Genomic DNA, 57,160 nt, shown 5'->3' on the forward strand with positions numbered 1-57,160 from the left:
TGGCAGCGCTCTCGCCGGGCGATCTTGGCAAGGTGCTGTTCACCACGGGTGGCTCGGACGCCATCGAGGTCGCCCTCAAACTGGCGCGCGCGGCGACGGGCCGGTTCAAGACACTGTCCTTCTGGGATGCGTTCCACGGCGCCGGCTTCGGCGCCTCCAGCGTCGGTGGCGAGGCGACGTTCCGCTCCGGCATTGCCGGCCCGCTCCTGCCGGGCAGCGAGCATGTGGCGCCCTGGGCTCCGCATCACTGCCCCTATGGCACGAATTCGCTGGAGGAGTCGGCCCGCGCCTGCGCCAGTATGATCTCCTATATCCTGGCCCGCGAAGGCGATTTCGCTGCCTTCATCGCCGAACCCATGCGCGCGACCCCGCTCGTACCCGCGCCAGGGTTCTGGAAAAGCGTGCGCGAAGCCTGCGACAGGCACGGCACGCTGCTCATCTTCGATGAAATTCCAACCGGCCTCGGCAAAACAGGCAGGTTCTTCGCCTCCGAGCACGACGGTGTCACGCCCGACATCCTCGTGCTCGGCAAATCGCTGGGCGGCGGCATTCTGCCGATTGCCGCCGTCATTGCCCGCCGCGGCCTCGATGTTGCCGGCGACTATGCCATCGGCCACTACACCCATGAAAAGAACCCGGTCACGACACGGGCCGCGCTGACCACGATCGCCATCATCCGCGAGGAGGGCCTGGCCGAGCGCGCCAGCGAGCTGGGCGATCATGCCATGGGCCGCATGAACGAATTGATGGCCCGTTCCGCCCATGTCGGCGACGTGCGGGGCAGAGGGCTGATCTTCGGTGTCGAGCTCGTTGAGGACAGGCAAGGGCTTCAGCCCAATCATGCGCTGGCCGAGCGGGTTTATTATCGCTGCCTGGAAAGTGGCCTGTCCTTCAAGATCAGCCAGGGCAATGTACTGACGCTGTCGCCGCCGCTGACCATTGCCAAGGACGACCTCGATCGCGCCCTCGCTATCGTCGAGGACGCGGTCCTGGCGGGTTGAAGGCGCCATGGTGAAAGCTGTCAGGACGGACCGGGAGCTCGAATGCCCCGGCATCGATGCAGGGCTCAGGGCGCATGGCGTCGAGCTCGTCACCCTGCCGGAAGGCATTTCGGAAGGCGATCTATGCGCGGCCGTGGCCGACGCCGACCTGCTGCTGATGTGCTACACGCCGATCACCGCCCGGGTGATCGAGGCAGCGCTCCGACTGAAGGGCATCGTCAAATATGGCGTCGGCATCGATGCGATCGACATCTCGGCGGCCATGGCGCGCGGCATACCCGTCGTCAACATACCCGATTATGCCGAGGAAACGGTTGCCGAAGGCGCCTTCGCCCTGATGATCGCACTCGCCAGGCGCCTGCCGGCCATCAGCCATGCGGTTGCCGAACAAGGTTGGATCTGGCCCGAGCCACGCTGGCTCGGGCGTGACATCGCCGGAGCGACGCTGGGCCTTGTCGGGTGCGGCAAGATCGGTCGCAGCCTCGCCCGCATGGCCGGCGCCGGCTTTCGCGCAAGAGTCCTGGGCTATGATCCCTATCTCGACGCCACGGCCATGCGCGAAGCCGGCATCGAGAAGGTCGAGGCGCTTCACGACCTGTTGGCCGCGAGCGATTTCGTCTCGATTCATAGCGTCCTCAACCAGAGCACGCGGGGCATGATCGGATCGGCGGAGCTCGCCTGCATGAAGCCGAACGCCGTCCTGATCAATGTGTCGCGCGGCGCGCTGATCGACGAAGCCGCCCTGGTCGATGCCGTCGTCGGAGGGCGCCTGGGTGGTGTTGGCCTGGACACCTATTCGCTCGAACCTCTGCGCAAGGCCGGCCATCCGATGAGCCCGCTCTACAGTCATGACAACGTCATCCTCCTTCCGCATCTTGCTTTTTTCACGGTCGAAGCCATGCAGCGCCTGGAGGCGGACACCTTGGCCCGCTGCAAGGAAATCCTTCAAGGCCGGCCGGTGACGGTTCGTTCCAACGACCCCCGCCTGCGAGCACAGCGCGCCGGCATTTTTTTTGCCTGAAGCGTTTTGCGATCTGGCGGCAATCGCAAGGACATGTCCAAACAAGGAGTTGGGGCAGAGAACGCTCCTGATTGAGCATGCTTTGCTCCTTGAATTGCACAACGCCGACGCCCTAGTCATCCTATAAGTAGAATCGTTCATTTCATAAGATAAATAGATTTTACTTATCGGACGCTTGAAAACACATTTCAGCAAGGCGTTCGGCTCAGGCCACGGCAAAACACAGGCAAAAACAAGAAAGCCGCCAAACGCTCACATCCGTCCCTAGAGGAGAACGTCATGAAATCCAGGTTCGCCCTGATTGCAGCCCTGATGTTAGCCGGTATGGCCGTACCGGCCCATGCCGATGGCGTGGTCACCATCTATAGCGCCGATGGGTTGCACGACGGCACGCCGAGTTGGTTCGGCGATCAGTTCGAGGCCTTTACCAAGGCGACCGGCATCGAGGTCCAGTATGTCGAAGCCGGTTCGAGCGGCGTGGTCGATCGCCTGGCCAAGGAAAAGTCCAACACCCAGGCCGATGTCCTGGTGACACTGCCTCCCTTCATGCAGAAAGCTTCGGCCGACAGTCTCGTCGAAGCCTACAACCCGGCCGGAGCCGACAAGATCGAGGCCCGCGACAAGGATGCCGAGGGACGTTTCTATGCCCTGGTGAACAACTACCCCAACTTCATCTACAACGCCGAGGTCCTCAAGCGGCCCCCGGCGAAATACGAGGATCTCCTCGATCCCAAATTCAAGCAGAAGCTGCAATATTCGACGCCTGGACAGGCCGGTGACGGCACGGCTTTCATGCTGCAGACTTTCCACGCCTTTGGCAGCAAGGAGAAGGGGCTCGACTTTCTCAAAAAGCTCCAGGCCAACAATCTCGGGCCTTCCGCCTCGACCGGCAAGTTGACCGCGCTGGTCAACAAGGGCGAGCTCTATGTCGCCAATGGCGACATGCAGATGAACCTGTCCCAGCAGGCCGACAACCCCAACATCCAGATCTTCGTGCCGGCAGGGCCAGACGGCAAGAAGACGCTATTCGCCCTGCCCTACTACATTGCCCTGGTCAAGGGCGCCCCCAACTCCGAAAATGGCAAGAAGCTCATCGACTTCCTGCTTTCCGCCGATGCTCAGAAGCAGGTCAGCGTCGTCGCCAGGGGTCTGCCGGTGCGCAACGACGTCAAACCGGATGACGAGAACTACAAGAAGCTCCACGCCATGCTGCAGGGCGTCGAGATCTGGAGCCCGGATTGGGCGAGCGTGCTTTCCGGGTTGAAGGACAACGTTGCAGCCTACAATTCGGCCATTTCAAGCAATTGAGGGCCTACAGAACCATGGAAAGAGCGCAGCTGAAAAACGGTCCAGGCACCGAAGCCAAGGCTGCCGCTCCTGGCGGCAGCCGCATCGGCTTCGAGAACGTCTCGGTTACCTACGGTAATCTGACTGTTCTACATTCCTTCACACTGACGGTGAACCCGGGAGAGATCGTCGCCCTGATCGGCCCCTCGGGCTCGGGCAAGACGACGGCGTTGCGCAGTGTTGCCGGATTCGTCCGGCCCTCTTCGGGCCGGATCATGATCGGCGAGCGCGATGTCACGCATCTCGCCCCCTATGACCGCAAGATCGGCATGGTGGTGCAGAATTACGCCTTGTTCCCGCACATGCGCGTCGACGAGAACGTCGCCTTTGGCCTGCGCGCCCATGGCGCCCGCGAAGACACCATCCGCCAGTGCGTGCCCGAATGCCTGGCGATGGTGGGCATGTCGGCTTATTCGCGGCGCTACCCGCGCGAGCTTTCGGGCGGGCAGCAGCAACGCGTCGCCATTGCCCGCGCCCTGGCTCCCCGACCGCAGGTCCTGTTGCTCGACGAGCCACTTTCGGCCCTCGACGCCCAGATCCGGCGGGCCATGATCGACGAACTCGCCAAGCTCCATACCAGCCTACCGAACCTGACGGTGCTCTACGTCACGCATGATCAATCCGAAGCCCTCACGCTGGCCAACCACATCGGCATCATGCGGGATGGCAAGTTGCGTGCCTTCGGCACGTCCCAATCCTTGTTCCGCAATCCCCCGAACCGCTTTGCGGCAGAGTTTCTGGGCCGTGCGAACCTGCTTTCGGTCAAGGATCTGCAGCCGACCGAGAACGGGCATGCCCGGGTCCGCTTCGGCAATACCTTTCTTTTCGCCCGCAACCATCACCGTCTTGCCAGCGGCAATGATTGCCTCCTGTGCGTCCGGCCGCATGATTTCCGCTTCACCCACACGACCTCCGAGCCCAATGCCCTCGAGGCCATCGTACTCAGCGTGCAATGGCAAGGCGATGTCCAGAACATCACCTTCGAAACGGGCGGACATACCGTCCGCATGACGACGACGCCCATGGCCGATCCACCGCAGGCCGGCGAAAGCGTGCGCATCCATTTCGAGCCGGGTGATGTCACTTTGGTTCCGGAGGACCCCGCCCATGGCTGACATTGCGCTCGGCGCGGCCCCAGCGCGGCGCAATTTCGACGGGCTCTGGATCCTGCCGCCACTTATCGTATTGGCCCTGCTCTTCTTCTATCCCCTCGCCCTCATCATTCGCGCCTCGCTCGGGGATGGTCCACCCTCGCTCGCGACGTTCGAGCAGGTCCTCGGCTCCCGCCAGTTCGTCGACGGGCTCTACCACACCATCGTCATCGCCATCTGCTCCACCATAGGCTGCCTGCTGCTTGGATTTGTCCTGTCGGTGGTGTTTGCCTTCGTGCCCTTTCCCGGCGCCAGACTTGCGGGCCGGCTGATCGATACGGTGATCGCACTGCCGACCTTCCTCGTCACCCTTGCTTTCACCTTCATCTATGGCTCGGCCGGCATTCTCAACGAAACGCTGATGCATGCCTTCGCCTTGCAGCTGCCGCCCATCGACTTTCTCTATTCGCAATGGGGCGTCGTGCTGGCGGAGGTGACTGTTTACACCCCCTTCGTCATGCGCCCGCTTCTCGCCACCTTCTCCCAGATCGACCATGCCCAGATCGAGGTGGCAAGCAGCCTTGGCGCCCGCCCCCTGCGCATCGTACGAAAGGTCATCTTCCCGGCCGCTCTGCCGGCCCTGGTCGCCGGGGGGAGTCTGTGCCTGCTGCTCAACGTCAATGAATTCGGCATCGTGCTGTTCATCGGCGCCAAGGACGTCATCACCCTGCCGCTGCTGATCTACAGCAAGGCGATCCAGGAGTTCGATTATGCGACCGCTTGCGTCATCGCGGTCGTGAACATCGCGCTCTCGCTCGGCCTCTACACGCTCTATCGCATCATCGTCGCTCATTTCGGAGGCAGCAATGCTGGTGTGGTCTAAAGCCGAGCGCGGCGTCCTATGGGCGGCCGTCGTGCCGCTCTTCCTTCTCGTCTACGGCCTGCCGATCGGGGTCATCGTCCTCGCCAGTTTCAGCGGGCAGTGGAACGACATCCTGCCCTCGCACCTGACTACCCAACATTATGCCGATGCCTTTCGCACGGCTTCCTTCGCATCGCTCAAGGCCAGTATCCTCACAGGCATCATCGCCAGCCTGGCGGCTCTCGCCTGCGGCACCTGGGCAGCTCTGGTCCTGCGCCGTTTCAAACCCTTGCCCAAGCGCGTGCTCGACCTTTTTTTCTTCGTGCCGAGCGCGGTTCCCTCCGTCTCCATCGGCCTTGGACTGCTGGTTGCCTTCAGCCAGCCGCCCTTCCCGCTCAACGGCACGAGGCTCATCGTGCTCATCGCGCATTTCATGCTGATTTCGGCCTTCACCTACGGCACCGTCACCGCTGGGCTCGCCCGTCTTCCGATCGACTGCGAGCAAGTTGCCGAGAGCCTGGGCGCCCGCCCCTTCTACCGGCTGCGACGCGTGACACTGCCATTGCTCACCCCCTATCTGATCGCCGCCTTCAGCCTCTCCTTCGCCTTGTCGATGGGGGAACTCGGGGCGACCGTCATGATCTATCCGCCGGGCTGGGTCACCCTGCCCGTCCGCATCTTCTCGCTGTCGGACCGCGGTGCGATCTTTGATGCCGCCACGCTGACGACGATATTGGGTGCCGCGACCCTGATCGTGCTGATCACCCTGACGCGCATCTCGAGCAAGGTGCTGTCAAGATGACGCCGGACCTTGCCAAGCCATCCCCATCACTGCGCCAGATTGCGGCGTTGCCCCTCCGCATGAAGGACGGGCGCATCGAAACCTGCCTTGTGACGACCCGCAGCACAAAACGTTGGACCCTGCCGAAGGGCTGGCCGATGAAGGGACGCAAGGATGCCCATGCAGCAAGGATCGAAGCAAAGCAGGAAGCCGGCCTGCTCGGCAAGGCCGACAAGAAACCGATCGGCATCTATCCCTACTGGAAACGCCTCGATACGCATTTCGCTCTGGTCGAAACTACCGTCTACCGCCTCGAGGTCAAGGCGACCTTGAAGAAATGGAAGGAGCAGGGCCAGCGCGAGGTGCAATGGATGTCGTTGGAAGAAGCCGCGCTCCTCGTCACCGAACCAGGTCTTGCCGACTTGCTACGAGAACTTACGCATCGAGCCTGTTCATTCGGAACAACACCTTGAAGTCGCCAAGACTGTGATCTGAACGCTTCGAACTAGGGCAATTTTTTGAGCTCCGGTCACCGCGGTCCCCATGATGTCGGTGCAATAGGCTCGGACTTATGTAAATACTAACAATAATGGCAGTTATATTATAAAAAATTTTAATTCCTCAGGTAGCCTGTCCCGCAAAAGCGAGACAAGCCATCGGACCTTTAAATACTCTATCTTGAATTCTGATAGTAATCGATTTTACCGTCGGGGCCCTTCCTCCAGGTATAAATTGCGTATCCAATCGTGGTAAGATCACCCTTCTTGTCGTAGGCTAGATCTCCACGAACCGTGTGAAAAGTCATGCCCGAATGCATGACTTCCGCCATCTTCTGAGGATCCGTGGATTTAGCCGCTTCGGCTGCCTGCGCGAAGATCTGCACCGCGGCATATGAGAAAAGAGTATAACCTTCAGGCGTGAACCCCATTGCTTTGAATTGACCGACAAGGTCGGCGTTCTGCGGTTCGTTTTCGAATTTTGGCGGGAAGGTCATCTGGGTTCCGATGACCGCATCACCACCAACCGTGGCAAAATCGGAAGATGTGATACCATCGCCTGACAACATGATCGTTTTCATGCCCTGGTCGCGAAGTTGCCTGAGGATAAGCGCTGCCTCGGTGTACAATCCGCCCCAAATCAACAAATCGATCGATTTATTCTTCATTTTGGTGACGATCGACGAATAATCCTTCTCTCCGGCATTCACACCTTCCATCAAGTCGGGCGTAATGCCGCGCTTGGCCAACTGTGCGACGGTATTCTTGGCAATATCCTGGCCATAGGTGGTCTTGTCGTCGACGACAGCTATTTTCTTGCCCTTGAAATGACTGGCGGCAAAATCTGCCCAGACTTGTGCTTGTTGGTCATCTCGGCCGCAGGTTCGAAAGACGTTCCAAAGCTTGCGGTCGGTGACCTTCTCATTGGTCGCTGAGGGCGTGATCAAAATCACCCCATTGTCCGCATATACTTCCGAGGCCGGGATGGTAACCCCGGTGTTGAAATGGCCGACGATCCAAGTGACGCCGTCGCCTACGAATTTATTGGCGACGGAGACGCCTTGCTTGGGATCTGCCTGATCGTCCCCGACCTCCACCTCAATTTTCTGGCCAAGAACTCCACCTTTTGCATTGATGTTCTGGACGGCGAGCTTGACGCCGTTCTTCAATTGGGCGCCGAACGCGGCCTGCGGTCCCGTCATCGGGCCGGCCACTCCGATCTTGATTTGAGCCTGCGCCGATCCTCCCAGAACGAAAGAGGCCGACAACATTACACCCACGAACCATTTCAGCTTCATATATATTCCTCCCCTGCGGCGGTTGTTCTCTTTGTTTTCAAGTTTCAACGACCTATAAGAACGACCTTCCTTGGAAGATCGCCGAGAATATTCTCAAGTCTTCATGCGCGCCTCCCCGGCTCATCGTGGATTTCCCAAGCATCAAGGCGCTCCACCGTCCGAAGACGCATCGGCCTGTCTTTTGACTTTCGAAAATTATTGACTGTTAGATCAGTAATTGAACCGTGCTTTACCGAGACAGACACGGGCGCCAGAAATCATGAGGCCGCTCCAGCGCAATCTTCGAACTGCTAACGCTCCCCTCGATCAAACGTAGCGTCGCCGATGCCACGTTGCCTTAGGACGTTTCTGGCTATTTTTTCCGTCGGCGTTCGTGGAAGCGGTGTATCGGCGATCTCGATATAGCGTGGGACCATATGGCGAGGCGCCAGCGCCCTGAAATGGTCGAGCAGATCGGGCGGCTGCACCATGGATCCGGGCCTACGCAGGGCCACGATCATGATGTCTTCCTCGGTGAGCGCTGACGGAATGCCGAACGCAGCGCTCTCGACGATGTCGGGATGTTTGTCGGCAATGGTCTCGACTTCATAGACCGAGATGTTCTCACCCCGGCGTCGGACCGCCTCGTTGAGGCGGTGCTTGAAATAGAGCCAGCCATCCTCGTCCATGAAGCCGGCATCGCCGGAATGGTACCAGAGGTTGCGAAGCGTCTGCACCGTCTTGGCATCCGCCCGGTAATAGCCGGAAAACATGCTCCAGCTCTTGTTCGGGCGCGATACGATCTCACCGATCGAACCGGCCGGGAGAGGCTGGTCCTTCTCGTCGACGATTGCCACGTCCCAATCGGGATGGGGACGTCCGCAGGAACCCGCCCTCGTTTCGCCCGCCGTGTCCAGGGTCACGAAACTGGTTTCGGTCTGGCCGTAACCCGTGACGAGGTGCACATCGAAGCGAGCTTCGAATGCTTGCTTGTCCGGGACCATGGGAATGCACTGGCATATTCTCACAGGATTGCTGGCGTCCTGCTCGGACGGTGGGGCACGCTGGAGTATGACAGCCATGGCGCCCAGCAGATTTGTCGCCGTGGCGCCGCTCTTGCGCAGTTGGTCCCAAAATCGTGAGGCGCTGAAGGCTTCGACCAGGGTCGCGCGCGTGCCGTAGATCAGCGGCAGGTAAACGCCGAACATCTGCGCATCGGTGTGAAACAGCGGCAGGGCCGAGAAATAACTGTCGCGGCCCGTATAGCCGAGATTGTGCGCCATGGCGGTGGCCCAGGAATAACAATGATGATGCGACATCAAGGCCCCCTTGGCCGGACCAGTGGTGCCGGATGTGTAGAGGATGGCCATCGGGTCGGAATAGTGGATGTCGGCCACGTTGAAATCCGGCAAAGGCGCGAGGCATTCCTCATAGCCGACGATGCGGTCGATCCGGATACCGGCGGCCCGTGCCTCGCTCGCCTCGGCCCCGACGAGTATCAGCGTGCGAAGATCAGGAAGGCTGTACTGGATCCTGGCGAGTTCGGCCAGGGCATTGGCGTCCGCAACCAGAACCTCCGCTCCGCAATTATTGAGATTATGGCGGAGCAGATCTCCTTTCAGGCCCGGATTATTCGGCACCTCGATAGCGCCGAGGATCGAAGTCGCGAACCAGATCGCGACGAGTTCGAAGCAATTGGGCAGCAGCATCGCCACGCGATCGGATTTGCCGACGCCCAAGCCGCGCAGGCCCCGGGCCAGCCGGCTGGAAATCTGCAGTATGTCCTCGAAGCTGGCGGACCGCCCGCATATCTCGATGAATTGCCGGCTGCCCAGGCGTTCGGCTTGCTTCAACAGGATTCTTGGCAGCACCCGATTGTCGACATCGTCCTCATGCCGGCCTGGAATGGTGAAGGGGGATGAGACCTCAAGCATTGTCATCAATACCGTCAGAACTGTTTTGCGCGTGCCTGCGCTTCTGCCGAGAGGAAGCCGCGCACCGTGGCCCTAGTCTCGAGCGCCATGGCGTCCGCGAGAGAGGAGTGAAAGCCTTCATTGATGGCGTGCTTGATGTCGGACACGGCGCTGGCGGGGCGCTCTGCGATGACCAAGGCCAGTTTCCTTGCTTCGTCGAGCAAGGCGGCCTCCGGAAAAAGCTTCCAGGCGATGCCGACCTCGACAGCCTTCGCGGCGTCATGGCGTTCACCCAGGATCATCAGTTCCTTGGCAATCTGCGGCCCGACCTGCTTTGTCAGGAGCGCCGTCACGCCACCGGTGACGAACAGCCCGTAGCTGACCTCAGGAAAAAACCAACGCGCATTCTCGGCAAACAGCCTGAAATCGCAGTTGACCGCCCATTCGAGAGCTCCGCCCACGCACCAGCCATGCACCGCGGCGATGACGATCTTGCTCGATTGCATGATGCGCAGGGTGATGTCCTGGATGGCATCCACCCAGGCCTGCGTGGCCCCGTCGGAGGCGGTTTGCGCATCGAGATCCTTGAGATCGTCGCCTGAGCAGAAAGCTCGCCCTTCGCCGTGCAGAATGATGACGCGGGTGGCTTCATTGGCCTCGGCTCGCGCGAGAGCCTCGGCAAGCTCGTCCACCAGTTGCCGATTCATAGCGTTGAGCCGTTCCGGCCGGTTCAGCCTGATCCAGGTCAAAGCCCCGTCGTCACTGGAAATGACTGCGGTTGTCATGACGTGCTCCTCATACGATCATCGGTTCGGCGTAGGAGCCCCAGACGCCCCGCAGGGCGCCGCAGATCTCGCCGAGCGTCGCTCTCGCCTTCACCAACTCGATGGTCTTGGGCAGAAGATTGATGTCGTCGGACATTGCCTGCTCGGCGAGTTCCCGCAGCAGATGCTGGACGCGGCTGTTGTCACGGTTTTTCCGCACGGCGTTCAGGCGGTCGATCTGGAGCTGGGTGCAGCGCTCGTCATAGGGGTGGATATCGACCTCGGCCGAGCGGCTTGCCTCGTCGACATGGCGGTTGACGCCGACCGAAATCTTCTCGCCTCTGTCGATCTTCTTGAAGGTGGCATAGGCCGAGTCGGCCAGCTTTTGCTGGAACCACCCCTCTTCGACCAGCTTGATGGCGCCGCCGCGCTCGTCCACTTCGCCCAGCATCTTCCAGATCTCGTTTTCCATGTCCCGCGTCAGACGCTCGACGAAGTAGGAGCCCCCGAGAGGGTCGATCACCGATGTTACGTTGATCTCGTCGCGGATGATCTGCTGGGTGCGGATGGCGAGCTTCATCGCCTCTTCGGTCGGGATGGCAAAGGCCTCGTCGAGGCCGTTGGTATGCATGCTCTGGCAACCGCCCAGCACGGCGCCGAGTGCCTGGATGGCCGTCCGCATCAGATTATTGTGATGCTCGACCTTGGTAAGGCTCATCGCCGCGGTCTGGACATGCACGCGAAGCCGCATGGATTCGGGCTTCCTGGCCTTGAATCGCTCCGACATGATCTTTGCGTAAACCCGCCGCGCCGCCCGGAACTTGCAGATCTGCTCGAAGAAGTCCTGGTGGCTGATGAAGAAGAAGGACAGCCTGGGCGCGAAATCGTCGATATCCATGCCTGCGCCGGTAACCTCCTCGCAATAGGCGATGGTAAAGGCCATGATGAACGCGATCTCCTGGATCGCATTTCCGCCGACATCGGACAGATGGTAACCGCTGAGGCTGATCGGGTTGAGTTTGGGCGTCGTCCTGGCGCTATGCATGATCAGATCACGCAACAGGCGAACGGCGGGGCGCACCGGATAGATCCATTCCTTCTGGGCGACATATTCCTTCAAGGGATCGGCCTGCAGCGTGCCTGTCAGTTTGCCGAGATCGCAGCCGCGCTGTTCGGCAACGGCAACGAACATCGCATAGATCACCCAGGCCGACGGGTTGATGGTCAGTGAAACCGAGATCTTTTCGAGGTCGATCCCGTCGAAGAGGCGATCGACATCATCGAGCGTATCGATGGCGACGCCTACCCGCCCGACTTCGCCGAACGCCATCGGATCGTCGGAATCCATGCCAAGCAGGGTCGGCAGGTCGAAATCGGTCGACAGGCCTGTCTGGCCTGTTTGAATCATGTATTTGTAGCGCTGGTTGGTGGCCTCCGGGTTGCCGAAGCCCGCGACCTGCCGGATAGTCCATGGCCGCCCGCGATACATGGTGGGATAGACGCCCCGCGTGAACGGATAGGCTCCCGGGAACCCCAGCTCGCTCGCGGGAATGTCCGCGACGTCGGCGGCGGTATAGACACGCTTCAGCGCAATACCGCATTCGGTTTCATAGGCCGGTTTTTCCTCGGGCCTCATCGTCAAGGCTGCCGCGAGCTGGTTTTCCTCCCATTCGGCTTGCTTTTCCCGAATGGCACCGATCGCCTGTTCCGAGAATAGTTTCATATCGCCTCTACCTCGTTGTCCCAGCCCAGGAGCCGATAGGCGGCCACTGAGGGGTCGGTGTCCCTGTCCACCACGGCCCGCACATGCTTTTCGAGCTCGTCGGCTCCCTGGTTGAATTTGCTTTGGAAAAGGTGCCTGGCGGTGGCCAGTATCCGCGCTCTCGACATGACGCGCTGACGCCCGGCCAACTCGCCGCTGTCCTTGAGATGCCGCCAATGCCGGTCGATCGCGTCCTTCAGATCCTGGACGCGCTCACCCGAAAGCGAGGAGACCGCGAGCACCGGAGGAGGCCAGTGCGCGCTCGTTCCCGTCGACCCCAAGGCCATCATGCCCTTGAGCGCCGACACCATAGCTGCCGCTTCAGGCTTGTCGGACTTGCTCACCGCATGGATATCGGCGATCTCCAGGATGCCGGCCTTGATCGCCTGAATGTCGTCTCCGAGCCCGGGCGCCGACAGCACCACGATGGTATGGGCGGCCGTCACCACCTCTACCTCGTCCTGCCCCACGCCCACGGTCTCCACGATGATGGGCGAATAGCCGGCGGCATCGAGAATATCGACGGCCTGCAGGGTCGAACGCGCCAAGCCGCCCAGATGGCCGCGTGTTGCCATGCTGCGCACGAAACATTGGAAGGCGCAGGCCGCATCGCTCATCCGCACGCGATCGCCGAGAATGGCGCCGCCCGAAAAGGGGCTGCTCGGATCGACCGCAATCACCCCGACCTTGTGTCCGGCCAAAGCGAAGGCCCGGATAAGGGAAGAGACCAGGGTGGATTTGCCGGCGCCCGGCACGCCGGTAATGCCGACGATATGCGCCCTGCCCGTGTGCCTGTATATTTCGGCCAGGGCGTTCGATGCCTCCGGATAGCCGCCCTCCGCCCGCGAGATCATGCGCGCTATGGCGGGAACGTCGCCGGCGAGGACGCAGGGCACGAGTTCGCTCGAGGCGGTATAGGCCGCACGCTTTGCTGGTCTCGGAGGGGTTGAAATGGTCATAGGCGGCCACGAGCGGCAACTAGGTTGCGGATCGTCGTCACGATCAGATCGGCCCGCGCCTCCTGTGGCACGATCGCGTCGACACCGCTGTCCCATAGGCTGGCATAGTCCTGCTCGGGGATCACCCCGCCGGCGACGACCATGATGTGCTCGGCCTTCTGCTCGCGAAGGCAGCGACCCAGTTCCCGGAACAACGGAACATGGGAACCCGACAGGAGGCTGACACCGATGACATCGACGTCTTCCTGTATCGCGGCGCCGACCACTTCGCCCGGCGATTTGTAGAGGCCGGTATAGACGACCTCCATGCCGGCATCCCGCAGGATGCGGGCGACGATCTTGGCGCCCCGGTCATGCCCGTCCAGCCCGATTTTGGCGACAAGCACCCGGATAGTGTCCGAAGCGCGCGCCACGCTACCGCTATCGGTGTTCGGACCCTGGTCCGTTGGGATTGCCTCGGTCATGGCTGCGTTTCCTTTACTCTGCAGCAATGCCGGGGCGATCCGAGGTCGTGGCGAACACGGCTTCGATGGCGTCTGCAATGATGCCCAGTCCAAGGTCGAGTTCTTCTTCCGAAATCGTCAGAGGTGGCGCGATGCGGAACACGCCGCCCATGCCCGGAAGCTTGACGATGTTCATGCTGAGGCCGCGCCGGAATGCTTCGGCGGCGATCCGCGCGCCAAGCTCATGGTCGGGATCCTTGTTCTGACCGGGCTTCACGATCTCGACCCCCAGCATGAGGCCACGGCCGCGCACGTCTCCGATACAGTCATAGCGCAGCTTGAGTATCGTCAGGCCGTCGAACAGCCTCGCACCCAGATATCGGGCCCGTTCGACAAGGTTCTCCTCTTCAACCACGTCGAGCACCGCGAGACCGATAGCTGCCGGCAGCGGATCGGACACATGGGTGGTGTAGAAAAGGAAGCCCCTTTCATGTGCTGCCTCTTCGATCTCCGTCGTCGTCATGACGGCCGACAGAGGAAGGCCTGCTCCGATGGTCTTCGATAGGGTGAGGATGTCAGGCGTAACGCCGTCCCTTTGGAAGGCGAACATGTCGCCGGTGCGACCGATACCGGTCTGTGCCTCGTCAAGGATGAGCAACATTCCGCGTTCGCGGCATTTCTGCTTCAGGGCGCTGAGATAGCCCTGCGGCAGCTCCAGCATGCCGCCGCTGGACAGGATCGGTTCGGCGATAAAGGCCGCCAGGCTGCCGGTCGACTGGCTGTCCACCAGATTGAAGGCATCGTCGAGCTCGGTGTGCCAGTCCAGTGAGCCATCGGCGTGCTTGAAGCGTGGGCGGAAGCTGTTGGGCGCGGGTATTGCGAGGGATCCAACCGCCGCAGGTCCATAGCCCCTACGCCCGGCACTGTAGGTCGCCGAGGCGGCGACGCCGGTCATGCCATGCCAGCTCTTCGAGAAGGCGACGATTTCGTGCCTGCCCGTCACCAGCTTGGCCATGCGGATGGCGGCTTCGTTCGACTCTGCCCCGGTCGACAGCAACAACACCCTGTCAAGGCCGGGCGCCAGGACGGCGAGGCGTTCGGCCAATTCGACCACTGGACGAGACAGCATGCCGCTGAAGAGGTGCGCGACCGTCTCAACCTGTCGGCTAACCGTCTGGACGATCCGGGGATGCGCGTGGCCGAGCAACGCGCTCATCTGCCCGGACGTGAAATCAAGGATCGGCCTGGCATCGGCATCGTAGACAAAGGAACCTTCGGCACGCTCGATGATCGCGGGCTCGAATGTGCCGCCATATCGGATCAGGTGCTTTCCTGCCGACGCCCAGAACGTCTTATCCAAGTTTTTTGACATCTTGCAGCCTCATCAAAGCGCTGGAGCCATGATTACCGGCTGGCGGGATTGCAGTAAATTTGATAGTTTTTGGATTCAGATATCAATGGAATTGATATGCAACCCTCTCTTGACCTTAGGTTGCTGGCGACCTTCATTCGCGCAGCTCATTCGGGAACGCTCAGCGCGACGGCCATCCAGGTGGGTCGCACCCAATCGGCTGTTACGATGCAGATTCAACGGCTTGAGGAAGCCTTGGGCGGCCAAAGCCTGTTTCACCGCAGTGGCAGCGGCGTTCGTCTCACGGGAAGCGGAGAGCGCTTCCTGGGCTATGCCGAGCGCATTCTCAAACTTCATGATGAAGCCGTCTCGGTGTTCTCGGGTAAGGGCCTGCATGGCTCGATCATCTTCGGCAGCCCGGAAGATTATCTGATCGCCTTCTTTCCGACGCTGCTGAAAAGTTTCGGAGCGATTTATCCCGACGTGGAGATCAAGGTCGTTTCAGCGCCGACGGTCGAGCTGCATCCGCTTTTACGCGCGCGCCAGATCGACCTCGCGCTTGTGTCGATTCCGGATGCGAAGGCGTCGAAGGACGTGGTGCGTGCGGAACCGCTTGTGTGGGTGGGCAGCAAGCCGACGCTGGAGCTGCATGATTTTGGCGATACGGTGCCGATGGCCTTACCGGCTTCGAACGCCATGGATCATAGGGCCGCATGCGATGCCATGGCCCGCACCGGACTACGCTTTAAAATATCATACGCGAGCAACAGTATTGCAGGCCTGATAGGCGTTGCACGATCGGGGCTCGCAATAAGTGTCATGACTCAAGAAGCCGTGCCTGCAGACCTGTTCATTCTCAAGGCACCTCTTCCGTCCCTGCCCCAGCTAGGCATCTTGATTGCGTTTGCCGAAGAAGAACGGTCGCCCGCGATCGAGGCTTTTGCTGATCACATCCGGCGGGTCCTTCCGTCCCTATAGCTCACGTTTTGCATAACAGTTGAATGCAGTAACGCGTCATCATTGCCCCTCCCTGCGCGAGCCGGCCGTTCTCCGATCGTTCTAACGAACGATCCAGAACCTCGGCGGCGATCCGTGCTTCTTGCAGTCCCTCATGGCTCGAAGATCACAATCGTCGAATAGGCTGCTCTCAAAGATCCCGTCCAAGCCTCGCCTGTGCCTCCAGACCGAGAATAAGGGTTTCGATCAGGAAGTCGTAGCCCTCTTGGAGCGGAGCGGCATCGCCGCTCTTCCAGCGCATCACGAAAGCTCGATTGTACATTTGCGGCAAATGCCGTGTGATCAGCGGAAAGCGCGTCGCGTCGAGCTCACCCAGGCCCGCATCGAAGGCCTGGACCCATTGCGAGCCCTCGCTCGCGCCATCGGCAGCGAGTTCCATGGTGATATAGCCTTCCAATGCCCCCACAACGGCGTTGAAGGCGTCGATGAGGCGCTGGCCTTCAAATCCGGCCTGGGTCAGGGCTTTCAGGATGATCTCGACCCAGGGCGCGTTCGGGGCACCGTTCGAGCGGATATGCGGGCCGAGCAGAGGCGCGGCATGCGGATGCTGGTGGACGCGCGCGCGAAAACGCCGGAATAGCAGCCGGATCGTCTCGCGCCAGTCGTCGGGAAGATCTGCCGGCGACATCAGGCTGGCGATCAGCGAGCCGGAGATTTCGGCGAGCAGGTCGGTCTTGTCGCCGCCGACATGCCAATAGAGCGCGGCTGGATAGACATTGAGGCGGCGGGCGAGGGCGCGGACGGAAAATCCCCCCAGCCCGTCCTCGTCGATCAACGCGATGGCGGCCTCGACAATGCGCTCCCGGGTCAGGCCGATGGCGGCAGCCCGGCCCACATGCCGTTTCTTTGCCGGAGGATGTTCGCTCACCGCCACCGCCTCTTGCTGTCAGGCAAGGCCGAGGGCGTGCCCAAGTTCGCGTGCAAATCGTTCATTGTCCCCTGCCGTTCCGATACTCACTCTGAGGAAGTTGGTATAGCCGGCCTCCCGCCATGGTTTGACGATTATGCCCTTCCGAAGCAAGGCGTCAGCCACAGATGCGGCCTCCGTTGCGAGATCAAGGAACAGGAAGTTCGTCTGCGACGGGATGACGCCCACACCCATGACGCGCAGGCGATCGGCCAGGAGGGTGCGATCACGGCGGATCTGCGCGACGGCCCCACGCATCCAACCCTCATCACCGAGGGCGGCGATGGCAGCCACTTGGGCGGCCGCGTTGACGTTGAAGGGTGTCAGGGTTGTGCGCATGCTGCGGGCGATGCCGTCATCCGAGGTGATACCGTAACCGACGCGCAGGCCGGCCAGGCCATAAGCCTTGGAAAAGGTACGCAATACGACCCAGGACAGGCCTGCCCGATCGGCCAGCACGCCGAGCCCATCGGGATAATCGGGGTCGATCAGCTCGAAATAGGCCTCATCCAGCACGAACAGGGTTTCAGGCTGCACCGCGTCCAGCAGGCGGTCGAGTTGGGGCCGCGACAGGGCCTTGCCGACCGGATTGGAAGGTGAGGAGATGAAGACGATCTTTGGCCCGCGCGCCAGTTCGCGCACGAGCGCATCGACGTCATAGTCGAAGGCTGCCGTCATCGGCACCTTGGTCACCTGCGCTCCCACTGCCATCGCCTCGATTTCGTGCAGACCGAAACAGGGGGCGATAGTGAGCACTGCATCGCCCTTGCCGAGATAAGCGCGGCAGAGGGCAGCGATCAACTCTTCCGACCCGTTTCCGCAGACGATCCGATCGGAGTCAGCGCCGAGTTTCGCCGAAAGCGCCCGCCGCAGGGCGGTGCATGCCGAATCGCTGTAGCGCGACGGCACCAGGGAGCCCAGTGCCGTCGGCACCGCCGGCGAAGTGCCATGGGGATTTTCGTTGCTCGCCAAGGCCGCAATGTCCTGCCGCCCGCTGGCCAGTCGCGCAGCCGCGATCGAGATGCCCGCATTATAGAGGGGAAGCGTTGCGACCTCCTGGCGCGGCCTGAGTGCCTTCTTCTGAACCGAGTGCATGTTCCAACCTCCTGGTGAGGCGCCTTTTGATGGCGCTTTTGCGATGCCTTGTGCACCCGCCGGACGCAGCTGGTGGATCCGCGGGCTCCGCCCCCTGCCCCGGCCGGCTTTTGATCAGCGCACAAAAAACATCATTGACATCGCAAAAAGTCTATACATATATTTTATTGTCCACTGAACAAAAACGGCTTCGAGCCCGGAACAGATGGATCGCCGTTGCTGCGTCTGCAACGGCGCACGCAAGTGCCAGAGCCTCAGCGCGGATGAACGGCCAAACCGGGCCGGCATGCGGGACTCCGGCAACCAGGGGAGGAGTTCACATGTTTGTGGAAAAGACCGTCTTTCGCCCGCGCCGCTGGCTCGTGAATGCGGCCGTTTCAGCGCTGCTCATGACCATGGCGCCCGCCCTGGCGGCGACGCCTGCCAACACGCTGGTCGAGGGTTTCGCCATTGACGAGATGATCACCATGGATCCCGGCGAGGCCTATGAGCTCTCCACCGCCGAGATCGGCGCCAATATCTACGATCTCCTGGTGCGTTTCGACGTGGCTGATCCGTCCAAGGTCAAGGGCGACCTTGCGCAGAACTGGACCGTCTCCGACGACGGATTGACCTATACGTTCAAGCTCAAACCCAATTTGAATTTCGCCTCCGGCAATCCGCTGACAGCCGAGGACGTGGCCTGGTCGTTCGAGCGCATCATCAAGCTGGACAAGAGCCCGGGCTTCATTCTCGGCCAGCTCGGCCTCTCCAGCCAGAATGTTGTCGAGAAGGCGAAGGCCGCGGCGCCCGACATCTTCGTACTGACGATCGACAAGCCCTATGCGCCGAGCTTCGTGCTGAACTGCCTGGCCTCAACCGTGGCGGCCGTCGTGGACAAGAAACTGGTGCTTGAGCATGTCGTCCCGGTAACGCCCAGCGCCGACTACAAATATGACAATGACTTCGGCAATGGCTGGCTGAAGGCGCATACGGCCGGCTCAGGACCGTTCACGTTGCGTGAATGGCGCGCCAACGAAGCCGTCGTCATGGATCGCAACGACAAGTATTGGGGCGACAAGGCCAAGCTCGCCCGCGTCATCTATCGCCATATGAAGGAGAGCTCAGCCCAACGGCTGGCGCTGGAGGCCGGCGATATCGACGTCGCCCGCAATCTTGCGCCCAATGATCTCGATGCCGTGGCCAGGAACGACAAGATTGCTCTCACCAGCGCACCGAAGGCGACGCTCTATTACATCGGCCTCAACCAGAAAAACGAGAAGCTGGCCAAGCCGGAAATACGCCAGGCCTTCAAATATCTGATCGACTACGACGCGATCGGCTCGACCCTGATCAAGGGTATCGGCGGAACCCACCAGACCTTCCTGCCAAAGGGTGTGCTGGGCGAGCTCGACGACAACCCCTTCAGGCTCGACGTTGCCAAGGCAAAGGCGCTCTTGGAGAAGGCCGGCCTGAAGGACGGCTTCTCGGTGACCATGGACGTAACCAGTATCCAGCCGGTGACGGGGATCGCCGAATCCATCCAGCAGACGGCCGGCGAAGCGGGCATCAAGATCGAGATCATCCCCGGCGACGACAAGCAGACGCTCACAAAATACCGTGCCCGCAACCACGACATCTATATCGGCCAATGGGGCCAGGATTATTTCGACCCGAATTCCAACGCCCAGAATTTCGCCACCAACATCGACAATTCGGACGACAGCAAGGACCAGACCCTGGCCTGGCGCAATGGCTGGGCCGTGCCGGAACTAGCCAAGGAAGCTAAGGCCGCTCTCCTGGAGAAAGACACCGCCAAACGGGTCGAAATATACCAGCGCCTTCAAAAGCAGGTGCTCGAAACCGGTCCCTTCGCCCTCATCTTCCAGCAGACCGAGGTTGCCGGCGTGCGCACCAACGTCAGGGGCCTCAAGCTCGGGCCGAGCTTCGACACCAATTTCGTCGCCGACATCACAAAGGAATAGAAGGTGGCATCGCCTCTTCTGGGTATCACGCAAACACAGGCGCTGCCGGCCAGCGGGGGTGGCCGCGCTCTCGCGCTCGCCAAATCCGTCGCACGCTTCCTCGTCATCGCCCTTACCACCTATCTCGGCCTGCTGGCGGTGACCTTCTTCATCGGCCGGGTAGTCCCCGTCGACCCCGTGCTGGCAGTGCTAGGCGACCGCGCGCCGGCCAGCGTAATAGAGCGCACGCGGCGCGAAATGGGCCTGGACCTGCCGCTGATCGAGCAGTTCTACATTTATCTCAAGGGCGTGCTTTCCGGCGATTTCGGCCGCTCGGTGCTGACCTCCAATCCTGTCATGGCCGATATCCGCCGCGTCTTCCCAGCGACCATCGAGCTCGCGACCCTCGGCACGCTGATCGGCTCGGTCGTCGGCATTCCACTCGGCGTGCTGGCGGCGGTCAGGCGAGGCAGCCTGACCGACCAGATCGTGCGCGTCGTCGGCCTGGTCGGCTATTCGGTGCCGATCTTCTGGCTGGGCCTGCTGGCGCTGGTGCTGTTCTACGCCAAGCTGCATTGGGTCGCCTTTCCCGGCCGCATTGACATCACCTTTGAATATTCGTTCACGCCCGTCACCGGCTTCTTCCTGCTGGATGCGCTCATGCAGGGTCAATGGGACGTCGTCCATGATGTCCTGCGGCACATCGTGCTGCCGGCTTCGCTGCTGGGCTATTTGTCGCTCGCCTATATCAGCCGCATGACGCGCTCCTTCATGCTAAATGAGCTTTCCCAGGAATATGTCGTGGCCGCGCGCGCCAAAGGCCTTTCGGAACCACGCATCATCTGGGGGCATGCGCTACGCAATGCGGCGGTGCCGCTGGTGACGGTGATCGCGCTCTCCTATGCCGGGTTACTTGAAGGCTCGGTGCTGACGGAGACCGTGTTCTCCTGGCCGGGTATCGGCTTCTACATCACCAACTCGCTGCAGAACGTGGACATGAATGCGGTGCTGGGCGGTACCGTGGTGATCGGCTCGGTGTTCATCGCCATCAACCTGTTCGCGGACCTGCTCTACCGACTGCTCGATCCGAGGACGAAGACGCCATGAGCGCGGCAGAACGATTGACGATATCCCGTCGCGAATGGCTGCTTACGGAGCGGCCGAGTTCACGCTGGCAAGCCAGGCTTGGCCGTGCCTATGTGACGTGGCAGCGCTTCCGCGCCAACCGGCTGGCGGTGGCCGGGCTTGTCATCATCCTGGCCCTGCTGTTTGTGGCCATCTTCGCCGACCAACTCGCGCCCTATTCGCCGGTGATCGGCGACTTGAAGCATGCGCGCCTCCAGCCCCCCTCCCTCCAGCATTGGTTCGGCACCGACGATCTTGGCCGCGACATCTATTCGCGCCTCGTCTGCGGCTCGCACCTGACGCTGTTCGTGGTGGTGCTGGTGGCCATCATCGCGGCACCGATCGGGCTCCTGGTCGGTACGGTGGCCGGCTATGCCGGCGGCTGGACCGATGCGGTGCTGATGCGCATCACCGACATCTTCCTCGCCTTCCCCCACCTCATCCTGGCGCTGGCTTTCGTCGCCGCCCTCGGCCCCGGCATCGAAAATGCGGTGCTGGCCATCGCCATCACCTCCTGGCCCCCCTATGCCCGCATCGCCAGGGCCGAGACGCTGACGGTGCGCAATTCCGACTACATCAAGGCGGTGCAGTTGATGGGTGCCTCTCCCCTTCGCATCGTACTGCGTCATATCATGCCGCTGTGCACGTCCTCGCTCATCATCCGCGTGACGCTGGATATGGCCGGCATCATCCTCGTCGCCGCCGGCCTCGGTTTCGTCGGGTTGGGTGCGCAGCCGCCCCTGCCGGAATGGGGCGCGATGATCGCCTCCGGCCGTCGCTTCATCCTGGACCAGTGGTGGGTGGCCGCGGCACCGGGCCTTGCCATCCTCGCCGTCAGCCTCGGCTTCAACCTGCTCGGAGACGGATTGCGCGATGCGCTCGATCCGCGCAGCGCCGACCAATGAACACGGATGCCAACAACATGCCGAATACGACGATGACCGCAATGGCCGCGGCGGGCCGCCCTCTGCTCGAGGTTGAGGATCTACGCATCACCTACCCCACCCGCTCGGGCACGGCCGAGGTGGTGCGCGGTGCTTCCTTCTCACTCGGACGTGAGCGGCTTGGCATTGTCGGCGAGTCCGGCTCCGGCAAGTCGCAGACCGGCCGAGCCATCATGGGGCTGACGCCGCAGGCCTGCATCCGTGCGGCAAAGCTGACCTTCGACGGCATCGACCTTCTCGCCGCATCGCCGGCCGAGCGACGGGCCCTGCGCGGCAAGCGCATCGCCATGATCCTGCAGGATCCCAAATACTCGCTCGATCCCGTCATGAGCATCGGCCGGCAGATCGTCGAGACACTGCGGACGCATGAGGCGGTCTCCAGGGCCGAGGCCCGCGAGCGGGCGCTCGACATGCTGGCCGCCGTGCAGATTCGCGACCCTGGACGTGTCTTCGACCTGTATCCGCATGAAGTGTCGGGCGGTATGGGCCAGCGCGCCATGATCGCCATGATGCTGATCGCCAGCCCCGAACTGATGATCGCCGATGAGCCGACCTCGGCGCTCGACGTCACCGTGCAGCTCGACGTGCTCGCCATCCTCGACCGCCTGGTCGCCGAGCGCGGCATGGGCCTGATCTTCATCTCGCACGATCTGCGTCTGGTCTCGTCCTTCTGCGACCGTGTCGTTGTCATGTATGCCGGCAAGGTCGTGGAACAACTGGCGACCTCCGACCTCATCCGCGCCCAGCATCCCTATACCCGCGGCCTCATCGACTGCATGCCCAGGATCGGCGCCGACCGCCACCCCCTGCCTGTATTGGATCGCATGCCGGAGTGGGCCCTATGACGACAGCGCTTTCCGTCGCGGGATTGGAAGTCGTCTTCGACCGTTTCCGCGCCCTCAAGGGCGTGAGTGTGGACGTACAGCCCGGTCAATCCTTCGGCCTGGTCGGCGAATCCGGCTCGGGCAAATCGACCCTGCTGCGCGCCATTGCCGGGCTCGCGCCCGTCGCCGCCGGTACCATAACGGTCGGCGGCAGCCTGCTCGACCATCGCCGCAACAAGGCGTTCTACCGCCAGGTGCAGATGGTGTTCCAGGACCCCTATGGCTCGCTCAACCCGCGCCAGACCGTCGACCGCCTGCTGCAGGAGCCGCTCGCCATCCACGGCATCGGCGACGGCGAAAGGCGCATCCAGCGTGCGCTGGACGAGGTCGGGCTCGGCAACGGCTTTCGCTTCCGCTATCCGCACCAGCTCTCCGGCGGCCAACGCCAGCGCGTGGCGATCGCACGCGCCCTCATCCTCGAACCGTCGATTCTGCTGCTCGACGAGCCCACTTCCGCGCTCGATGCCTCGGTCCAGGCGGAGGTGCTGAACCTCCTGGAGAATGTGCGGCGCTGGCGCAAGCTCACCTTCCTGATGGTGAGTCACGATCTCGGCGTGATCCACCACATGTGCGAGCGTCTGATGGTGATGCAAAACGGCGAGAGCGTGGAAGAACTCGCCGCCGAGGATCTCGTCGCCGGCCACGTCAGCCAGCAATACACCGCCAACCTTCTACGCGCCAGCGAGGGCTTCGTGCGCCGACAATCCGATTCCGACTGAACAAGACTTTCGCAGGCTAAAACAACGCCAATAAAGACATGGGTGGGAACATGCTTAGACCAGGCTTGGTTCTGGGGACGTTGAGTGCTGTCTTTTTGCAGGGATCAGATGCGTATGCCGAAAGCCTCTCGGCATGCCGCGACTATGGCGAGGGCTTCTTCCTGCTTCCCGGCACCGATACCTGTCTGCAGATCGCAGGCGAGGTGCGAGCCGACTATCTCTTGCGTGGTGGCACCGCCTTTGCCAGGGACGCCGACATAACCGAGTTCAGGAGCCGGGCGGCCCTCGATTTCGACGCCAGGACGAAGACCGAATGGGGCACGCTGCGCTCCTTCATCACCATCTACGGCTATGGCGGCGCCCAACATGCCAAGGACGGCAGCAGCACCGTTCTCGACACCGCATTCATTCAATTCGCCGGCCTGACCGCGGGCTACGCCCACTCGGTGTTCGGCATGTATGATGACTTCTATTCGAGCACGATGTTCGCCGACTATTTCGGCGAACAGGACGTCGTCAATCTCCTGGCCTACAAGGCGACATTCGGTGACGGGGTGACGGGCACGATCGCGGTCGAACACGGCGAGAACCGGCAGGAAGCCATTCTGCGCTTCGAGGAGACCGATAAGGCCGAAGGCATCGGGCATCAACGCCTGCCCGATCTCGTCGCCAATCTGCGCCTCGACAAGGATTGGGGAGCAGCCATGCTCTCGGCCGCCCTGCATGAAAACCATGCCAGCCGCCAGAGCACGAAATCGACCCTGGGCTATGCCCTCGGTGCTTCGCTCAGCCTCAACGTTCCGGCCACTGCCGGCGGTTATGTCGTCACGGAGGTGACCTATGCCAAGGGCGCCTCGCGCTACACCACGGGCGGCATCGGCATGCTGCGCGACTCCATCGGCGCCGCGCCCGACGCCTATGTCGATGATGACGGGCGCCTGACGAATGTGGCATCCTGGGCGGTCAGCGGCGAGATCGGCATGAATCTGACGCCCAAGCTGACAGGCGCCGTGTTCGGCAGCTATCTCAATGTCGGCCGGACCGCTATCGACACCACCGGCTTTGGCGAATACCGGGCCGGCTGGCTCGGCACCAATCTCAAATATTCGCTGTCCAAAGATGTGCGGTTCAGCGGCGAATTTGCCTGGAGCCGGGAGACAATTCCGGCCTCCCTCGCGGATAACCGGGCCGGCCGCAGCCTCGACAGCTGGCTTGCCGGCATGCGCATCTCCCGCATCTTCTAACCGGAAACAGCCATGGCCCGCGGCTACGGCGCCGCCGACGCAGCCGTCATCCCGCAACGCCTTGAAGCCTGAATCACTTCCTCAAGTTCCAGCACCCAGACCTAATCAGCGGCAAAGCCGCCAGACAGGAGTATCGACCATGATCTCGACGCGACGTTCATTGCTCAAGATGGGCTTGGCCGGGCTTCTCATCCCCCAGGGATATCTTGCCCTGGCCGATGACAAGCCGAACAAGTCATTCGATGCCTGGCGCCTCGATTTCGAAGCAAGCATTCCCGCACGCATGAAGGCCGCCAATGTTTCGGGAGTGGCCGTGGCGATAACCGGCAGGGGTCATTCGACACGCTATAAGGCAGCCTTCGGCTTTGCTGATCTGAAGCAGGACCGCAAGCTTACCGTCGACACGCCCCTCCATCTCGCCTCGGTCAGCAAACTGGTCACCGCCTCGGCCCTGGTCCAGCTGTTCGAGCGCCGCGGCTACAATCTGGACCATGATGTCAACAAATTCATCGATTTCCCGGTGAGGAACCCTCATCATTCCAATTTGCCGATCACACCGCGCCAGCTCCTCACCCACACATCCAGCATCTCGGATGAGGGCTATGAGGATTTCTCCAGCGAGGGAGATCCGACGCAAAGCCTGTCGAGCTTCCTGAAGGATTATCTTGTGGAGGGGGGGCGGGCTTATTCGCCGGACAAGTCGTTCCTCAAAGCCAAGCCTGGCAGGAAATGGGACTATTCCAACATCGCCATCGCCTTGGCCGGCTATGTCGTCGAGCATGTCAGCAAGCGGAGCTTTTCTTCTTATACCGAGGCCAACATCTTCGAACCACTCGGCATTCGCAACGCTCATTGGTATCTGAAGGAATTCAAGCCGGACGTGCTGGCCAAGCCTTACAAGTTCGAGAACAATGCCTTCGTCGAACTGCCGCAGGAAGGCTATCCAGACGTCCCCGCCGGCATGCTGCGCTGTTCGGTGGCTGATCTTGCCACCATCCTGCATGCCATGCTCGGTGGAAAAACCGATGGGCACCTGATCTTATCCCCGCGTGCCGTCTCAGCCATGTTGCGCCGCCAGGTCGATCCGAAGATCACACCCTATCAGGGACTGGGCTGGGTCTCGGAGGAGATCGACGGGCGCTCCTTCGTCGGCCATTCCGGCCGCGATACCGGCGCGACGAACATGGTGGCGCTGAGCAAGGATCGCAGCCATGCCGTCGCGGTGCTGATGAACATCGACAAGGCAGACGCGAACGACAAATTCAGGAGTTCCGTGACCGAAGATCTCCTCGCTGGCGCGAAGCTTTCGGGATGAGCTTTTCGCGGGATTCAGGACAGGAATGGATCGGAGGCCAGTTGCCGGGACAGCTTCGCCTTCGAAAGAACTGCGATTCATCGAAACGCCTTTTCTCCGTCGAAGACGCATCAATTTTCGAAGAAATGCATCACACGGATCGATCATGACCCAAAACAATCTCGTCACCGTCTTCGACGGTCATAACGACGCGCTGCTTAATCTCTATCACGCGCCGGAGCCCGATAGGATGCGGATCTTTTCACAAGGCGCACCGGCAGATTGGCATATCGACCTGCCACGCGCCCGCAAAGGCGGCCTTGCCGGTGGCATGTTCGCGATCTTCGCCCCGCCGCAGGAGGAAGGCGCGGCCAAGGCCGGAGCGGCCATCCCGATCCCCAGCAATGACGAGCCCCTACCACCACCCCTGCCGATGGAGGAGGCGCGCATCGCTACCCTCGGCATGGCCTCGATCCTGTTCAGGTTGGAGCGTGTCGGGCTCCTGAGCGTGTGTCGCAACGCAGCGGACATCCGCAACGCCATGTCGCAAGACACCCTCGCCGCCATCTTCCACATCGAGGGTGCTGAAGCGATCGATCCCGATTTTGCCATGCTGGACGTGTTGCACGCCACCGGCCTGCGCTCGCTTGGCCTGGTCTGGAGCCGGCCGAACATCTTCGGCCATGGCGTGCCATTCCGATATCCATCCTCGCCAGATACCGGCCCGGGCCTTACCGACGCCGGCAAAGCCCTGGTCAAGGCCTGCAATCAGCTGAGGATTATGATCGACTTGTCGCATCTCAACGAAAAGGGCTTCCGCGATGTTGCCGCCCTTAGCGGTGCCCCGCTGGTGGCAACCCACTCCAATGCGCATTCCATCTGCCCGCATGCGCGCAACCTCACCGACTGGCAACTCGGCGCCATCCGCGAGACGCATGGCATGGTGGGCCTGAACTACGCCACGAGCTTCCTCAATCCCGGGGGACCGACCGCCGAAGGTGCTGATCTCGAGATGATGCTGCGCCATATCGACACTTTGCTCGACAAGGTGGGCGAGGACGGCGTCGGCCTGGGCTCGGATTTCGACGGAGCGCCCATTCCACCCGAGATCGGCGACGCAGCGGGGCTTCCACGGCTGATCGAAGCCTTCCGCCAGCACGGCTATGGAGAGGAGCTGATCGCGAAGATCGCTTGGAAGAACTGGGTTGGCATATTGGAGCGGACGATTGGCTGAACGCTGAGGCTCAGCACCGGCACTGGTACGTTGCCTAAATTTGAGGGCAGCCAGACAAAACGGGAAGCCATTACGACCTCTGACAGCGAAGCCGTCTGCTGGATCGTTCCCACCGCCGGTTGAAACCAATCCGCATCCGCCAGAGCCAATATCCGAGCAACCCCATCCAGCAGGATCATCGGCGCGTCAAGCGCGGCCATGCTCGGGTTCAAGTCAACCATCTGCGCAGCGACAATCGTGCCCTGTATCGAGATGATTCACATGAAGCGCCAACGACAGGCCAGATATGCCTATAATCCAACACCCGCGCTTTGCGAGCAGTTCGAAATCCTCGCCGCCGCATCGACAGGGCAATCGACTTTTACGTCAATACTTTGAGTTTGCGACAGAACCCTTTTGCACGAGCGATGGTTTCATGAGCGTCCGCACTCAGCTTTAATAAGCCAATCCTGAACAAGCCATTGACCGACTAGATTAGCTCATCTAGCGTTTGAGATCGCCTACGACGATAGTGCTGCTTGAAAGGCAGGTTGCCCCATTTTCGTGCGATGGAGTCTTACACAATAATGACAAGGGATCGACCAGTTCATATTGGGGTATTATTCTCGAAAACGGGTTGGACCGCGGCAACTGAGCGCAGCATGCTGTCCGCCACCAAATTCGCCATTGATGAAATCAATGAAGCCGGGGGAATAAACGGGCGCCCGCTCGTTCCTATCTATGGCGACCCGGAGGGAAAGCCATCAGCATATCAGGATATGGCGCGCGAACTTCTGTCGGAAAGGAAGACAAGCATTATCCTCGGATGCTACACTTCCAGCCAGCGTAAGGCGGTCTTAAGTGTTTTAGACAAAGAACATGGATTGTTGTGCTATCCAGCACAATATGAAGGCTTTGAATATTCAAGAAATATCGTATATTTTGGCGCCGTCCCTAATCAAAATAGCTTTTTCCTGGGATCATATCTTTTAGAAAACTTCACGCCGAGACTATACATCGTCGGATCGGATTATGTGTGGCCTCGTGAGTCCGGGCGGATAATGGCCGATCTTATCAGTTCGTGTGACGGCGAGATCGTTGGCCAACGCTACCTTCGAGAAGAAGCGCCATTTGAAGAATTCGACGCCCTAATCAAGGATATGAAAAACCGCAAACCGGATATCGTATTCAACAATTTCGTCGGCCACTCGAACGTGAAATTCTACAAGGCCTATGCCGACAATGGCCTCGACGCGTATCAGATGCCCGTGGCGAGCTTGACGACCAGTGAAACCGACATCCGGGAGATCGGGGTAGGCGCGGCATCTGGCCATATTACGGCTGCCACATATTTCCAGTCACAAACCAATCTGGCAAATCGATCGTGTCTCGAGCGATATCAGGCCGCGCACGGCGAACCGCCAAATGCGAATATGGGCTGGGAGGCCGCATACACTCAAGCGCATGTGGTCGCGCAGGCAATGCGGCGATGCGATTCAGACAACGTCAATCTCGTGCGTGCGCAAATTCTTGGTACGACCTTCGATGCGCCGCAGGGCGTAATCACGATCGACCCGCTGAATTCTCACGCACATGTCTGGCCAAAGATCGGAGTCGTGCGAAACGATGGGCAGTTCGAGATCGTTGCCGAAACCAGCCACGCCGTCTCCCCGGACCCCTATCGGACCGCTTATTTCCTGGATGACGAAGACGGACCAGTGCAGACCACCGACCTACCGAAAACGCTTCGAGCTGACTCTTTCGGCACTCAGGAGTGATCCAGTGATGTCTGGGGGGCCTCAAGCGCTTGGACAGGCAGGCCGCTCTCGACAAACAGGTGCCGATGGGAGAGTCTGATCATGCGGGGTTCCAATTCTTCCAGTGGCAAAGAGAGGGATCAGATGCTTCTGGTCAAGGACTTGCGATCTTTGCGTGTCCTGCTCGTCCAGCCCAAGAATACCGAGGGCGCGGCTCTCCGGTCCCACCTGATGCGGATCGGCTGTCACGTCGAAGAAATCTGGCCCCCGCCGGGTGCCTTCAAGAACATCGATATCGTTTTCGCGATGTTCGATCAGATCATAGAACATAAACTGACGTTTGAATGGCAGGCTGACGACCCTCCCGCAGTCTTGATCGGGGTTATCGATTATGAAAACCCGCTTGCGATCGACAGATTGCTGCGAATGCAAGCGAATGCTGTCATCGGATTGCCGATCCGACCCTTCGGAATTCTCACCAATCTCCTGGTGACGGTCAATAACTTCCGGCGCGAAAAGCGGCTTTGCGCAAACCTGCAACGCATGCAGGCCAAGCTCGAAACCTGCCGTACCATTGAGCGTGCCAAGCTTGCGATGATGCTTACAAACAGCCGCTCGGAACATGAAGCCTATGGCAGGCTGCGGAACCTGGCGATGAGGCGGCGAACCACGGTGGAGGCCGTTTCCGGCGAGATTTTGAACGCACTCGACTGGTGCGACGAGGACGAACAGGCGAGCCTCAAAGAATGGTGCGATCGTGAATTTCCGTAAGGGATAGGTGGTCATGCAAGGCGAGCTGCGCCGAAGGCGCAGCCCGCAATCGTAACTTACGTCACCGAGCTGCGTTGAGGGTCGAGCATGACAGGCTCGCAGCGTCCGGCATATGTTCTTGCCTCTGCCCGAGCCGCCAGCAGGAATTCGCGGCGGTCAGATGCACATGCAAGGCAAATCGGCTCATGACGGAATGAGGGGTCGCGATCCATTTCGTGGGCGATATAGGCTTGCGCACAATGACTACAGCGGATCCTCGCGGTCCATGGATCGTCGACTTCGCTCCGCGGGTCGTGAGGCCGGCTCACGATATACCAGTTCGCGCGCGCTATCCCCAGTGACGCCGCATAGATGACGACGGCTATAGCCAGGGTGATCGGCGGTGCCCAGATGCCACCAAAGCTGCCGCCAAACACCAGCAGAAGACAGCCGACGGCCGATGCGACGACCCAGGCTCCAAGTCCGCCCGGATTAACCAGCGGAACTCGACCGGGACGAAACTCAAGCATGTCAGCCCTGATCCCGCGTCGATAGCACCAGCCGATATGGGTAATGGCGACACCGACCCAGGCGACGATGATCACGCCCTGGAACTGGAGCGTCTGCAGAAGGTAGCCGAAGACATTCGTGAGCATCACAAGGAAGATCACGACCGACATGATCGCCACCCACATGGTACGGGGCAATGAAATCTTGAACGCCCGCGCAAAGAAGTTCTGCATATTCGTGGACGAAAGATAGAAGTTGATCGTGTTGATCCTTGTCTGGCTGACCCAGACCAGAAGCACTCCGAATGGCCCCATCAGTGCCACGATGCCGATGATCGCTGAAGTCTCCGACAACGGCCCCACGATCGGAATGGTTTGAGCGATGAAGATCCCGACCGCGCCGTTGATCAGCAATGTGACGACATAGAAGGGAATGCCAAAGCTCGTGCTACCGTTGGCGGCGGCATCCTCCTTGCGGCCGAAGCGGGCCACATCCCATGTCATCATCACGACGACCCACACACCCATATAGACCGTGAAGGCGAACCACCAGCCGGGGACACCCATGTCAGCGCTTCTTACCGGAAGATGGGTTAGCCAGTTATTTGAATAACCGTGCGTAACAATTGCCCAAATCACACAGGCGATAAGCCCAACGACATATAAAGGAAGTAGAACCCCGTTGATCCGATCGAGCCAGGTGCGTATGCCACGCATAACCAAGGGGGCGCTATAACAGCAGACGATGAAATACCACAGGCTCATCGGTCCGCCGAAATAGTCCTGGAGAGCGATCGCGACGATCGTGCCCTCGGCAATAGCGTAGTAGGTAATCGTCACGCCAAACAGCAGTGCAGCGAAAGTCGCGCCTACCTGTCCGAAAACCGCTCGGGAAAACAGCGCCACATTCGTTCCGCTTCGTGCCGCAAAGCGAGCGGCGACGTTGCACAGGACCCCATAAACCACAGTCGATAACGCGATACCGATCAGCGTATCGACCGTGCCGACGGACAGGGCAACGGTACTCCCGACGACGACCCAGAACATGGCGCTCATCAGGCCGAACCAAGCCATCGCGAGTGAAAAACGCGAGCTTCGCCAGGTCGGCGGTACGATATGCAAAGAGAAGTCTTCGGCAGCTGCCTGGCGCAAGACTCCAGGTTCGTCCTGATAGATGATATCCGGTTTTGGAATGCTACTGGCTGTATCCATGGTGTCCCCTCCTGTGGTCGCGGTCGTACCAATGTCAGCTGGGCAGCCAGGTTTCAGTGGCCCGTCCGCAGGATGTGAAATGCCAACCGTCTTTTGTCGCAGATGGCTATTTGCCTACACGTGAGAACCGCCTTGAACAGGTTCATGCGCGACTGTGCTCTCGCCCGGGAGGCGAACGGAGGAGAGCCAGCATTATCGAGAATATGCGCATTGTCCTGAACGTGATGGCATTGGCGTTCCTGGCCAATCCATCACCGTTTCCAGCCGCCTCGCCTAGCGGCACTCGTGGGGAGGCGGTGCGTTCGTGCGCTCCGCCTCCCGTGCCCAGCCACCTTAGGCGGCCCGAGATCTTTGGGTTGCTTCCTTACCTAGGACTGCCAGCGTCTTGCCCCAGTAGGGCACGGCCCTGCGCTTGAGCATCTGACGAAATTGATTGGTCGTATTGGGCAGGAGCGTGCCATCCCCCCAATCGAGGATAACGCCGTATTGCCGGATACAATCCATCTCGTTGAGCTTTCCGGCGCGATAATCTGCGGCGACCCTCTCTGCATCTTCATCGAGCCAGCCCAGGCGAGCCGCAGCGATGTGCTGGCGCTCCCTCTCTGTTGCCTCGACGTCGACCTCGTACTGAGCCAGATCGCGGTCGATCACCCTGATGACAACGCCGTAGTCAATTCTTGCCCGCTCAATACTGACATATTCGTCAGCCACGTCCTCGCGGACAAGCCGCGGGTCGCGTAGCAGGGGATCGCCGACGCCTCCGCCGCCGGCGGATGGACGCGTGAACACGTCATCCAGCTCAATCGGCAGATTCGAGAAGATGGAGCCGAGATAGCGCTCCTTCTCCGTCCCCTTGTTAAGCCACACACCGTGTGGGATCGAGGGCAGACCGCCCCACATACCCCATGTGACAGAGCGCTCGCGATCGCAGCAATAGGACACCACGATGCGCTCACCTTCAAAGACGGAGCCGCCCTTCTCGGCACCGAGTTCCCCTCGGGACTCCCCAGGTCCGGCCGAGTCCTGAACGAAATCGTGGCATTTCGTCAGCACGGGGGCGAGGCGCTCCTGGCCTTCGAGTGGCTGAATGCCATATTGCGCGCCAAACACCGGTGCAGTGGCATTGAAGCCATCACGACCGTTGCGGCCGCCCCAACCGCCTGCCATCCAATCATACCACATGAAATAAGGACGCCCCTTGATCCTGGTGTCACGCCCTCCGACCAGCAGATATTCGAGATTGAAGGCGCAACCCATGGTCCGTTCGGGCAGGATTTCGGCCCAAAGGCCGAACACCGAATTCATGAGCTTTTCGAACGGACCCGAACAGAAGCCGGCGCAAGGGCTCGGCCAATCGGCGTTCACAACGGTTCCCGGCTCTCCCACATTTACGGTTACCGCCCGGTAGAGGCCGGAGTTCAGTGGTAGATCCGGGAACTGATACTTAGTTCCCGCTACGATGCCTGCGAACGAGCCTCCATAGGCCGCATTCAGGAATGTGGAAATCTGCGGATGCGATCCCGACAGATCGTAATGGGCGTGATTGCCATCGATCGTGAACTTGATCTTGATCGGGATCAGGCCCTCCTCAAGCTTGGGATCTTGGTCAATATAGTCTTCAGCGTACCAAGTGCCGTCCGGCAATTCGGCAAGACGCGCGCGCATGAGTACTTCAACATAGTCTTGCACTTCCTGAAACGCGGTCTTGATGGTCTCGGCGCCGTATTTGTCGCAAAGCCGGACGATCTCACGCTCGGCTACGGCGGTCGCCTCGGCCTGCGCCTGCATGTCACCGATGACATCGCCGGGATTGCGCGTATTGGCAGCGATCATGCGGGCCACGTCTTCGAGCCAGACCCCCTTGCTCCAGACCCGCACCGGCGTGATGCGTAGCCCTTCGCCCATGTGGTCGAGCGCATTGATGTTGAAGGACCCGGGTGCCGCTCCCCCCATATCAGCCCAGTGCCCGTTCGCCTGCGAGTATCCGATCAACTCGCCCTTGTAGAACATCGGGCGCAGGATCCGCGTGTCGTTGAAGTGACTGCCGCCCCGGAAGGGGTCGTTGATGATGAAGACGTCGCCCGGGTGGATATCGTCGCCGAACGCCTCGATCACCGCCTTGCACGTATAGTGGAGTGTTCCCACATGCGCGGCGATGTCGCCCGTTCCCTGCATCACCAGGTTACCCTGGGGATCGCTCAACCCCGACGAGAAATCGCGGCAGTAAATCACGAATGAATAGCAGGTTCTCAGCAACTGCTCGGCCATCTGATCGACGATGTTGACGAAGGCGTTGCGTAGAACTTCGAACGTGATCGGGTCGAGTGTGGTCTTGAATACCGTCTTTCGGTCCGCGGGAAGTGGCGGATGCTGAATGCCTTTGTCGGACAGCCCCGCATATTTGCTCAAGTTGCTCATGCTGTTCTTCCTCTCCATGTTCCTATGCCAGGCGTCGCTTAGGCGGCGTCGAGCTTGATCTGGATATTGAGCCACTCGTCGATATGGGCGACGCAGTCGGGGGGGATGACGGTGGTCGAGTTCGAGCTGATCGATGATGGCGGGTCCCTTGATGGTGACACCTGCCGCCAAATGATCGCGATCATACAGGTTCGTGGTCATTGCCTGGGGCTGGCCGTGGAACCAGACCTCGCGCGTTCCCTTGGGTGTCGCCTTTGCGCCCTTGTCGATCTTGACTTTCGGGAAGGACGGTTTGGGCGTGACGCCGATCGCGCGAACGGTCAAACGATAGATCTCGACCGGAAAATCCTCACGGCGGAAGTTGTGGGCTTTCTCATATTCACTGTGGAAGATCGCGATCGCTTCTTTCATCGATTTGATCTGGCCGGGAACCGGCACCGCCAGCGAACGCCACTGCCCACGATAGCGCATGTCGACCAGACGCTGGAACGTCATGTCCTTTTCGTCGACACCATCGGTTTCCAGCCGCGCGCGCCCTTCGGCTTCGATCTCCTTGAACGCCGCCTCGATGTCGGCCGGATCGGCCTCGACGGCATCCTTGAAGAACATGCGGGTGACGTCGTGCTGGACATCGACAAGCATGCACCCGACCGCGGAGGTCACGCCAGGGTTTGGCGGAACCACCACCACTGGAATGTTGAGCTCGCGAGCAATATCCACGCCGTGCAAGGGGCCGGCGCCTCCAAAAGCCACCAGTGCGAAATCACGAGGATCGTGGCCCCGGGCAATGGAGATCAGGCGAACTGCATCTGCCATATTGGCATTCGCGACCCGGAGCGTCGCGAGCGAGGCCTCTATCACATTGAGCTCGAGCGGCTCGGCGATCTTTTTCATCACCTCGAGTGCGGCATCGCGATCGAGCTTCATGCTGCCGCCGGCCAACTCGGTGCCGACGCGCCCCAGAATGATATTCGCATCGGTGTTGGTCGGTTCGGTCCCCCCGGCCTTATAGCAGGCGGGACCAGGCACGGAGCCGGCCGATTGTGGGCCGTTGCGCAGCGACCCCGCCTTGTCAAGCCAGGAGAGCGAGCCGCCGCCCGCGCCAATGGTGAGAACCTCGACCGAGGGGAAACAGATCGGGTGGCCCCAATCGACCTCCCATTTGTCGGTCATTCGCAAATGTCCGTCTGCCGCGAGCGAAATATCGGCCGATGTTCCACCCATATCCAGGCCGATTGCATTCTTGTAACCGCACAGGCCGGCGAAATGCCTGCTTGCAATCGCACCCGCCGCGATGCCTGAAGCCGCAAGGCGGGCGGCGTATTTCTCCGCCGTCGCCGGCGTAATCACCCCACCACCCGAATGCAGGAGCAGCACGTCGGCTTCGTAACCGGCTTCGGTCGTTCTGCGATCTATGTCACGCGCATAGGGTCGGATGATCGGCGCCAATATTGTATTGGCGACTGTCGTCGAAAACCGGTCGTCCTCAAAGATCTCTGGGTGAGTTTCGTGCGAAGTCGTGATTGCGACGTCCGGCCCAAGCTCCTCAGCAAGTATTTCGGCCATTCGCAGTTCGTGAGCACCGTTGACATAGGCGTTGATGAAACATATCGCGACCGCGGTCACTTCCCGCTTGCGCAGGATGCGCGCTACTTCGCGAGCCTCGGCCTCGTTGAATGGCTCAATGACCTCGCCGCGATAGTTGATGCGCTCGGTAACGGCGAAACGGTCGCGCCGCCGAACATAGGGTGGGGTGCCTTCCTTATATGCATCCCAGGGGTCTTCTCTGGTACCGCGCCCGATTTCGAGAACGTCTCGAAAGCCCTTGGTCGTCACCATGGCTGCGGGCTTGAAATTGCGTGTTATCAGCGCGTTTGTCGCGATCGTCGTCCCGTGGGTAAACAGTTCCACGTCATGCCAATCAATCCGAGCCGCCGCTGCACCGTTCATGACAGCATCAATTGGATTGGCCGTGCTCGGCACCTTTGCAACGGTCTGATTGCCGTTGGAGTCAAGAATGAAAACGTCGGTGAATGTTCCTCCGACGTCTATGGCAACTCGAACACGCGATCCCTTAGAGGCATAGCCGCTCAGTCTTCCGTCTATATTCATAGGCGGATTCCTCCCGATTTATGTTGGACAGTGTGAGGCGGACAGCACAACTCGCGTCGTGCAGTACGATTGTCTGTTATGTTTGGGGGGATGGTCACGCACAGTACATGTTGCGCAGCGCGCAATGTGCCGTGACCGCGTTCTCTGTTGAACGTAACTGGTAGCATACGCATAAAATACTCAATTCGCCAAACATTTTTTTCATAGGCAATTGGCCAGCGCGTGAGGACTTCCCAACGCGGATATGCTTTTGGCCACGATAGGGAATTGCTTCTAAGAGGCGGTCAATCGGGCGGCAGGCGCGGTTCAGGCGGCTTGTCGCCAGCCGAATGGCAATCTATGTCCGGCAATGAAGCCCTCCGATTTTCGAGGAGCTTGCGATGTTCAGAGGGCGCCATTTCGACCGCTCGGTAATCCTGCTTTGCGAGTGCTGTTACCTGGCTTACGGCCTGAGCCTGCGCGACTTGAAAGAGATGGTGGCGGAACGCGGCATCACTGTCGATCACTCGACGATCCATCGCTGGGTCCTTCACCTCTCGCCGTTGCTTCCGAAACGCTTCAACCGGCGCAAACGAGCCGTGACCGGCAAGTGGCACATGGACGAGCCGAAGGCCAGCGCGGGCCGTTACACCATCGACCACAAGACGATGCCAGCACGCATCGCCTCGCGCGCCTCAAACATCACGCGAGTGGAGTTGTTCCTAAATTATGGCCGCGGGCAGATCTCGCGGTCCGGCATCCTCCGGGAACCGATTTACGCAGAAACTGTTCCTGTGCAGCCTCAAGAGTGGGCAAACAAAAACACCTTTCCAGCGAGGTGGGGAAATGACCGAACGAGACGATGACCACAAGACGAGGGCGGAACGCAGCCCGGCCGGAGAATCCAGCAAGCCTCGAATATTGAGCGTACTAGGACCAGGCTTGATCACAGGTGCCTCCGATGACGACCCAAGCGGTATTGCGACTTATTCGCAGGTAGGCGCGCAATTTGCCTATAGCGCGAGCTGGACACTGATATTTTCTTATCCGCTCATGAGCGCGATCCAAATGATCAGTGCCCGCCTCGGGAGAACCACAGGGCGAGGAATAGCTGGTAACTTGCGTAAGTATTATCCTGACTGGCTGGTCTATTCAGCTGTCCTCCTACTGATTGTCGCGAATGTCATCAATATCGGGGCTGATATTGGCGCAATGGGAGACGCCATTAAACTCATCGTAGGCGGCCCCACCCTGATCTATATCATCATCCTCGGCACCGGATGCGCCGTCGCCCAAGTATTTCTTCAATATAAGCAGTATGTTCGTCTCCTTAAGTGGCTCAGTTTGGCACTGTTGGCGTATGTCGCCACGCTTCTCATCGTGAAGATCGATTGGGCCACGTTAGCGTCCGGTCTTTTCATTCCACATATCGAATTTACCGCTGACTATCTCACCGCGGTCGTGGCGATTTTCGGGACAACCATCAGTCCATACCTTTTCTTCTGGCAAGCCTCACAGGAGGTTGAGGATTTGAAGGAAAAGCCCGGGCGCGAGCCACTGAAGGACTGCCCGGAACAAGCAGAAGACGCCGAGCAGCGGATTGAACTGGACACCCTGGTTGGCATGGGCGTCTCAAATTTCATCGCACTGTCCATCATGGTCACGGCGGCAGCAACGCTGAACACTCACCATGTCACCAACATCGAAAGCTCGGCCCAGGCAGCTGAAGCTTTGGAGCCTGTAGCAGGGAAGTTTGCCGAACTGTTATTCGTTGTCGGCATTGTCGGAACGGGCCTATTGGCTGTTCCAGTGCTTGCCGGATCGGCCGCTTATGGCCTCGGCGAAGCCCTGCGTTGGCCCACCGGACTGGCTCGCAAGCCCAAGGACGCGAAAGCGTTCTATGGAACAATAGCTATCGCAACCATGCTTGGCGTAGCCTTGAACTTCACGCCGATTAATCCGATCCAAGCGCTGTTCTGGAGTGCTGTCGTGAATGGAGTCGTAGCGGTCCCCATTATGGTCATCATGATGCTGATGTCGACGAACAAGAAGATCATGGGCGATGAGACCATTGGCGGCTGGTTGATCGGCCTGGGTTGGCTCTCGACGGCAGTTATGGCTCTTTGCGCGATCGGAATGGGCGTATCGGTTTTCCTAGGATAATCATCTGGAACCATGGTCGATACGAGAAACCTGATCATCGCCTGGAACGGCGGCGGGCAACGGGCACATTTTTCGTGTTACCGCTGTTCAAGGCGATGGCATTGAGAAAAATTGAAAGCCTGCCGTAAAGACGCCATCAACGGCGGAAGGTGGCAGCATCTATCGGAACATCGTGGTGGGATTTTCACAAAAGTGCCCGACGCCAATTTTGACATCGGGCAGGTAGGAACGTTTGGAACCTGTCGGACAACGACCTGAGGCTCGGTTGCCAACTTGTCTGGCTAAATGGTGCTTAGAGCTGGAAAAAGAAGCTGGACCAGCTCTCATTCATTCGCCTAGGTGGGGACTGGGGAAGCGTCAAATGGCAGGTAAATTGTCGCGAATTCGGCCGCCGACGGTTGCCATATAGGACGCCGACAGACCACCTACCAGAAGCGCAACAAAAGCCCAAAGCGCGCTATAAACACCGGTCTTGCGCGCGACTTCCGCCGCAGCTTTTGCCTTCTCGGCTGTTTGTGTTGCAGCCTGCTTTGCCGCAGCCATAACACCATCAATCCTCTTTGTGGCATCGGATTGGCTGATGCCGGTCTGGCGCGCGATCAACTGGGCCGCGTAGTCTTTGTCGTCATTGCTCAACTGCCCGGCTGCCAGCGAGCGAGCTACAATCCGACCGATCTCTGCCTTCGCCCCCGAATCGTTGCTCTGTGCTTGTTGCTGCGGCGATCGGAACAACACGTCCGTGAAGTATGCGTTCCATCCATTGCTCGGCGCTTCGTCAGCCGAGGAAGTCACGGCGCGGGTGGCCGCCGTTACAGCACTCGCTCCCACTTGCACGACACCCTGCCCTGCCCAGGAAAGAACCGTCCCTAACAACAATGCGGAAAACAACGTCCCGATAGCCCACACGAGCATGCCGTGGGCGGTGTCACGAAAAAAGACCTCGTCGGAATGGAGGCCGACCCATTGAGTCCGCAGCCGGCCCGCCAGATAGCCGCCCACCGCATACGAAAACAAAGGAACTGCTACCGACCAGGCGATGGCGAGCATGCCTACAGTCGTTGCTGAAGCACTGCTGTTCTGCCATGGCGAGATAGAGGCAAGGCCTATGCCCGTTCCGATGAGGATGAGTATCAACGAAAACACAGCGGCACTTGCCGCCCCAGCGAAAATCGCAGCCCAGGAAACCGCCGATGCGGACGCCTCGACCCCATCTTCGACGAGTACGCCGGTTTGAGCCATCACCAATCTCCCTAATGATAAAGCAGCGCGATCAAGATAATGATCGGGATCGGCACCCCGAGAAGCCAAAGTAAAATCCCACGGCCCATGACTTTTGCTCCCGTATGTTTGGCGCAAAGCTGCACCTGCGATTATCAAACTGAAGAAAAAGCTGGTTGTTCCGTTCAGGGCTCGGTGAGGGTGCATGCCATAGCACGGCCTCATATCGTTCCTGATCTCAGCGACACGCCGACACTGACGCAAGCGGCCATCAGGGAGAAGCTAATCTGGACAGAGGAGTCAACAGAAGCGTCTGGCTCTCGGCGTCTGGATCGCTATTCGGACCGCGGAAACACCGAATGGACCCGCTCAAGCATGATTGCGTTACAGAACAGCATGCACCTCCAAGACAGCCCGCCGGAGTAGGACGCCGGCAACTCATTTTCGCAGCCACGGCGCAATTCGCCCCTGACTTGCTTGATCTCATGTAGAATAAACGCTTCAGGCGTATCGAGGCCGTAACCGAGTGCTCGAACTTGCGCTGATATGCTAGGACGGCGTTGCTTGCATGGCGAAGCTATCCACCGCCCAGATCCGTGCGCTGGCTGCCCTGAAGGCGGGCATAGAAGTCAAGATGACTCCAGGAGGCGTGCCGATTGGTCCCATGCCCGAAGGAGTTCGATCGCAACGAACCTTTTGGCGCCTGCGCATTCTGGGATTCGTAGCTATCAAGCCCCGCCCGGCGGCCAATTATTGGGAGATCACGGAAGCCGGCGAAGCCGCGATACAGGAGATCGAGAAACTACAAAATTGATGTTGGCAGGTGCGATGGTAAGCCGAGCCGGTAATCCCGCCAATAATCATGTTTAGATCAACGCAAGGTACTCTCGCATTCTGTCTAGCTACTAGGGATGCGACGCCGCGTCCGCTCTAGTGATTAAGCCGGGTTGCCATCTTTCCCATTTCGAAGTCGGACATAAAAGTCCCTTTCAGCAAGCAAGCAATCCCGGTCACGGCCGACACTTGCTACTGCGACATCAATCCCATCCTTCCAGTACCGCAATAGAGCATTGCGTTTTTGGAGATCTCCCTCGATCGTTACCGCGTCCCATTCCCTGGCGTGGCCGATATAACGGAACGAGAGATCGAAAAATTTGCTCCAGAAGAAAGGCACCAATATCAATGGCTGCTGGCTCCCCAACATATTGACCGCAGCCGTCTGTCCCTGTCTTTGGGCGACGACCCAATGTTCCGTTCGGATCCTCTCTCCCTTGATCCGGTATGGCCAACTGACGATATCGCCAGCAGCATAGATATTCTGAGCGGACGTGCGCAAATACTCGTCGACTACCACACCTTGGTCGATCGTTATGCCAGCGGAGCGCGCGAGCCCGATTCTCGGAGTGACACCGATACCCACGAGCATGAAGTCGGCTTCCAGGCTATCCCCCTTGTCGAGCGTTACCCAATTCCCCTCGATCCTGGCTGGCTTGCATCCGAAATGGAACTCGACGCCCTTCGCCGAGAGTGTTTGGATTATAAGATCCGACAACGCACGGCCCAGCAGCTTTTCCATTGGATGGAATTGAGGCACCACGACCGCCACGGAAATTCCTCGGCTCGTCAGGGAAGCGGCCGCTTCAAGCCCAATGAAGCTGCCACCGATGATGACCGCGCGTCGGGTATGAGACACGGCAGCGAGAATGCGGCGACAATCGGCGAGAGTTCGAAGCGTAAAGACGTTTGAGCCGGCTCCACCCGGTATGTCGAGGCGCTTGGGTCGAGAGCCGGTCGCCAATAGCAGCTTGTCATAGATCTGTGTTCGTCCCTGGCTGAAGCGAAGCAAATTATCGGCAGGCTCAATCGCCTCGACTTCGACGTCGAGTTCAAGATCGACACCGAGGTTCTCAAATGCGTTCTTGGCGATCTCGAGACGATCATCGCCGAAATGCCCGTCGAGATAATCCTTGGTCAGCAGCGTGCGGTCATAAGGTGCTCGGCTATCGGCCGAGTACATGAGGATCCGGCCAGGCCAGCCGTCTGCACGCAATGCATGCGCCGCGGCAAAACCCGCGGCCCCGCCGCCAATGATAGCAAAAGCGCCCTGATCGGGATTCCGAGACTGCGATGCGACACCCCGAGGTTCGGCTGCCGGCATTTGCTTGGTGACCCTCACCGTGCCGTCTCGCACGTCCACGTCATAGCGCTCCAGGGGATTGAAGGCAGGTGCCGCATGGGCTCTTCCGCTCTTGAGTTCGAAACACGCGTGATGCCAGGGACAGCGCACATGGGGCCCGTCAACCAAACCGTCCTGCAAGGGACCACCGAGGTGGCTGCACAGGGAGCTGAAGGCGTCGACAGAGGATTTCCGCTTGAGCACATAGACAGGAGCATCGCCGACCCGACCGAAGAAGGGTTGCCCTTCTTCGAGAGACGACAAAGGCAATCCGTTTGACAGATCAACCAACGCCCGGTTGTGCGGCATGTGCTTCGTCCGTTGTTATTCCATCGCAATTCCCGAGCCCATGACGGCTCAAACCATAGCCGGTAGTCTTTGTTCCGGTACCCGCCCGGTAGAAGGCGAGTTTGAAGGGTGATGCTTCAGCCACGCCCGGCTTTCGGCTGGAACGATTTCGTGCCGCCACGTGTTGGACTCCGAGAACAGCGGCGAGGAACAATAAAAATGCGGGCGAGTGCGGCCACGAAACTGCCTAGTGAAACTGGTCGCAGCGAGGGGCATGGTTCATGGGCTGATCGTCTTGCCGGCTTCACCAGGCTTTGTGAAGAACGAGCCGCGGAAGCGGATGAAACCTGCCATCTCGATCCGGCAGTAACGAGAGCCTTGCATGAAATGGGCATCTTGGCGGAGCCGCTTCCAGAAAACCGGGACGGAGGCGGGCTTCTCGGGGCGCCACACTGGCCCCGGCTGCATGAGGCCCTTCGCTCGCTGGGAGCGGCCGATCTTTCAATTGGGCGGCTGTTTGAAGGCCATTGCAACGCGATCGATCTCCTTCAGCGTTACGGCACCTCCGCGCAACTGGATAGTCTGGCTTCATCGGTAAGGCGCGGTGCCATGACCGGCGTGTGGGGCGCAGATGGAAAAGATCCCCTCTGCATCGAGCGCAGCAAGGGGGGCTGGATATTGCGGGGTGGAAAGATCCTCGCTTCCGGGGCCGATTTTCTTTCGAGGCCTTTGGTCACGGCGAACAGCGAAGCGGGTCAACGCATCGTTCTTCTGGAACTCCAGGGCGAAGAGGCTCGCGTGGATCTGTCAAGATGGACCCCGCAAGGGATGCGCTCCAGCGCGACCGGATCCATCGACCTGTCTGGGATTACCATCCCCGACGAAAATCTGATCGGCGAGCGAGGCGATTTCATGCGCCAACCGTATTTTTCAGGGGGCTCCTGGCGCTTTTGCGCCGTCCATCTCGGCGCCATCGAACGGCTTGTCGATCTCTATCTTTCGCAATTACGGGCACGCCAGCGCGGTGAGGATCCCTATCAGCTTCAGCGCGTTGCCATATGCCTCGCCGCGGCTCGAACCGCGGCCTCGTGGACGAGAGCAGCGGCTCGGCATCTGGCGCTAAAAGCAGACGACGCTCAAGGTTGCGTGGCCCTTTCAAATCTGACGAGAGGCGTGACGGAGCGAGCCGCGCTCGACGTCATGGATACCATACAGCGAGGTATTGGCCTGGCCTCCTTCATGCGCCCTGACCCCATCGAGCGTATATCACGCGATCTTAGAACCTATTTGAGGCAACCGGTTCCCGATCTTGCAATGGCCGATGCGGCACGGTTCGCGTTGACCGCTTCCGTCCCGGTTCATGAACTGTGGAACGCCGATGAGAATTAGCGCCTATCTCGCAAAGGTCGCCAACCTGCCCTATGCTGGCCTCGACAAGCTTGGTGGCGGTGCCGTAACCATTCTGGCCCCTCACCCGGACGACGAGGCTTTGGGCACCGGTGGCCTGATCGCTGCATGCCTTCAAGCGGGCATCGATGTGAATGTTGCCGTCTTGACGGACGGTGCTGGTTCTCATCCAAATTCGCAGCGCTTTCCAAAGGCGCGCTTGATCGAGCTACGACGCCAGGAATGTCGCACGGGTTTGGAAGCCTTAGGTCTTTTGCCGGCAAACATAACTCATTTCGACGTGCCGGACACGTCCGCCCCGACGTCCGGGGCATTGTTCGATCAAGCCGTGCAGCGTCTATCCCAACTGGTCGTCAGGAGTGCTTCGACCAGTCTCTTCGTCAGCTGGGACAAGGACCCCCACTGCGACCATTTGGCAGCAGCAAGGATCGCGGAGGCCGTCGGGCAGGAGCTCCCTCATCTCCTCTTGTGGCATTACCCGATATGGGGCTGGTATCTTCCCAGCTCGATGTCCATCGAACGACCTCCTCCGGAAGGTTTCCGTCTCGATATCTCACCCTGGATCGGCCAAAAGCACCGAGCTATTGCTGCGCACGCGTCACAGATGACGAAGCTGATCGATGATGATCCGGAGGGCTTTACGTTCAGCGCAGAAAAGCTCCGCCGTTTTCTCGAACCGACGGAATATTTTATCCGGAGCCAAACATGAGACATCAGCACACAATCGGCCGCGAGTATTTCGAGGCGCTCTATAGATCGGATTCCGACCCGTGGAACTTTGCGACGAGCGAGTACGAGGATCGGAAATATCAGGCAACCTTGCGGGCGCTCGCCCGAGCCTCCTACGCAAAAGCATTGGAGATCGGCTGTTCAATCGGCGTGTTGACCGCACGTCTGGCTGCTCACTGTGATACGCTCGATGCTGTCGACATCTCGCCCACTGCCATCGCAAAGGCCAGGATCGCCTGCGCTACCTTGGACAATGTGAACTTTCATATCGCCGCGGCGCCGGACGGGCTGCCTGCAGGTCCCTTCGATCTCATCGTGCTGTCCGAGGTCCTGTATTATCTGGACGTCACGGATCTGTTGTCACTCGCCGCCTGGTGCCGGGCCAACGCAAGCTCCGCAGCCGAGATCGTTCTCTGTCACTGGCTTGGTCCGACGAACTATCCCCTGGGCGGTACGGAAGCGGCCGCGTTATTCCTGGACGCGCTGCAACCTCGCCTCGAATGCCACACGGTCCTCCATCAGGAGATCTATCGCCTCGAGTGGATTAGGCTGGGACCGAAGGAAAGTCAGTAGGATTTCGGCGCGCCTGATCTCCGCTGCCAGCATGGAAGGTCTCAAGGGTTCGCCATAGCGCAGAAAGGTGCTGGCAGCGCTTAACTCCTGCCAGAAGACTTCAAAGCACGATCGACGAAGGGTTGTGAGAAGCCTCCCAATCTCTTCCGACCCCAGTCCCAATGCTGCGAGGATTGCAGACTCTTCCATGAAGCCGATGTTGCTTGACCGGCGCAAATGCCCCTTCAGCCACGCCTTCTTGGTCACCGCGAAAACGGATTCCAGCTCCTGATCACAAGGTGCGTCGGGCTCTGCATGGCGTTGCTTCATGGCGTCAGCCGCCCCACCCACAGCCCGACCGTCTAGCCGGCAGGATGTCGTCACGCAAACATCCATGGAATGACGGACTTTTCCACCCAGGCACTCTACGGCCAGCGCGAGCGCGGCATCTTCGCCGGTCGCCTTAGCTGGCAAACCGCCGATTGCGCGGTACATCTTCAACGTAACGGCCAGACTGGCACCTGAGCTGACCTGGTGATTGGGCCATGGATCATGAGGCCGTGGATCCAACAACGCGAAAATCTCGGCAACGAGCGCGTGATAGTGCTCCTCGAAGAAACCGCGATACTGGAAACTGCGACCGAGCTCTATGAACTCGTGCGGATCCGCGTCGATATAGCCGGCAATGCAATCGGCGCCTTGCGAAAACTCCTGCCAGCTGCTCGCAAGCCACGACGGCGAAACGATGCTGTCTGCATCCGTCGTCAAGATGACGCCGTTATGCAAATCCGCCGTTTCGAGTTGCTCAGCCGCAATGTCCATGGCAGCTTTGCGCGCAAGACCAGCCGAGGACAGTTCCTCGGAACAGGTAACACTGACAACATCGATCCGCACCCCCGTGCCATTGCGTATGTCGGCCGCCCTTGCCGCGGTCGCGTCGGTGCAATTATTGGCATAGACAAGCACCTGATAGGCTTCGAAGGGAATGCGCTGGCCCCTCTTGTCTCTTTGGACTGCGAGAGCCGCGAGACAGCGCGAGATCCGTTCCTCCTCGTTGCAAGCGGGGATGGCAATGACCGCAGGACGCATTTCTTCGTGCTGCTGCGGATGGCCGGGCAAAGAAGAAAGAAGGGAAACGAGCGCGCTATCCATTGAAACCCAAGGATTAAACAGATAGAAATTATCTGCTATTTCTTCATATAAACCTTTAAAAACTGCAAATGTTCCAGCATATTATCAATGTATATTTGATATTCGATATTAAATATATGCCCGGAAATATGAAGAGCAGATGTTAGATCCACCCGCTCTTCCACGTTAACTGTGCTCATTGCAAGAAACGGAACGCTTTAGGCGACCTATCCGCCACGCCGTTTTTTTCCCGGGACCAGACTTCAGTCCTGGTGTTCGGGCATTGCCTTGAGCTGGTCTTTCGTCCACGAGGTCACCGCGTGCACCTCGCCATTCTCGTCCCGCATGAAATCGAGGTCAGCGACCCTCACGGCCACGGGCTTGGCACCTATTCCCAGGAAACCGCCGACATCGATCACGACAATGGTGTCCGTGCCTATGCCGTGGACATGGGAGACACTGCCGATATTCTCGTCCTCCGGGCCGTAAATCGTCGCGCCTTCCAAATATTCCGGTGTGAGTTCGCTGTCGGCAAGCCTGGTGTGTGTGCTGTGGTCCATACTCGGCCTCCTGTAAGTTTCAACCGCATATAACCGCCGCCTTCGTCGGCTGTTCCCTAATTATTTTCCCGGCCTGGAAGTAACATCTCCGGCAACGTCGCTCGCGACCGTTCCGAAATTCCCAGCACCGTCGCCCGCTTCACTGGGATCAATCGTATGAACGATCGGGAGGTTATTTCTTTAGAGGTTTGCTCATATCCGGAACGTCCTCTCCCAACGCGGTGGCAAGATCAATCTGATGGTCTTGTTCGTCTACGAGGATCTGACGAATCTGTTCGGCAAGGGCAAACTCACCCAAGGCTTCGCACTGGCGAACCCGCTCCCTGTAATTGCGAACTGTCTCATTCTCGTTGTTCAGATCAAATCGCAACAACTCACGGGCGACCTTCGATGTCTGAACCGGCTTCGGCACGACGGTCGGCATCTTGCCGAGATAATCGATTTGTCGGGACAAGATGAGGGCATGCTTTAGCTCATCATGCGCATGAGTCTCCAACTGTTCCGCGATACTCATATACTCGGGACCCTTGATTACTTGCGAGTACACAACATAGGCAATGATCGCCTGATATTCACGGGAAAGGTCCTCGTTCAGCAATTCGGCAAGACGATCGCGAGAAATCACTTGCCCGCTGTCTTCCTTCGTAGAACCTGCCATTTTGCTCATCCTATCTGCGAATCCCACTGCCAAACTCAAGTCTGGGAATTTTGTTCCTCGATGGATCGCTTTGGAACATCTGGACCAGATCGCTGCCCGGCGCTGGATTGTGAGCGTGTCACGGCTTTTGTGTGGGCATGATGATTGCACCTTCGATGTGCAGGCGGCTTCCTTCCATCGAGGGGCACTGGTGCCGGCTCTCGTCCTTCCGCTGGACGGGTCGGTCTCACCCGATCGACAGGCTCTTGCTCGGTATCTCGATGACGACCGATGCGCCAGCGCCCTTGCCGATCCGCATCTTGCCGCCGGTCACTCCAACGATGGATTTGAGCATGAACGCACCAAATCCCCGGGCGGGCATGCCATCGAGCCCGTGCGGCATACCAACGCCGTCGTCTTCAACCATGAGCCGGCATTGATCAGCCGATAAGGTCAGCCACACGCGTACGTCGCCCACCCGTTCACCCGGATAGGCGTATTTGAAAGCGTTGGTAACGAGTTCGCAGACCAGTAAGCCCAGATGCTTGGCCAACTGGGTTGGCACGGAAACATGGGCGGCAGTGACGATGACCTGCCTGACATTGTCCGGCCTGTTGCCCGCCAGCAATTCGCCGAGCCGGGTCAAAAGCTCACCAAGGTCGACACAATCTTCGGTGGCGCAGCCATGGAGCTGCTCGTGCACCATGGCAATGGTGTAGATCCGGTCCTTGGCGGTGTGGAGCGCGTCGGCGGCCTTCTCATCGATGGTATTGCGAGCCTGGAGCGAGAGCATGCTCGCCACCAATTGCAGGGAGTTACGGATGCGGTGATCGGCCTCTCCGAGCTGGGCTTCACACTGCTCGAGGCGCTGCAAGGCTTGCGCCAGTTTGTGCTCGAGCTGGCGATAGTCGGCCTCACTACGCACGGCCGGGCATGTCCCGCCAAGCGCGATCGGTGCTGGTTTCAACGACATCGCGAGGAGGTCGCCGGAAGCGGAAATGAGATGATGCTCCGCACGCAGCGTTCTGACATTCGCATTCATTTGGCACTCCCGCTTATCGTTATGGAGGGGAGGCTCAGCGGCCTTCCCCGGCATAAGAGCTTAGGTCGGACAGTGCGTGCGAACCAGATTTCCACGGATCAGATTTGCTGATGCAAATGCATCATCTCGTTGAGCTTCTTCCCTGGCGGTGGCTGGGAAGCCGCCCAAGATCGGGAACCATCGCGTCTGCGCCGGGTTGGGTTCCTAGGAGGTAAACCATGGCCCACACTGCATTTTCCCGCCCGCTCGTGATCGAGGAGATCGTTATCGCTGACGTCAACCAGGCTGCGGAATATCTGGTGGAAGACTGGCCGATCGAGCACGGCGATCACTACGAGTTAGCCAGACGGTTCTGCCTCGAAGTGATCGAAGGCAAGCGTGACCCGGAGGATGCGAGGCAAACTTTCGTACTCGCGGCCGGGGAGGCCGGCATCATCATCGCAACCTGAGTTTGCGAGCCCGAGCACCGCAACAGCGCAATTTGAGCGCTGCCGGGTTCCCCGTTCGTCCCCATGTGTCCTTAGATATGGGGCTTCGCCTGCAGGTCGGGGAGAGAGTTTCAGGGGCAACGGTGCGCATCCCCCTTTCAGCATACAGCCGCGAACAATATCTCTACAAACAAAGCCGAGCAGGCGAGATGGCAACCGGCCGTCGCGCGGACAGCCATCTCGAGGTGCTCTTCAAAGTTTGACGCTTGCTTCGCGTGACCACAGGCGCAATTTACGGCAGGCCTTCACGAAACCAGCGATTGCCCCCTCATCGCCGAGATATATGAGCCCTTCGTCAGCATCGGCGGCGACGCCCGATCTCAACAAGAGGGTCTCGGCCCCATGGCTGAAGCCGATGAACTTGCAATGCGTAAACGCATCCGCCACAAAATCTCGCGCCGCCGCCTCGCCCGTCAACGCTTCTGCCCCCTCCTCCGACAGCAACAGCACCACAGCGTCGAAAAGGACTGAAGGGCCGCCGTCGATCATATGATGTGCCGGAATGAGCGCCCCGTCTTTTGCCTTCACCCCACCCACCTTCGGCGCGATCACCTCCAGAATTGCACCTTCCTTTTCAAGGGCGGCCTGCAGCGTCTTGAGCATCGAAGCGTCCGAGCCATCGCCGACCAGGACGCCAACCTTGCGGCCAGCAAAGCTTGCGGGGCCATTCTGGATGATGCTGAGAGCGGGCGATGATGGAAGATCCCTTCGAGGCGCGACGGCGGCATTCGCAGGTGCGGGTAATTTGCCGATCCCAAGCTTGTCACAGACCGCTGCACCAAGCTCTTCATCGATGTTCAATAGATGTGAGACCATACGCTCGCGGATGAGGGGATTTTGACACTTGCTCAGTTCGAAGGTCAGCGCCATCCCGATGTGCTTTTGCTCGGGAGCGGTTTGACTGATGTAGAACTGCCGCGCCTGACTGTAATGGTCGGAAAAGCTCTCAGCACGCAGGCGGACCTTCGGCGCATCGATGTCCTCCCGGAAGGAGCGAAAGCCGCGAACGGGATCTTCTCTCGGCCCTTGCCCCCATGAATTCGGCTGATAGTTGGCGCGGCCGACGGGATTGCGCATTGCCATATGCCCATCCTGCTGGAAATGCGCAAAAGGACATTTCGGTGCGTTGATGGGGATGTGGGTAAAGTTCGGGCTTCCAAGCCTCTTCAGCTGCGTATCGAGATAGGAAAAGTTGCGGCCCTGCAGCAGGGGATCATTGGAAAAATCGATCCCAGGCGGCACGTTCTGCGTCATGAATGCAACCTGCTCGGTCTCGGCGAAGAAGTTATCCGGCATCCGATCCAATACCAGACGTCCCACCGGAACGGGTTTGATGACTTCCTCCGGTATGAGCTTGGTCGGATCGAGCACATCGAAGTCGAAACTGTCGGCGAACGCTTGATCGAAAAGCTGCACGCACAGTTCCCATTCAGGGAAATTGCCGGACTGAATTGCATCCCACAAATCGCGACGATGAAAGTCGGGATCGGCGCCATTGATCTTGACCGCCTCATTCCAGACGACGGACTGCAGGCCGAGTTTTGGCTTCCAGATGAATTTGACGAAAGTGGAACTGTCCTGGACATTGAGGAAGCGGAACGTGTGGACGCCGAACCCTTCCATGAAGCGGAAAGAACGCGGGATCGCCCGATCCGACATGACCCACATGATCATGTGCATGGATTCCGGCGTCAGCGAAATGAAATCCCAGAAATTATCATGCGCCGACTGGGCCTGGGGAAAAGCACGGTCGGGCTCTGGCTTCACCGAATGAATGATATCGGGGAACTTGATGGCGTCCTGGATGAAGAAAACCGGGATGTTGTTGCCAACCAGATCCCAGTTGCCCTCTTTTGTATAGATCTTGACCGCGAAACCGCGCACGTCACGCGCCAGATCGGACGAACCCTTGGAGCCGGCGACCGTCGAGAAGCGCACAAAGGCCGGCGTCTTCTCGCCAGCACGCTGAAACAAATCGGCACGCGTATATTCCGCCAGGGACTTGTAAGTCTCGAAATAGCCATGCGCTCCATAACCTCGAGCATGAACGACACGCTCGGGAATGCGCTCATGATCGAAATGGAAGATCTTCTCCCGGAAATGGAAGTCCTCGAGGAGGGTTGGACCACGCGGTCCGGCTCTGAGGCTGTTCTGGTCATCGGCAACCGGATTGCCCTGCGCCGTCGTAAGCACGGGCGTATCGCCCTCGGCGATCTGATGCAGTTCGCCGCCATTGCCACGCATCAGGGTTTGCTCGTGGATTCTCGCGGTCTTTTCTCGGGTTTTCTTTGCCATCGGGATATCTCCTCCCAGGGTTCGCCCCGACCATTCACGCTGTTTACGCTGCAAGGCCTGCTGGTCGCGCCTGCGCGCCAACGTGGCGATCGAGCCATCGATGTGTTCAAGCGCCATCATCGCCGCAGGCATCGGTAGGAAAGCCTGGGCGCTATTCCCGCAGCGTTCGACGGTCATGCCCGTGATAGTTTCCGATCGATCAACCGCCTCATGGGACTTTTCCCCCGCGATCGCCGCCCGGCAAGCCCAGCCTCGTCACGATTGAACGGAGAAGCCGGAACCTGGATTCCGGCCCCTCTCGATCAACGAAACTATGGACGCTGATCCAACCTCGGATCGAGAGGGTTACCGCTCCACAGCGCGCCGTAATATGCATCAACGGCACGGGAGCGATCGGGGTTGTCCCAGTCCCACTCATCGTCGGATGAATATTTCGGACCACCTTGCAATTGGCTGTCCGTCAAAGCGGTCTGATAGCCGCCGAGCTCGGTGTTGTAGGTCAGTGAGTTCCAAGACAGCGGATAATGCTCGGTACCAATGCCGAGAAAGCCACCGAAGCCCAGCACCGCGTAAGATACCTGACCAGATTTCTTGTCGATCATGACGCGCTCGATCGAGCCGATTTTCTCCCCGTCCGCACCATAAACCGCCGTGCCCTCAACCTTGTCGCTGCCAATTAGATTGCCATATTCGGTGCTCTCGATAGCCATGTAGAAATCCTCCTTGTGTGCGCCTTTGACGAAAGGTCGCAACGAAGTTGCGGGGGTCCACCTTCTCCACCTCGTTGTTGCAAGCGAGCAAGCAACGGGGCCGATCTGATCGGACTGCTCTTGGAGACCCACCGAACGATTGGCGATATTATTCGTTCCCGCCACCACTCTTCCGTGGGCACAGTGCCTTCTCGAAACTCCCCGCCAATGGAACCCGAGCCCCTGGGCGAGGTTCGAAAGCACCCTTCCCATTTGCGCTGGAGATCCGTATGTCCAGGAGTCAGCCCCCCAAGTCACCGACAACAAACCCTGTCGAGAAGTATCCAAAACCGCCCTTCAAGCGCCAGGTTCAACCCTGGCCGGGTTGGCTTCGAAAATGAACCCAAGACCGGATCACTGCGAGCAATCTTATCGCGGTTCCGGACGGTTGGCTGGCAAATAAGCCCTTATTACCGGCGGCGACTCCGGAATGGGCCGTGCCACAGCCATCGCCTATGCCATGGAGGGAGGCGACGTCGCCATCAACTACCATCCCAAAGAAGAAGAAGATGCCAAAGAGGTTATCAAGCTGATCGAGGCCGTAGGCCGCAAAGGGCTCGCTCCGCCCGGCGATCTCATGGACCAAGACTTCTGCCGAAAACTCGTCGAGGACGTCGTGAAGGGGTTCGGTGGCCTCGTGCGGTTTGGCACAAAGCTGCACCTGCGACTGTCAAACTGAAGAGAAAGCATGTTGTTCCCATCATTGAGCGGCTGTCGGAGGGCGCTTCTCACACTACGACACGACGTTCCAATATTTTCGGCTTAGCAAACACCTATTGCCAATCTGCAGATAATAAACGGGATTGTACAAGTCCCCGGTGTTCATGCAGTTGGTCGCCGGGCATGGCGGACTTCAGAAGTGCCGCCTGGATGGAACGAGCTGCCTGATGAGGGGCAGCCGTGCAGCCGGCTCAAGCGCGACGACCGTCTTTCAGACCACGCGTCATTTCAAAGCTCTTTAGCAATTGACTCATCTGAAAGCCATACCACGTCCAATATAGAAACGGCTCCTCATTTGAATTTAAAGGTCTGCGTGGCGCTTCATTTCCAGTTGAAAAAATTTTCCTTCCTAATAAATATGCAATTCTCTTTTCAGAAAAGGCCTCTTTAATTTTCATATTATCTACCTTTTGTTTATTATTATTGACAGACCATATCACAATTAAATAGCGATGTAGCGATTAAATACCATGCAAGAGATGGCGCCCAGAGGGAGTGGCCCCTCCGTCAGAATTCTTGTCGCGAGGTCCTGGGCGGAATGACTTGAGAGAACACGCAGCAATGTCCGCACAACGGGCGGTGCCTGAGATCGGCTGCTGTCGCGAACCTGGGCTGTCGCTGCGTCGCGGTGGGCTGGTCGCCGCTGCCCAATCGCTCACCGTGCATTTCATTCCCTGCCGGTCCTTTCCGACTGTCAAATGATTTCTTCCGCCTGCATAACCCGTGCCCGGCCCCGACCCCGGCCCCGGCCCCGGCCCCGGCCCCGGCCCCCAATGCTGGCGAACCGAACATCCCATGTCTTTCAAGGAAAACCTCGCCCTCCGAAAGGGCGAGGTCGGTGCCGTCCTGGCTGTTATTTCGCCCAACGGCCCTCATATTTGAACTCCGGGGCGGCCTTGAGTTGGTCCTTGGTCGCGTCCATGGTTGCCGACCACTTCTTGTCGGCCTCGGAATAGTTCACCGATACGCTTTTCGGAGAGACGACGACGTAGTGTGTGCCGATGCCGAGGAAGCCCCCGACAGAAACGACATATCCCGATAGTGCTCCCTCGGAAATCACAAGATCCTTGATCTCGCCGATATTGTCCTTGGCACTATTGGAAATGTTTAAGCCGATGAGGTTGCTGCTCAGGACATCGGTCGGCTTTGCCAGAACAAATGTCTCTGTTGTCGTAGCGGTGGCGGTCTGGGCAAGCGCAGGAATTGCAAACAATGGAAGCATGGCGGCGGCAATAAACATCTTACGCATATATAACTCCTAATTTTATGCATCTAATGAGAATACATAAACCATTGCATAAGGTAGAAAGTTCCAAATTATTTTCAATTTTATTTGGAGAGGACTCAAATCGGCCGGAAGCCAGTTGGCGCCGCATCGCGTGCTTTCGGCTCGGCGTCAGCCAGGGATCGTTAGGCGCGTTTCGAACGCTTGCCCCTCTGCTCCATCATGAATTCGGCCATCCAGGCTCATGTTTGAATTTCAATGCAACCGCCCCAACGAGAATCCCCGTTGTTACTCACGTCAAAAGCGTGGGCCTGAGATAGGAGAACACTCATCGTTTGGAGAGGGCGAGACCCTTCTCGAGCAGCAACCCGCCCTAATCTGAAAATGTCACGCCAGCTGCAGATCCTGTCTCGGCTTCGAAGCGCACATGTCCATTCTTGGTCTATTTGCGGTTTGGATGTCAGAAGTGGCCTTCCATCACCCGATTTCGTTCAAGCTTGGACACCGTTGGGTTGTCGTCATCCGGTCGGTCCAACAGGCTTTGGATTTCCTTGACAATCGCTGGCCCGAAGGGGGTGAAGATCTCTACGCAGTGGCGCGCTCAGCCTGCCTCGAGGACTTGAACGACGGGCGAAAAACCAAGGAAGCTCGCTATGCATTCATCGATCATCGATGCGCTGGGTGAGGCAGGGCTGGAGCCGGCGTTCGAATGCGGGTTCATGTCGGCGATGACCGGCAACTCGCGCCAGGGAATATCTACCTAAAAAGCAAGAAGCGGGGAGGCACGGTTTGACCTCCTCGCATTCGGATGCTCTCACGGCATTACACGTATATCCGCTTCTTTGCACGCCTCGACGAAAGCCTCGCGAGCTTGGTCTGGCTGGGCAGCGCCTGCCATGACATCGAGGCACGCTCGCTGAGCGTCGATGCAAGCGAGCTTGGCCAGTTCGTAACACTTACCTTCGGCAACGGGCCAATACTCGAAAAGATAGGTCGCGGCCTGATCAGCGCCTGCGATCGCAAGAGCTTTCACCTCGACAGGTTGAGAGAAGCTGGCATGTTCCATATCGCACCTCCTGGTAGCCAACACCGGGGAGAGGCGATCGTTCCTGGGAGCGGCTGGGGCTAGAGCATGCCAGCTTCGCGCCTGCGTTCAAAATCCGCTGCATTGAGCATGGCGAGAAGATCACCGGCTTCCTCCACCTCGAAACCTGTGGCTTCGAAGCCGTCGACCATCGCTGGCAAGCCTGTAAACACGTCGAAAACAGTCCACGTGTCGTCTTCTTCGGCCCGAAGATCGTAGCGTCGTTCCATAATCGGCAACGTGGCACGAATGGCGGGGAGATCTAGGCTCAGGACCTATTAATTTGCTTTGAGTTGTGATTCACGGTGTCTGGGAGGATGCCGTGATGAATGATTTGTTTTTGCTGAGCGAACGTCAGATGGCGCGGATCGAGGTGTATTTCCCACTCTCGCATGGCGTGCCGCGCGTCGACGACCGGCGCGTGGTGAGCGGGATCGTTTATGTAATCCGCAACGGCCTGCAGTGGAAGGACGCGCCGAAGGGCTATGGCCCTCACAAGACGCTCTACAACCGTTTCATCCGCTGGAGCCGGCTCGGCGTCTTCGACCGGATCTTCGCAGGGCTCGCCGGCGAAGGGCCGAAGCCGAGCGGATCATGATCGACGCGACGCACCTGAAAGCCCATCGCACGGCGGCGAGCCTGCTCAAAAAGGGGCTGTTCCCCGCCGTATCGGGCGCACCAAAGGCGGGTTGAACTCCAAGCTCCACACCGTCTGCGACGGCGAGGGCCGTCCGATCGTCATGCTGCTCTCGGAAGGCCAGATGAGCGATCACAAGGGCGCACGCCTCGTGCTCGGCGCCCTCCCGTCCGCCAAAGACCTCATCGCCGATCGCGGCTACGACAGCGCCGCATTCCGCCAGGCGCTGGTCGCCAAAGGCATCGAACCGTGTATCCCATCGAGCCGAAGCCGGAAAATCCCTTACCCTTACGACAAGGCGCTCTATCGCCAGCGACACAAGGTCGAGAACCTCTTCGCTAAACTCAAGGACTGGCGGCGCATCGCAACCCGCTACGACCGATGCGCTCACACCTTCTTCTCGGCCATTTGCATCGCCGCCGCCGTCATCTTCTGGCTCTGATCAACGAGATGCCGTAACGGGGTCTGCGTCGCGCACCGCTCGTTGCCGCTTGCAAGATCAGGGCAGGCTGTCGCTGTTCCCGTATCGGATCCAGAAGGAGGACTGCGGGATGAGACTGTTTGTCGGTTTGGATGTGTCGTTGGCGAAGACCGCGATCTGCGTGATCAGCGAACATGGGAAGATCGTGAAGGAGGCACAGGTCGCCAGTGAGCCCGAGGCGCTCGCGAGTTGGATCGCAGAACAGCATGGCAGCATCGCCGCCATCGGCCTCGAGGCCGGCCCCTTGTCGCAATGGTTGCATCGTGGATTGGCCGAGGCGGGCCTGGACGTCGTTTTGATGGAAACTCGGCAGGTCAAGGGCGCCTTGAAGGCCATGCCGATCAAAACTGACCGGCGCGACGCGGAAGGAATTGCCCGCCTGCTGCATCTGGGCTGGTTCCGGCCGGTTCACTGTAAATCCGTTTCGGCGCAGGAGGTCCGTACCGTGCTCGGAGCTCGCAAAGCAGTCCAGCAGGGTATGATCGCACTGGAGATGTCCCTGCGTGGGCTTCTGCGGAACTTCGGGCTGAAGGTAGGTGCCATCTCGCGCGGCCAGTTCGAGCATCGCATCCGCGAACTGACAGTCGGCAATCGAATGCTCGAAGCCGCAACGGAGCCGATGCTGCGAGCGCGGGCCTCTCTGCGGCGCGAACTAGCGGAACTGGAACGATGCGTCCGCCAACTCGCCCAGGATGACTCGGCATGCCATCGGTTAATGTCCATGCCCGGGATCGGCGCAGTCGTGGCTTTGACCTTCCGCTCTGCAATAGATGATCCCGCCCGTTTCACGTCATCGAAAAAGGTTGGCCCTTGGGTCGGCCTGACACCTTCACGCAATCAGTCTGGCGAACGTGATGTATCGGGCGGCATCACAAAGGCCGGAGACGTCAGTCTGCGCCGCGCTCTCTGTCAGGCCGCGACCGTCATGATGAATTGGGGGTGCTCGACATGGCTCAGAACTTGGGCAGCACAGATAGCGCGCCGTCGCGGTCGGAAGCGCGCCATGGTGGCGCTTGCTCGCCGCATCGGAGTGATCCTTCACCGGATTTGGGTCGACGGTACCACCTTCCAGATAGTGGCACCGGTCATCCCGCAAGAGGTTTAACGAGCTGAACCTCGCACAGTTGCCTGCTTGACCGCAGGCCTTCGAGGTCCCCCAGGGACGCGATTCCGATGATGCCGAGGTCAGGACTGTTGCCGATCTTCGTCGAGCACGCCAACGAGATGGGCACATCGGAAACTGCATCGAACCAGCATCATGTTGGCAGCTCGCGGGCTGACCACGGACCGAAGCATGCACCCGGGTGATCTCACAGGAAGGCCGCGGCTCTAAGCACACACTGCGCCGCTCAGCATCAAGACGTCAACACACCCGCCTACAAGCGGA

49 protein-coding genes and 4 pseudogenes (1 of these 53 running past the window's edge) are annotated in these 57,160 nt (G+C 59.5%); 30 read left to right on the plus strand and 23 right to left on the minus strand.

Features of this window, described 5'->3' with window-relative positions; all coding sequences use genetic code 11:
* The 7 genes from pbfA to ACR9ZN_RS04955 form a co-directional block, all read left to right on the plus strand.
* Positions 1-1,001, plus strand: the 3' portion of a protein-coding gene (gene pbfA / locus ACR9ZN_RS04925; protein WP_481271511.1) for a (R)-1-hydroxy-2-aminoethylphosphonate ammonia-lyase. 346 nt of this gene lie to the left of the window's left edge; the window shows 1,001 of its 1,347 coding nt (coding positions 347-1,347); the start codon falls outside the window, past its left edge; it ends in the stop codon at positions 999-1,001.
* A gap of 7 nt (positions 1,002-1,008) precedes the next feature.
* Positions 1,009-2,022, plus strand: a complete 1,014-nt coding sequence (locus ACR9ZN_RS04930) for an NAD(P)-dependent oxidoreductase (protein ID WP_481271512.1) — start codon at positions 1,009-1,011, stop codon at positions 2,020-2,022.
* Positions 2,023-2,301: 279 nt separating this feature from the next.
* Positions 2,302-3,330, plus strand: a complete 1,029-nt coding sequence (locus ACR9ZN_RS04935; protein WP_454817410.1) for a 2-aminoethylphosphonate ABC transporter substrate-binding protein — start codon at positions 2,302-2,304, stop codon at positions 3,328-3,330.
* Between the two features lie 14 nt (positions 3,331-3,344).
* Positions 3,345-4,484, plus strand: coding sequence for an ABC transporter ATP-binding protein (locus ACR9ZN_RS04940; RefSeq protein ID WP_454817408.1), 1,140 nt, complete (start codon positions 3,345-3,347; stop codon positions 4,482-4,484).
* A complete protein-coding gene (locus tag ACR9ZN_RS04945) occupies positions 4,477-5,343 on the plus strand; it encodes a 2-aminoethylphosphonate ABC transporter permease subunit (RefSeq protein ID WP_481271513.1) in 867 nt (288 codons plus the stop codon). Before ACR9ZN_RS04940 ends, ACR9ZN_RS04945 begins: the two co-directional genes overlap by 8 nt.
* Complete coding sequence (locus ACR9ZN_RS04950; protein WP_481271514.1) at positions 5,327-6,124, plus strand: ABC transporter permease subunit; 798 nt, start codon at positions 5,327-5,329, stop codon at positions 6,122-6,124. The genes ACR9ZN_RS04945 and ACR9ZN_RS04950 overlap by 17 nt, the downstream gene beginning before the upstream one ends.
* Positions 6,121-6,576: an NUDIX hydrolase gene (locus tag ACR9ZN_RS04955; RefSeq protein ID WP_434960380.1), complete on the plus strand. Its 456-nt coding sequence runs from the start codon at positions 6,121-6,123 to the stop codon at positions 6,574-6,576. The genes ACR9ZN_RS04950 and ACR9ZN_RS04955 overlap by 4 nt, the downstream gene beginning before the upstream one ends.
* 200 nt (positions 6,577-6,776) lie before the next feature.
* On the opposite strand, the gene ACR9ZN_RS04960 is transcribed toward ACR9ZN_RS04955, so the two are convergent.
* The 7 genes from ACR9ZN_RS04960 to ACR9ZN_RS04990 form a co-directional block, all read right to left on the minus strand.
* The gene (locus tag ACR9ZN_RS04960; protein ID WP_454817402.1) at positions 6,777-7,898 is read right to left on the minus strand and encodes a branched-chain amino acid ABC transporter substrate-binding protein; all 1,122 of its coding nucleotides are present in this window, start codon (positions 7,896-7,898) and stop codon (positions 6,777-6,779) included.
* Between the two features lie 290 nt (positions 7,899-8,188).
* Positions 8,189-9,817, minus strand: coding sequence for an AMP-binding protein (locus ACR9ZN_RS04965; RefSeq protein ID WP_481271515.1), 1,629 nt, complete (start codon positions 9,815-9,817; stop codon positions 8,189-8,191).
* Between the two features lie 8 nt (positions 9,818-9,825).
* Positions 9,826-10,575 carry an enoyl-CoA hydratase/isomerase family protein gene (locus ACR9ZN_RS04970; RefSeq protein ID WP_454817398.1) on the minus strand — a complete coding sequence of 250 codons (750 nt, stop codon included), beginning with the start codon at positions 10,573-10,575 and terminating at the stop codon, positions 9,826-9,828.
* A gap of 10 nt (positions 10,576-10,585) precedes the next feature.
* A complete protein-coding gene (locus ACR9ZN_RS04975; protein WP_454817396.1) occupies positions 10,586-12,277 on the minus strand; it encodes a methylmalonyl-CoA mutase family protein in 1,692 nt (563 codons plus the stop codon).
* The gene (gene meaB / locus ACR9ZN_RS04980; RefSeq protein ID WP_454817394.1) at positions 12,274-13,275 is read right to left on the minus strand and encodes a methylmalonyl Co-A mutase-associated GTPase MeaB; all 1,002 of its coding nucleotides are present in this window, start codon (positions 13,273-13,275) and stop codon (positions 12,274-12,276) included. The genes ACR9ZN_RS04975 and meaB overlap by 4 nt, the downstream gene beginning before the upstream one ends.
* Complete coding sequence (locus ACR9ZN_RS04985) at positions 13,272-13,739, minus strand: cobalamin B12-binding domain-containing protein (protein WP_454817392.1); 468 nt, start codon at positions 13,737-13,739, stop codon at positions 13,272-13,274. Before ACR9ZN_RS04985 ends, meaB begins: the two co-directional genes overlap by 4 nt.
* Before the next feature lie 13 nt (positions 13,740-13,752).
* A complete protein-coding gene (locus tag ACR9ZN_RS04990) occupies positions 13,753-15,090 on the minus strand; it encodes an aspartate aminotransferase family protein (protein WP_481271516.1) in 1,338 nt (445 codons plus the stop codon).
* 96 nt (positions 15,091-15,186) lie between these two features.
* Between ACR9ZN_RS04990 and ACR9ZN_RS04995 the strand changes: the two genes are divergently transcribed.
* Positions 15,187-16,047, plus strand: a complete 861-nt coding sequence (locus ACR9ZN_RS04995) for a LysR family transcriptional regulator (protein WP_454819286.1) — start codon at positions 15,187-15,189, stop codon at positions 16,045-16,047.
* Between the two features lie 169 nt (positions 16,048-16,216).
* Here the strand turns inward: ACR9ZN_RS04995 and ACR9ZN_RS05000 are convergent, their stop codons facing one another.
* Both ACR9ZN_RS05000 and hisC read right to left on the minus strand, forming a co-directional pair.
* Complete coding sequence (locus ACR9ZN_RS05000; protein ID WP_441773551.1) at positions 16,217-16,954, minus strand: TetR/AcrR family transcriptional regulator; 738 nt, start codon at positions 16,952-16,954, stop codon at positions 16,217-16,219.
* Between the two features lie 18 nt (positions 16,955-16,972).
* Positions 16,973-18,088 (minus strand): histidinol-phosphate transaminase, encoded by a 1,116-nt coding sequence (hisC, locus tag ACR9ZN_RS05005; RefSeq protein WP_481271517.1) that lies wholly within the window; start codon positions 18,086-18,088, stop codon positions 16,973-16,975.
* 320 nt (positions 18,089-18,408) lie between these two features.
* Here hisC and ACR9ZN_RS05010 point away from each other — a divergent pair, with 320 nt between their 5' ends.
* The 11 genes and pseudogenes from ACR9ZN_RS05010 to ACR9ZN_RS05060 all read left to right on the plus strand — a co-directional run bounded on the left by ACR9ZN_RS05010 (position 18,409) and on the right by ACR9ZN_RS05060 (position 29,982).
* Complete coding sequence (locus tag ACR9ZN_RS05010; RefSeq protein WP_481271518.1) at positions 18,409-20,052, plus strand: ABC transporter substrate-binding protein; 1,644 nt, start codon at positions 18,409-18,411, stop codon at positions 20,050-20,052.
* A 3-nt stretch (positions 20,053-20,055) separates the two neighbouring features.
* Positions 20,056-21,138 (plus strand): ABC transporter permease, encoded by a 1,083-nt coding sequence (locus ACR9ZN_RS05015; RefSeq protein WP_434960369.1) that lies wholly within the window; start codon positions 20,056-20,058, stop codon positions 21,136-21,138.
* Complete coding sequence (nikC, locus tag ACR9ZN_RS05020; RefSeq protein ID WP_481271519.1) at positions 21,135-22,061, plus strand: nickel transporter permease; 927 nt, start codon at positions 21,135-21,137, stop codon at positions 22,059-22,061. The genes ACR9ZN_RS05015 and nikC overlap by 4 nt, the downstream gene beginning before the upstream one ends.
* A 17-nt stretch (positions 22,062-22,078) precedes the next feature.
* Positions 22,079-22,945 carry an ABC transporter ATP-binding protein gene (locus tag ACR9ZN_RS05025; protein ID WP_481271520.1) on the plus strand — a complete coding sequence of 289 codons (867 nt, stop codon included), beginning with the start codon at positions 22,079-22,081 and terminating at the stop codon, positions 22,943-22,945.
* A complete protein-coding gene (locus ACR9ZN_RS05030) occupies positions 22,942-23,703 on the plus strand; it encodes an ABC transporter ATP-binding protein (RefSeq protein WP_481271521.1) in 762 nt (253 codons plus the stop codon). Before ACR9ZN_RS05025 ends, ACR9ZN_RS05030 begins: the two co-directional genes overlap by 4 nt.
* A gap of 95 nt (positions 23,704-23,798) precedes the next feature.
* Complete coding sequence (locus ACR9ZN_RS05035; protein ID WP_481271522.1) at positions 23,799-24,947, plus strand: porin; 1,149 nt, start codon at positions 23,799-23,801, stop codon at positions 24,945-24,947.
* A 139-nt stretch (positions 24,948-25,086) separates the two neighbouring features.
* Positions 25,087-26,262, plus strand: coding sequence for a serine hydrolase domain-containing protein (locus ACR9ZN_RS05040; protein WP_481271523.1), 1,176 nt, complete (start codon positions 25,087-25,089; stop codon positions 26,260-26,262).
* A gap of 145 nt (positions 26,263-26,407) precedes the next feature.
* Positions 26,408-27,475, plus strand: coding sequence for a dipeptidase (locus ACR9ZN_RS05045; RefSeq protein WP_481271524.1), 1,068 nt, complete (start codon positions 26,408-26,410; stop codon positions 27,473-27,475).
* A 42-nt stretch (positions 27,476-27,517) separates the two neighbouring features.
* A pseudogene (locus ACR9ZN_RS05050) lies at positions 27,518-27,853 on the plus strand (IS6 family transposase); the annotation flags it as partial.
* A gap of 188 nt (positions 27,854-28,041) precedes the next feature.
* Complete coding sequence (locus ACR9ZN_RS05055) at positions 28,042-29,232, plus strand: transporter substrate-binding domain-containing protein (RefSeq protein WP_481271525.1); 1,191 nt, start codon at positions 28,042-28,044, stop codon at positions 29,230-29,232.
* 123 nt (positions 29,233-29,355) lie between these two features.
* Positions 29,356-29,982, plus strand: a complete 627-nt coding sequence (locus tag ACR9ZN_RS05060) for an ANTAR domain-containing response regulator (protein ID WP_481271526.1) — start codon at positions 29,356-29,358, stop codon at positions 29,980-29,982.
* Between the two features lie 56 nt (positions 29,983-30,038).
* Here the strand turns inward: ACR9ZN_RS05060 and ACR9ZN_RS05065 are convergent, their stop codons facing one another.
* Together ACR9ZN_RS05065 and ACR9ZN_RS05070 are read right to left on the minus strand one after the other, a co-directional pair.
* Positions 30,039-31,682, minus strand: coding sequence for a purine-cytosine permease family protein (locus ACR9ZN_RS05065; RefSeq protein WP_454817373.1), 1,644 nt, complete (start codon positions 31,680-31,682; stop codon positions 30,039-30,041).
* A 333-nt stretch (positions 31,683-32,015) separates the two neighbouring features.
* Positions 32,016-36,212, minus strand: a complete 4,197-nt coding sequence (locus ACR9ZN_RS05070; protein WP_481271527.1) for a hydantoinase B/oxoprolinase family protein — start codon at positions 36,210-36,212, stop codon at positions 32,016-32,018.
* A gap of 380 nt (positions 36,213-36,592) precedes the next feature.
* Between ACR9ZN_RS05070 and ACR9ZN_RS05075 the strand changes: the two are divergent.
* Positions 36,593-36,817 (plus strand): annotated as a pseudogene (locus ACR9ZN_RS05075) (IS6 family transposase); the annotation flags it as partial.
* A gap of 220 nt (positions 36,818-37,037) precedes the next feature.
* The gene (locus ACR9ZN_RS05080; RefSeq protein ID WP_481271528.1) at positions 37,038-38,354 is read left to right on the plus strand and encodes an NRAMP family divalent metal transporter; all 1,317 of its coding nucleotides are present in this window, start codon (positions 37,038-37,040) and stop codon (positions 38,352-38,354) included.
* A gap of 357 nt (positions 38,355-38,711) precedes the next feature.
* Here ACR9ZN_RS05080 and ACR9ZN_RS05085 read toward each other — a convergent pair whose 3' ends face one another.
* Positions 38,712-39,593, minus strand: a complete 882-nt coding sequence (locus ACR9ZN_RS05085; RefSeq protein ID WP_481271529.1) for a hypothetical protein — start codon at positions 39,591-39,593, stop codon at positions 38,712-38,714.
* A gap of 547 nt (positions 39,594-40,140) precedes the next feature.
* Between ACR9ZN_RS05085 and ACR9ZN_RS05090 the strand changes: the two genes are divergently transcribed.
* Positions 40,141-40,386, plus strand: coding sequence for a hypothetical protein (locus ACR9ZN_RS05090; protein ID WP_481271530.1), 246 nt, complete (start codon positions 40,141-40,143; stop codon positions 40,384-40,386).
* A gap of 123 nt (positions 40,387-40,509) precedes the next feature.
* Here the strand turns inward: ACR9ZN_RS05090 and ACR9ZN_RS05095 are convergent, their stop codons facing one another.
* Positions 40,510-42,057 (minus strand): FAD-dependent oxidoreductase, encoded by a 1,548-nt coding sequence (locus ACR9ZN_RS05095; protein ID WP_454817365.1) that lies wholly within the window; start codon positions 42,055-42,057, stop codon positions 40,510-40,512.
* 111 nt (positions 42,058-42,168) lie between these two features.
* Here ACR9ZN_RS05095 and ACR9ZN_RS05100 point away from each other — a divergent pair, with 111 nt between their 5' ends.
* From ACR9ZN_RS05100 to ACR9ZN_RS05110, 3 genes are read left to right on the plus strand one after another with little or no spacing between them, the layout of a single operon-like run.
* Positions 42,169-43,425, plus strand: coding sequence for an acyl-CoA dehydrogenase family protein (locus tag ACR9ZN_RS05100; RefSeq protein WP_481271531.1), 1,257 nt, complete (start codon positions 42,169-42,171; stop codon positions 43,423-43,425).
* Positions 43,415-44,152, plus strand: a complete 738-nt coding sequence (locus ACR9ZN_RS05105; RefSeq protein ID WP_481271532.1) for a PIG-L deacetylase family protein — start codon at positions 43,415-43,417, stop codon at positions 44,150-44,152. The genes ACR9ZN_RS05100 and ACR9ZN_RS05105 overlap by 11 nt, the downstream gene beginning before the upstream one ends.
* The gene (locus ACR9ZN_RS05110) at positions 44,149-44,745 is read left to right on the plus strand and encodes an SAM-dependent methyltransferase (protein ID WP_454817359.1); all 597 of its coding nucleotides are present in this window, start codon (positions 44,149-44,151) and stop codon (positions 44,743-44,745) included. Before ACR9ZN_RS05105 ends, ACR9ZN_RS05110 begins: the two co-directional genes overlap by 4 nt.
* Here ACR9ZN_RS05110 and ACR9ZN_RS05115 read toward each other — a convergent pair.
* From ACR9ZN_RS05115 to ACR9ZN_RS05130, 4 genes are all read right to left on the minus strand, one after another.
* A complete protein-coding gene (locus tag ACR9ZN_RS05115; protein WP_481271533.1) occupies positions 44,641-45,876 on the minus strand; it encodes a glycosyltransferase family 2 protein in 1,236 nt (411 codons plus the stop codon). The genes ACR9ZN_RS05110 and ACR9ZN_RS05115 overlap by 105 nt on opposite strands.
* A gap of 242 nt (positions 45,877-46,118) precedes the next feature.
* The gene (locus tag ACR9ZN_RS05120) at positions 46,119-46,415 is read right to left on the minus strand and encodes a PRC-barrel domain containing protein (protein WP_434960350.1); all 297 of its coding nucleotides are present in this window, start codon (positions 46,413-46,415) and stop codon (positions 46,119-46,121) included.
* A 172-nt stretch (positions 46,416-46,587) separates the two neighbouring features.
* Positions 46,588-47,073 (minus strand): ferritin-like domain-containing protein, encoded by a 486-nt coding sequence (locus ACR9ZN_RS05125; RefSeq protein ID WP_454817355.1) that lies wholly within the window; start codon positions 47,071-47,073, stop codon positions 46,588-46,590.
* Between the two features lie 226 nt (positions 47,074-47,299).
* On the minus strand, positions 47,300-48,094 hold the full coding sequence (locus tag ACR9ZN_RS05130) for a sensor histidine kinase (protein WP_454817353.1): 795 nt from the start codon (positions 48,092-48,094) through the stop codon (positions 47,300-47,302).
* A 218-nt stretch (positions 48,095-48,312) separates the two neighbouring features.
* On the opposite strand from ACR9ZN_RS05130, the gene ACR9ZN_RS05135 reads away from it, so the two are divergent.
* Complete coding sequence (locus ACR9ZN_RS05135; RefSeq protein WP_481271534.1) at positions 48,313-48,543, plus strand: DUF982 domain-containing protein; 231 nt, start codon at positions 48,313-48,315, stop codon at positions 48,541-48,543.
* A 231-nt stretch (positions 48,544-48,774) separates the two neighbouring features.
* On the opposite strand, the gene katE is transcribed toward ACR9ZN_RS05135, so the two are convergent.
* Both katE and ACR9ZN_RS05145 read right to left on the minus strand, forming a co-directional pair.
* On the minus strand, positions 48,775-50,877 hold the full coding sequence (gene katE, locus ACR9ZN_RS05140) for a catalase (RefSeq protein WP_481271954.1): 2,103 nt from the start codon (positions 50,875-50,877) through the stop codon (positions 48,775-48,777).
* A 311-nt stretch (positions 50,878-51,188) separates the two neighbouring features.
* Positions 51,189-51,587 carry a PRC-barrel domain-containing protein gene (locus ACR9ZN_RS05145; protein WP_454817349.1) on the minus strand — a complete coding sequence of 133 codons (399 nt, stop codon included), beginning with the start codon at positions 51,585-51,587 and terminating at the stop codon, positions 51,189-51,191.
* 269 nt (positions 51,588-51,856) lie between these two features.
* On the opposite strand from ACR9ZN_RS05145, the pseudogene ACR9ZN_RS05150 reads away from it, so the two are divergent.
* Positions 51,857-52,263 (plus strand): annotated as a pseudogene (locus ACR9ZN_RS05150) (SDR family NAD(P)-dependent oxidoreductase); the annotation flags it as partial.
* A 274-nt stretch (positions 52,264-52,537) separates the two neighbouring features.
* Here ACR9ZN_RS05150 and ACR9ZN_RS05155 read toward each other — a convergent pair.
* Together ACR9ZN_RS05155 and ACR9ZN_RS05160 are read right to left on the minus strand one after the other, a co-directional pair.
* On the minus strand, positions 52,538-52,744 hold the full coding sequence (locus ACR9ZN_RS05155; protein WP_434960345.1) for a hypothetical protein: 207 nt from the start codon (positions 52,742-52,744) through the stop codon (positions 52,538-52,540).
* Positions 52,745-53,199: 455 nt separating this feature from the next.
* Entirely contained in the window at positions 53,200-53,595 is a 396-nt protein-coding gene (locus ACR9ZN_RS05160) for a PRC-barrel domain-containing protein (protein WP_434960344.1), read from the minus strand.
* A 403-nt stretch (positions 53,596-53,998) separates the two neighbouring features.
* Between ACR9ZN_RS05160 and ACR9ZN_RS05165 the strand changes: the two genes are divergently transcribed.
* On the plus strand, positions 53,999-54,256 hold the full coding sequence (locus ACR9ZN_RS05165) for a DUF982 domain-containing protein (protein ID WP_481271535.1): 258 nt from the start codon (positions 53,999-54,001) through the stop codon (positions 54,254-54,256).
* Positions 54,257-54,385: 129 nt separating this feature from the next.
* Here the strand turns inward: ACR9ZN_RS05165 and ACR9ZN_RS05170 are convergent, their stop codons facing one another.
* Both ACR9ZN_RS05170 and ACR9ZN_RS05175 read right to left on the minus strand, forming a co-directional pair.
* The gene (locus ACR9ZN_RS05170; protein ID WP_454817343.1) at positions 54,386-54,637 is read right to left on the minus strand and encodes a DUF982 domain-containing protein; all 252 of its coding nucleotides are present in this window, start codon (positions 54,635-54,637) and stop codon (positions 54,386-54,388) included.
* Between the two features lie 59 nt (positions 54,638-54,696).
* Positions 54,697-54,885: a hypothetical protein gene (locus ACR9ZN_RS05175; RefSeq protein WP_454817341.1), complete on the minus strand. Its 189-nt coding sequence runs from the start codon at positions 54,883-54,885 to the stop codon at positions 54,697-54,699.
* 95 nt (positions 54,886-54,980) lie between these two features.
* On the opposite strand from ACR9ZN_RS05175, the pseudogene ACR9ZN_RS05180 reads away from it, so the two are divergent.
* Together ACR9ZN_RS05180 and ACR9ZN_RS05185 are read left to right on the plus strand one after the other, a co-directional pair.
* A pseudogene (locus ACR9ZN_RS05180) lies at positions 54,981-55,734 on the plus strand (IS5 family transposase).
* Positions 55,735-55,843: 109 nt separating this feature from the next.
* Complete coding sequence (locus ACR9ZN_RS05185; protein WP_481271955.1) at positions 55,844-56,878, plus strand: IS110 family RNA-guided transposase; 1,035 nt, start codon at positions 55,844-55,846, stop codon at positions 56,876-56,878.
* Positions 56,879-57,160: the final 282 nt, after the last annotated feature.

The sequence above is a fragment of the Labrys sp. HAY1-8F genome, assembly GCF_056754975.1.

Bases quoted from the DNA above. Each gene is read 5' to 3' on its own strand.
- ACR9ZN_RS04930 (WP_481271512.1), top strand. From the start codon at position 1,009: ATGGTGAAAGCTGTCAGGACGGACCGGGAGCTCGAATGCCCCGGCATC.
- ACR9ZN_RS04935 (WP_454817410.1), top strand. From the start codon at position 2,302: ATGAAATCCAGGTTCGCCCTGATTGCAGCCCTGATGTTAGCCGGTATG.
- ACR9ZN_RS04940 (WP_454817408.1), top strand. From the start codon at position 3,345: ATGGAAAGAGCGCAGCTGAAAAACGGTCCAGGCACCGAAGCCAAGGCT.
- ACR9ZN_RS04945 (WP_481271513.1), top strand. From the start codon at position 4,477: ATGGCTGACATTGCGCTCGGCGCGGCCCCAGCGCGGCGCAATTTCGAC.
- ACR9ZN_RS04950 (WP_481271514.1), top strand. From the start codon at position 5,327: ATGCTGGTGTGGTCTAAAGCCGAGCGCGGCGTCCTATGGGCGGCCGTC.
- ACR9ZN_RS04955 (WP_434960380.1), top strand. From the start codon at position 6,121: ATGACGCCGGACCTTGCCAAGCCATCCCCATCACTGCGCCAGATTGCG.
- ACR9ZN_RS04960 (WP_454817402.1), bottom strand. From the start codon at position 7,898: ATGAAGCTGAAATGGTTCGTGGGTGTAATGTTGTCGGCCTCTTTCGTT.
- ACR9ZN_RS04965 (WP_481271515.1), bottom strand. From the start codon at position 9,817: ATGACAATGCTTGAGGTCTCATCCCCCTTCACCATTCCAGGCCGGCAT.
- ACR9ZN_RS04970 (WP_454817398.1), bottom strand. From the start codon at position 10,575: ATGACAACCGCAGTCATTTCCAGTGACGACGGGGCTTTGACCTGGATC.
- ACR9ZN_RS04975 (WP_454817396.1), bottom strand. From the start codon at position 12,277: ATGAAACTATTCTCGGAACAGGCGATCGGTGCCATTCGGGAAAAGCAA.
- meaB (WP_454817394.1), bottom strand. From the start codon at position 13,275: ATGACCATTTCAACCCCTCCGAGACCAGCAAAGCGTGCGGCCTATACC.
- ACR9ZN_RS04985 (WP_454817392.1), bottom strand. From the start codon at position 13,739: ATGACCGAGGCAATCCCAACGGACCAGGGTCCGAACACCGATAGCGGT.
- ACR9ZN_RS04990 (WP_481271516.1), bottom strand. From the start codon at position 15,090: ATGTCAAAAAACTTGGATAAGACGTTCTGGGCGTCGGCAGGAAAGCAC.
- ACR9ZN_RS04995 (WP_454819286.1), top strand. From the start codon at position 15,187: ATGCAACCCTCTCTTGACCTTAGGTTGCTGGCGACCTTCATTCGCGCA.
- hisC (WP_481271517.1), bottom strand. From the start codon at position 18,088: ATGCACTCGGTTCAGAAGAAGGCACTCAGGCCGCGCCAGGAGGTCGCA.
- ACR9ZN_RS05010 (WP_481271518.1), top strand. From the start codon at position 18,409: ATGTTTGTGGAAAAGACCGTCTTTCGCCCGCGCCGCTGGCTCGTGAAT.
- nikC (WP_481271519.1), top strand. From the start codon at position 21,135: ATGAGCGCGGCAGAACGATTGACGATATCCCGTCGCGAATGGCTGCTT.
- ACR9ZN_RS05025 (WP_481271520.1), top strand. From the start codon at position 22,079: ATGCCGAATACGACGATGACCGCAATGGCCGCGGCGGGCCGCCCTCTG.
- ACR9ZN_RS05030 (WP_481271521.1), top strand. From the start codon at position 22,942: ATGACGACAGCGCTTTCCGTCGCGGGATTGGAAGTCGTCTTCGACCGT.
- ACR9ZN_RS05040 (WP_481271523.1), top strand. From the start codon at position 25,087: ATGATCTCGACGCGACGTTCATTGCTCAAGATGGGCTTGGCCGGGCTT.
- ACR9ZN_RS05045 (WP_481271524.1), top strand. From the start codon at position 26,408: ATGACCCAAAACAATCTCGTCACCGTCTTCGACGGTCATAACGACGCG.
- ACR9ZN_RS05055 (WP_481271525.1), top strand. From the start codon at position 28,042: ATGACAAGGGATCGACCAGTTCATATTGGGGTATTATTCTCGAAAACG.
- ACR9ZN_RS05060 (WP_481271526.1), top strand. From the start codon at position 29,356: ATGCTTCTGGTCAAGGACTTGCGATCTTTGCGTGTCCTGCTCGTCCAG.
- ACR9ZN_RS05065 (WP_454817373.1), bottom strand. From the start codon at position 31,682: ATGGATACAGCCAGTAGCATTCCAAAACCGGATATCATCTATCAGGAC.
- ACR9ZN_RS05070 (WP_481271527.1), bottom strand. From the start codon at position 36,212: ATGAATATAGACGGAAGACTGAGCGGCTATGCCTCTAAGGGATCGCGT.
- ACR9ZN_RS05080 (WP_481271528.1), top strand. From the start codon at position 37,038: ATGACCGAACGAGACGATGACCACAAGACGAGGGCGGAACGCAGCCCG.
- ACR9ZN_RS05085 (WP_481271529.1), bottom strand. From the start codon at position 39,593: ATGGCTCAAACCGGCGTACTCGTCGAAGATGGGGTCGAGGCGTCCGCA.
- ACR9ZN_RS05090 (WP_481271530.1), top strand. From the start codon at position 40,141: ATGGCGAAGCTATCCACCGCCCAGATCCGTGCGCTGGCTGCCCTGAAG.
- ACR9ZN_RS05095 (WP_454817365.1), bottom strand. From the start codon at position 42,057: ATGCCGCACAACCGGGCGTTGGTTGATCTGTCAAACGGATTGCCTTTG.
- ACR9ZN_RS05100 (WP_481271531.1), top strand. From the start codon at position 42,169: ATGCTTCAGCCACGCCCGGCTTTCGGCTGGAACGATTTCGTGCCGCCA.
- ACR9ZN_RS05105 (WP_481271532.1), top strand. From the start codon at position 43,415: ATGAGAATTAGCGCCTATCTCGCAAAGGTCGCCAACCTGCCCTATGCT.
- ACR9ZN_RS05110 (WP_454817359.1), top strand. From the start codon at position 44,149: ATGAGACATCAGCACACAATCGGCCGCGAGTATTTCGAGGCGCTCTAT.
- ACR9ZN_RS05115 (WP_481271533.1), bottom strand. From the start codon at position 45,876: ATGGATAGCGCGCTCGTTTCCCTTCTTTCTTCTTTGCCCGGCCATCCG.
- ACR9ZN_RS05120 (WP_434960350.1), bottom strand. From the start codon at position 46,415: ATGGACCACAGCACACACACCAGGCTTGCCGACAGCGAACTCACACCG.
- ACR9ZN_RS05125 (WP_454817355.1), bottom strand. From the start codon at position 47,073: ATGGCAGGTTCTACGAAGGAAGACAGCGGGCAAGTGATTTCTCGCGAT.
- ACR9ZN_RS05130 (WP_454817353.1), bottom strand. From the start codon at position 48,094: ATGAATGCGAATGTCAGAACGCTGCGTGCGGAGCATCATCTCATTTCC.
- ACR9ZN_RS05135 (WP_481271534.1), top strand. From the start codon at position 48,313: ATGGCCCACACTGCATTTTCCCGCCCGCTCGTGATCGAGGAGATCGTT.
- katE (WP_481271954.1), bottom strand. From the start codon at position 50,877: ATGGCAAAGAAAACCCGAGAAAAGACCGCGAGAATCCACGAGCAAACC.
- ACR9ZN_RS05145 (WP_454817349.1), bottom strand. From the start codon at position 51,587: ATGGCTATCGAGAGCACCGAATATGGCAATCTAATTGGCAGCGACAAG.
- ACR9ZN_RS05155 (WP_434960345.1), bottom strand. From the start codon at position 52,744: ATGAAAATTAAAGAGGCCTTTTCTGAAAAGAGAATTGCATATTTATTA.
- ACR9ZN_RS05160 (WP_434960344.1), bottom strand. From the start codon at position 53,595: ATGCGTAAGATGTTTATTGCCGCCGCCATGCTTCCATTGTTTGCAATT.
- ACR9ZN_RS05165 (WP_481271535.1), top strand. From the start codon at position 53,999: ATGTCCATTCTTGGTCTATTTGCGGTTTGGATGTCAGAAGTGGCCTTC.
- ACR9ZN_RS05170 (WP_454817343.1), bottom strand. From the start codon at position 54,637: ATGGAACATGCCAGCTTCTCTCAACCTGTCGAGGTGAAAGCTCTTGCG.
- ACR9ZN_RS05175 (WP_454817341.1), bottom strand. From the start codon at position 54,885: ATGGAACGACGCTACGATCTTCGGGCCGAAGAAGACGACACGTGGACT.
- ACR9ZN_RS05185 (WP_481271955.1), top strand. From the start codon at position 55,844: ATGAGACTGTTTGTCGGTTTGGATGTGTCGTTGGCGAAGACCGCGATC.